Consider the following 53,897-nt stretch of genomic DNA (forward strand, 5'->3'; position numbering starts at 1 on the left):
AAACTGTTACCCATGTTTGTGGACTAAAGTGTTACCTATGTTTATAACTCATACCGACGCCCGAGATTGAGGTTTCGCTTTGCTCAACTACCTTCGTCTCCGCCAAGTCACTTAACGCAGGGTCTGCCCCCTTGGGTACCGTAAAATACGTTCCATCCTTGGCCCGAATTTTACTATTCAAAACGTCCTGTTTTGAATTGCTATGTCTTGGCTACGACTTAGCTCAATCTAAGGGGGGATTGGTGCAAGCTTGTAAGTAACGATATATTTAATAGGATCCAACTTGAGTTGTAATGATGAAGCCTTAGGTTTAAACAGATTTGATGATGATATTAACTAGGACTGTGTTCAGATGTTTGTTGTGATTTTTAAAGCAAAAGTGCGTCAATTTGATGACCAGTACTCACAAACTGCCCAACGGATGCGTGAATTGGCTTTAACAGAATTTGGCTGTCTTGAATTTAATGCAGTAACCGAAGGTGATCAGGAAATAGCACTTTCCTACTGGCCATCAGAAGAACATATCAAAGCCTGGAAGCAACACCCCGAACATTTAGCCGCGCAACAACTCGGCAAACAACGCTGGTATGAGTTTTACTCAGTGGAAATTGTAGAAGTAAAAAGGTCTTATAAGTCAGCGTGAAAGTTGCCTCTAGGCGTAAATTGGTTTAGAAAATTTGATGTCTTGCACCTAGAAGTCCCCTTAGAGTTAGCTGAGTGAAGAAAAGTTATAGGGCAAATTGGGCAGGACGCCCAATTTAGCCACTTCGAAACAGGACGTTTCGTATTGGCGGCACGTTTATAACTTTTGTGAGCGAGGGTAGTCCGAAGGACCTAACGATTGGGGCGTCTTTTCTTTTCGCCCTTTTCTTTGGACGAGCAAAGAAAAGGGTAATAAAAATAAGCCAGAGCCTTATGTGCGAAGGAATGGAATAATACTAAGTGAAATCCTTGATCCACATCACCCCCGCACACCCTAAATCTGAAATAATACACTTCCCCTATTGCAATACTTAATGATAATAATTATCATTTGCGAACTTCTCACGAATTTCTAATTGGTGTTATGACTATGATGAAAACATGGCTTACTGGCTTGTCTGCAACCGCTCTTTTAGTTTTGAGCGCCTGTTCTGACGAGTCAGCTCAATCGAATGAATTAACAGCGCAATCTCAGGATGCTCAAGTCAAAGCGCAAGCTCAGGACAATAACAAAGAGATTGTGGTCTATACTTCGCGCAAAGAGCATCTGGTAAAGCCTTTCTTTGAGCAATTCACAGCGGAAACTGGTATTGAAATCAATTACATCACCGATAGCGAAGCTGCTTTGATCAGCCGCCTGAAAGCTGAAGGTGAGCGTACCCCTGCCGATGTGTTTATCACTGTGGATGCCGGAAATCTATGGTTAGCCACTCAGGAAGGTGTTTTGCAACCAATCGAATCGGATGCTCTGGAAGCCTCTATCCCTGAAAGCTTGCAGGATCCAGAAAACCATTGGTTTGGGTTAACTGTTCGCGCACGCACCATCGTCTATAGTACAGAGCGTGTTAAGCCTGAAGAGTTGAGCACTTATGAAGCCTTGGGTGAAGAGCAGTGGAATGGTCGTCTATGCCTGCGTACCTCGAAAAAAGTCTATAACCAGTCATTGGTCGCTATGATGATTGCCCGTTATGGCGAAGAAAAGACACAGCAAATTGTCGAAAGCTGGGTGGGTAATCTTGCTACTGACCCATTCTCGAACGATACCAAGGTGATGAATGCCATAACTGCAGGTGAATGTGATGTGGGTATAGTAAACACTTACTACTTTGGTCGCTTGCAGAAAGAAACACCGGATATCCCATTGGCACTATTCTGGCCTGATCAATCGGAAGAAGGGTACGGTGTGCATGTCAATGTTTCTGGTGCAGGTATTACCAAGCATTCTGATAACAAGGAAAATGCGTTAAAATTGATCGAGTGGTTGGCGAGCGAAGAAGCACAGCAAATGTTTGCCGGTCTGAATATGGAATATCCGGCCAATAAAAATGTTGAGCCAACCGAAGAAGTCGCAGCCTGGGGTGAGTTTAAAGCAGATAGCACAAACTTATCCAAAGCTGGTGAATTGCAGCCTGCTGCGGTGAAATTGATGGATCGCGCAGGTTATCGATAAAACAATTTAAGCAAATCATATTGACTGATACTACTGAGCAACAGCAAGCACAGAACGCCAGCAAGAAAAGCTGGCGTTTTGGCGTTTTAAAGAAAGTGGATGGCTTCTTGCTATGGGCCATTCTGTTGATCTGTCTTTTACCCCTGTTACCGTTGCTGTTTTCCTGGTTCGATCTTGAGCCGGAACTGTGGCAACACCTGTGGAATACTCAAATCCCGCAACTTCTGAGCAATACCTTCTGGCTGGTGTTGCTAGTGGGCACTGGTAGCTTTTTGATCGGAGTATCACTGGCCTGGCTGATTGTGATGCACGATTTTCCGGGACGCTCGATTTTACAATGGGGCCTGATGCTGCCACTGGCCATTCCGCCTTACATTCTTGCTTTTACCTTACTGGGTTTTACCGATTACGAAGGTCCTTTGCAGTATTTGCTGGAATCGGTCGGTCTTGGCATTGCCTGGTTGCCGGATACACGCAATGTATTTGGCGTGGCGCTAATCTTTACTCTATCGTTATATCCTTATGTTTATCTGCTGATGCGCAGCGCCTTGCAACGTAAGGGCCGCACCAGTTATGAAAGTGCCAGAACTCTTGGCTACAGCCGTACAAAAGCCTTCTGGCGTCTAGTCATACCATTGACTCGTCCAGCCTGGATCGCAGGCTTGGGCCTGGTACTGATGGAAACTCTGGCTGATTTTGGCGCGGTTGCGATTTTTAACTTTGATACCTTCACTACGGCAATTTATAAGTCCTGGTATGGTTTTTTCAGCGCCAGCACAGCGGCGCAACTGGCCTGTATTTTGCTATTGTTTGTTGCTTTGTCGGTGTTGGTCGAAAAGTGGGGGCGGGGTCAGAGTCGCTATGAACAGACCGGTATTGCGCTGAAAGAATACCGTCAGCCGCTTACTGGCTGGTGGGGTGCTCTGGTGCAGATCTTTGCCTGGGGCGTCTTTGCATTAGGTTTTATGTTGCCAGTTATTCAATTATTGGTGTGGGCGATTAAAACCTATGAGCGCCACACAGACGGCACATTGGTATTATTGAGCCACACCATGATTCTGGCCACGGTTGCTGCACTGATAACCTTGGTGGTAGCGGGCATTATGGTATGGGCAAAGCGTAACAAGGGATCAACCAGTCGTAATTTAGCCATAGAATTTTCGCAGTTGGGCTATGCCTTGCCAGGTACGGTTTTGGCAGTCGGTATCATGATGGCGCTTAACTGGATTGATGGCGGCATTGCCAGCTTATTTGGCCTTAAAGGGCAATGGCTGGCTAGCGGGCTGTTTGCTTTGATTCTTGCCTATATCATACGGTTCTTGCGTATCGGCTATGGCCCAGTGGCCAGCTCCATGTCGCAGATTAAGCCGAGTGTTGTAGAGGCGGCGGCCAGTCTCGGTGCTGATCAGAAAGAGCGCCTGTGGCGGGTATATATCCCACTGCTGCGCCCAGGTGTTTTTACAGCACTATTACTAATGTTTGTGGAAGTGATGAAGGAACTGCCTGCGACTCTGATGTTGCGTCCTTTTGGCTGGGATACACTTGCCGTTAGAATTTACGAATTAACGTCCGAAGGTGAATGGGAAGTTGCCGCCTTGCCGGCTGTGTTACTGGTTGCTGTTGGAATTTTACCAGTGATATATCTGATCAGAAAAAGCGAAGCTTAATGGTATCAAGCTGTAAAAACCGTATCTAAAAACAAAAGACAGGCGTAAAATTATCTAAGTCCTTTCTTTTTTGCACGGCAGTCACACACCATGTATAAACTCTCTTCTGGCCCTGTGGCCTATAATTCTGCGGTCGAAACATTACTTAAAGCAACTCAATTACCGACCGATGATTTACAGGATAATGAATATATTAATGGGATTAAGTTATTTACATTGGAGCTTGACGAACAGACGGTCGGTGTTGTTGGTTTGGAGCTGCATGGTGATAGCGCTTTGGTGCGCTCTTTAGCAGTTGCCGAAAGTGAGCGTGGGCAGGGGCTGGGTGTTCTTCTTTTGAAACATGCAGAAGAAGCAGCACAGATAATGGGCGTTAAGGAACTTTATTTACTAACTACTACTGCATCTGACTTTTTCCGTAGAATGGGCTACGAAGTTGCAGACAGAGCAGCCGCCCCACCATCCATCGCACAGTCAAAGCAATTTACCGGTATTTGTCCAGCTTCAGCGGCCTTTATGGTTAAACGATTAGCTGATTCTATCAACGCATAATCAAAGGTTATTTAGCCCTATAATTCTAGCGGCACAGGGTTCTTTTAAGCCCTTTTCCCCTGTATAATCGCTGGCCATTAAATGAACGACTGGACACATCTTAATGGCCAACAAAACCCCTCTTTACCAAGCTCATGTCGACGCCAATGCGCGTATCGTTGATTTCGGTGGCTGGGATATGCCGCTTAACTATGGCTCGCAGATTGATGAACACCACGCGGTGCGTCAGGATGCCGGCATGTTTGACGTTTCTCACATGACGGTTGTCGAAGTTACGGGAAGCGAAGCCAAAGCCTATTTGCGCTATTTGCTGGCCAATGACGTAGACAAGCTGAAAGAGTCGGGCAAAGCGCTCTATAGCGGCATGTTGAACGAAGAAGGCGGTGTTATCGACGATCTTATCGTTTATTACCTGACTGATACTCACTATCGTGTGGTAGTAAACGCCTCTACTCGTGATAAAGATCTGGCCTGGATGGAAAACGTTGCCCAGCAATTCGATGTTGCTATTGCAGAGCGTGTAGATGTGGCCATGATTGCGGTTCAGGGTCCTAACGCCATTGAAAAAGCGCAAAGCGTCATGAGCGATGAGCAAAAAAATGCAGTGGCAGGGCTTAAGCCATTTGTCGCTGCCCAGGCAGGTGATTTGTTTGTAGCCCGTACGGGTTATACCGGTGAAGACGGCTATGAAATCATGGTTCCTGACTCAAAAGGCATCGAATTCTGGAATCAGCTGGCAGCAGCAGGCGTTAAGCCATGTGGTCTGGCAGCGCGTGATACCTTGCGTTTAGAGGCCGGTATGAATCTTTATGGTCATGATATGGACGAGACGGTATCGCCACTGGAAGCCAACATGGGCTGGACCATCGCCTGGGAACCAGAAGATCGCGATTTCGTGGGCCGTAAAGCACTCGCTGAGCAGAAGGCACAAGGCGCACCACGCAAAATGATTGGTCTGGTGCTGGAAGATAAAGGCATCATGCGTGAAGGCCAGGAAGTGGTGGTCAATGATGAAGTAGTTGGCGTCGTCACCTCTGGCACCATGTCACCAACCACCGGCAAGAGTATTGCCATGGCGCGCGTTAATCGTGAGCTGAACGAAGAACAGGTTTTGGTGCAGGTGCGTAAAAAGCAATTATCAGCCAAAGTGGTTAAGCCCAGTTTCGTACGCCAGGGCAAGTCACTCATATAGTTTATTCAACAAGCCTAAGCAGTGGTTTCTGCTTGGGCAGACGAAAAGTTTCATATACAATACGCTTACTTTTTGAGCGACAATTGACAGTCAATTAACATCAGCCGACAGTCGGCTAATCATTGAGGAATGTTTAAATGAGCCAGATTCCAGCAGAATTAAAATATGTATCTAGCCATGAGTGGATTCGTGACGAAGGTGATGGGGTTGTTACAGTAGGTATCACAGATCACGCACAAGAATTATTGGGTGACGTTGTCTTTGTTGACGCACCAGAAGTCGACAGCGAAGTTGAAGCCGAAGACGAAATCGCAGTGGTTGAGTCGGTTAAAGCTGCTTCAGACATCTATGCGCCACTAGCCGGCACTATTCTTGAAATCAATGAAGAGTTGGAAGATTCACCAGAATTGATTAACAGCGATCCTTATGGCGATGGCTGGATGTTCAAGATGAAGTTGGCTGATGCGGGTGATATGGACAGTCTATTATCAGCCGAAGAATACGCTGACGAGATCGCTGAAGACTAAAAAACGTATTAAAATTTCCTTAGGCGGTGTTAAAGGCTTTCTTCAGAGAAGTCACTTAACTTAAGTAAGCTCCTTCTCTTCATCAAGCCTTTGCCTAGCCTAAGAAAATTTTTCTAAAGTTTTTTCGTGATGAGTTGTTAGGCAGTTTGGGTTAGAAGCTCGTTTACCTAAGTAAACAACGCCTCGTAATTAATACATTTGCCTAGCATCAGAAACTTAAATAATTTTTGGGTTAGTTCTTAGTCTAGCCTAAGAGAATTTTTCTAAAGTTTTTTGCGCAGCATCGAAAGTTAGAAACTTGAAAGCGAATGTCATTGCGAGGGCTTTAGCCCGCGGCAATCTGGTAAATTCAGAGAGCAAACTTTAGGTTTATCACTGAATAAAGTATTAGCAAGATTTAAGGCCTCGAATTATTATCGGGGCTTTTTCTGTTTTAATTAGTGGCTGATTTTGGCCGTTTAACCAAAGTAGGTATTTGAAAGCTATGGCTGACACATTGAGTTTGAAAGGGGCACCTTTGCAGCAGTTGCAACAGTCTGATGACTTTATTCGTCGTCACTTAGGCCCTCGTGAGGACGAAATCCAGGAGATGTTACAAGAGCTGAACTTAAGCTCGCTGGATGATTTGGTGGATAAGGCTGTCCCGCACAAAATTCAAATTGATTCGCCTTTGGCGGTTGAAGAGTCGCGCTCAGAAGCGGAGACTTTGAAATACCTTAAGTCGTTAGCCGATAAAAACGTTATTGCCAAATCCTACATTGGTATGGGCTATTACGACACCATTACGCCAACCGTGATTTTGCGTAACGTATTGGAAAATCCAGGTTGGTATACCGCCTATACGCCGTACCAGCCTGAGATCGCACAAGGCCGTCTGGAAGCGATATTGAACTTCCAGCAAATGACCATGGATTTAACCGGTATGGAATTGGCCAGTGCTTCATTGCTGGACGAAGCTACTGCGGCTGCGGAAGCGATGGCTTTGGCCAAGCGTTCGTCAAAGAACAAAAAATCTAACAGCTTCTTTGTGGATGAAAAAGTATTCCCACAAACGCTGGACGTAGTCCAAACCCGCGCCGAGCATTATGGTTGGGATGTGATTGTTGGCCCTGTGACCGAAGCAACTAACCACGATGTGTTTGGTGCCTTGTTGCAATACACCGACGCCAACGGACAGGTAACCGACTTAGAGCCTATCATCAGCAAATTGCACGATAACAAGGCGATTGCCTGTGTTGGCGCGGACATCATGAGTCTTGTATTGTTGAAAGCGCCGGGTGAAATGGGCGCAGACGTGGTCTTCGGTTCTGCGCAACGTTTTGGTGTGCCAATGGGCTTTGGTGGTCCACACGCTGCATTCTTTGCAACGCGCGATGCGTTCAAGCGTTCACTGCCTGGCCGTATTATCGGCGTATCAGTGGATACTCGCGGCAATCAGGCCATGCGTATGGCGATGCAGACCCGTGAACAGCATATTCGCCGCGAAAAAGCGACTTCAAACATCTGTACTGCGCAGGTACTGCTAGCAAACATTGCTGGTTTCTACGCGGTTTACCACGGCAAGAAAGGCTTAACCACCATTGCTAACCGCATTCACCGTTATGCCACAATCGTGGCCAAAGCACTGCAAAATGCTGGCTTAGAACTGGTTAACGATAGCTGGTTCGATACGGTAACTTTTAAAGCCAAAAATGTGGATGCGGTGCAGGCACGCGCTAAAGCTGCTTTGATTAACTTGCGCTATAACGGTGATCAGGTCAGTTTCTCAATTGACGAAGCGAAAAACCAGACCGACATTGAAGAGCTGATTGAAGTATTAACTGGCAATAAAGCGGATGTATTTGCTTTGGATTCTGAAGCAAAGAGCAGTATTCCTGCCAGTCTTGAGCGCACTTCAGATTTCTTGACGCACCCGACTTTCAAGAAGTATTACTCTGAAACCGACATGCTGCGTTATTTAAAGCGTCTGGAAAATAAAGATTTTTCATTGGCGCACGGCATGATCCCATTGGGTTCCTGCACCATGAAGTTGAACGCGACCAGTGAAATGATTCCGATTACCTGGCCTCAGTTCGCCAATATCCATCCGTTTGCCCCAGAAGAGCAGACCGTTGGCTACATCGACATGATTAAAGAGCTGGAAGCTGACCTGGTTGAAATTACCGGTTATGATTTTGTTTCCATGCAGCCTAACTCAGGTGCGCAGGGTGAATATGCTGGTTTATTGGCGATCAAAAAATACTTTGAAAGTATTGGCGAAGATCACCGCAATATCTGCTTGATCCCAAGTTCTGCACACGGCACCAACCCTGCTTCTGCGCAGATGGCTGGCATGAAAGTTGTTATCGTTAAGTGTGACGATAAAGGCAACGTAGATGTAGAAGATCTGGAAGCCAAAGCGGTTGAGCTGAAAGATAATCTGGCAGCCTTGATGGTGACTTACCCATCAACACATGGTGTATTTGAGGAAGAAATTAAGCACATCTGTCAGATCATTCATGACAATGGCGGTCAGGTGTATATGGACGGTGCCAACATGAATGCGCAGGTTGGTATTTCTAAGCCAGGCGAAATTGGCTCTGACGTATCGCACTTGAATCTGCATAAAACCTTCGCCATCCCACATGGTGGTGGTGGCCCAGGTATGGGACCGATTGGTGTTAAAAAGCATTTGGCACCCTTTGTGTCTGGTCATGCAGTACGTAAAGTTCATAGCGTCGAAGCGCGCGATGGTGCCGTTTCAGCTGCTCCTTATGGTAGCGGTATGATCCTACCAATTTCATGGGCTTACATTAAAATGCTAGGTCGTGAAGGTTTGCGTAAATCTACTGAAGTGGCCTTGTTGAACGCTAACTACCTGAAAAATAAGTTGGCACCTCATTACCCAGTGTTATACATGGGTCGTAACGACAAGGTTGCCCACGAGTGCATCATCGACCTGCGTCAGATTAAAGCTGAGACAGGTATCAGCGAAGTAGACTTTGCAAAACGTTTGATGGATTATGGATTCCACGCGCCAACCATGAGCTTCCCGGTAGCCGGTACCTTCATGATTGAGCCAACTGAAAGTGAATCGAAATACGAACTGGATCGCTTCATTGACGCCATGATCAGTATTCGTCAGGAAGTTGAGAAAGTACGCTCAGGCGAGTGGGATGCGGAAAACAACCCGTTGAAAAATGCACCTCATACACAAGCAGATGTGCGTCACTGGGATAAGCCTTATTCAATTGCTGAAGCGGTATATCCATCAGAGTCGACCATCGACGCTAAATTCTGGCCAACCGTCAATCGAATCGATGATGTCTATGGCGACAGAAACCTGATCTGCAGCTGCCCAAGTATCGAAAGCTATCAGGATCAGGATTAACTAGAAGTATAAAAAGCCAGCGTTTGCTGGCTTTTTGCTATTAAAAAGAAAAAGAAGGAAGTTAAATAAATGGCAGAATCAAAAGGCGAATTTATTGCAGTCAGTACCGGGATGAATTTAGGGGGGCAGATTTCGGTAATTGCAAAAGACTACATTCAGAAAGCGGATGTTGTTTTCGCACTGATGCCTCATACGTTGGCTGAACGCTGGCTAGAAAGACTCAACCCAAATGTAAAAAGTTTGCAGCCATTTTACGGTATAGGAAAATATCGCATGCAGTCATATGAAGAGATGATTGAAGCGATGATGGTAGAGGTCAGGAGAGGTAAAAAGGTGTGTGGTGCTTTTTACGGCCATGCTGGTGTGTTTGCCTGTGTACCTCGTTTAACCATTGATAAAGCCAGAGAAGAAGGTTTCCGAGCGCTAATGGAGCCGGGTATTTCAGCTGAGGCGTGTCTTTATGCAGATCTTGGTATCGACCCCGGTGTACACGGTATTCAGGGATACGAGGCTTCACAATTTTTATTTTATAATCAATCGCTTAACAACGCTGCTTACGCCATTATGTGGCAGATTGGGATAGTTGGTGAACATACTGCAACTCAGTTTGAAACCAAGCCAGAATGGGTTGAAGTGTTTGTTGAAAGATTAGCGGAATGGTATCCAGTTACTCACGAAGTGATTTTATATGAAGCAGCTGTTTTGCCGATTGAAGTACCGAGGACCGAACGCCTCCAACTAAAAGATTTAACCCTAGCGGAAATGTCTACAAAAACCACGCTAGTAATACCGCCAGTAAGAAATCTTGAGCTTAATATTGATGTTCTGGAAAGAATGGGTTTGAAGCCAGAAGATATAACCCACGGGTAGCGAGTTGGAAGTTAGTAAAAAATACTGTATAAACAGTAGCTTATTATTTTAATAAAAGAGGGAGTGCGCTATGTCAAAGCAAAAATTAGAAGAGTTCATTATTCAGTTGAGTGAAGACTCGGACCTAAAGCAGTCGTATATCGAAAATCCGATGGCGGTTATGCAAAAGATTGGCTTGGAAGAGCAAGAAATCAAGGCGATTATGTCCGGGGATAAGAGGCAAATATCAGCAATGCTTGGACAGGATGCTGAGCTGATCGTTACAGGAATAATACACTTGGTTAAAAAGTAAAATCTTTTACTTGATAGACTAAATAACGTACAGCCGGGCAGGCTGTGTGGTAAGCTCGTCATGCAGCTTGTTATTCAGGAAATAATAGATAAGGATGTTTGGACTCTCACTGTATGAAACCATTCATAATAAAACTTTGCATTACATTGGCGCTACTATTGTTTGCGTCATTGGCTATTTCTGTTCAAAGTTTAGAAGATAAACTTAATGAAGCACATCGACTATTAACCTCAAACCCGGAAGTGAGCGGAAAACACCTTAAGGAACTAGAGTCTGAGCAATCAAATTTTAATGAGGTACAAAAAGAAAGGTTCTTATTATATAAAAGTCATAACTTACTCCTAGAAGGTAAGCACAGCGAATCAATTCTATATTTAAATAGATTATTAGAAGGAAGTAATAACAAAGCTACAAAAGCACAAGCCTATTCTATGTTGGCGGTGGTGTACACCAACACCTCTGAGTTTATGAATGCTTTTGTAAGTATAGAAAAGGCAAGGTTGATGTTAGATGGTTTAACAGATGAAAAAGCAATTAAAACTGTATTAGCAAATGCCGCCACAATCTATACAGAAGTAGGGTTCGTGGATAAGGCTTACGAGTTCTCAAATAGCTATCTCAAAGAAGTAAGCAAAGCTGGAATAGCAAAGGAGCTATGTTACGCATATTTTAATTCGGCATATATAGAAATACAGCTTCAAAATTATGAAAAGGCTCAGGAATATTTTTCAATAGCTCTAAATAATTGTGAAAAATCAAAGCAAGAACTTTTTTTTACAGTGGCGTCACAGGAAATCGCTTCTATATTATTAATGAAGGAAAATGATATTAATCATTTAAATAAACTCAAAGAATTACAGGACAAAATCAAAGATATAAATTGGGATATTGCCGAGGTGGGTGGTTTAATTAAAATTGCAGAGGCAAATTTAAGGTTAAAGAAAAATAAAGAAGCGATAAAATATGCGGAAAAGGCATTCAGTGCTGAAACGACTGACAACTACCTGCCCCATAAAAAAGAAGCCACTAGAATATTAGCAACCGGATATTCTAATCTGGGGGATAACGATAAAGCAATTGAGTATTATCAATTGTATATCGACACGGAAAGACAAATTCAGTTGCAATTAAAACAGCGTAAAATGGCTTATTTTATTGCAATGCAGAGTATGGAATAAGGCTGGAACATGAGTAAATCTTATTTTGAAAAAGCAATGAAAACTACCGTCACTATAATCTATGGCATGTTAATGCTGATAGGGTTTAACAATGTTGCGCAGTCTGAAGAAAATCTAGAGCCTCATGGTTATTCCAATATTCTAGAAGCAATTGAAATTGATAAGACATCAAATATTGAGTCGGCAAAGAAATATATAGAGCTGCTTGAGAAAGACTACGAAAAATTAAATCCAGATGAAAAAGAGTTGTTCACACTCTTCAAAGGACATGCATTAGCACTTGAAGGTAAATTTGATGACTCAACAAAGAAACTTGAAGAACTGATCCGGAATTCAAAAAATGAAACGCTTGTCACTAGAGCTCACGCATTAATTTCAAATATCTATTTATTTGCTGGAAACTATGAACAGGCATACCAGCATGCTTCTGATGCAATTGAGGGGCTGGATTCTATGGATTCTCACCCTTGGCATAAGTATGCCGCACTACAGAATTTAACAAGTTTATTTAGACAGTCAGGAATGACAAACACGGCTATTGGCTATGCAAGACAAATGCTAAAGGTTGTCAGCCAGAACAAACATCCGTTACAACTGTGTGGTAGTTATTTTGAGTTGGCAGATTTGGAGTTGAGCATAAAAAGTGTAGATATGGCACGTATTCATAGTGAAGAAGCTATGCTGCATTGCAACGAAGCCAATGATCCTATTTATTACACTTTGGCTTTAGATTTACAAACAAAGTTAATGGCTCAGGCTAATAAAAGTGATAAAGCACTTGAACTACTCAAAGAGCATTACCCTGTAGTGAAGTCAGTGGACTATAAAACAATGACCAATGTGTTTGAGATTAGACTTGCTTCAACATATCTTGAATTAAAAGATTTTACTAATGCTCAGACAATTGCTGAATTGGCTTATCAAAGAGCAGAAGAGTTAAACGATAAAGTTCGTCTAATGGAGCTCTCGAAGATTCTGGCCAGTGTTTACTCCGAAACGGGTGAGTTGAAGAAAGCCGTAGAATATTATCGTCAATACATCGACCTCGAAAAAGAAATTGATATTATGACCAACAAACGCAAAATGGCGTACTATATGGTCAGTCGTAGGAAGTAATACGTTATTGTTGAGCGAAAGTATCTTCCAGTATTTGACGCGTAAATGACGGTCTTAAATAAAACCCTCTTGGTAATGTTTTAATCATTTCTCCTTCTGGGCCTATCGCTTCGGTTAAAGCTTTGGCGTTTGCCGCTTTGGGCCTGACCTGCATCACTTCTCCAAAGCGGGCATCAATTTGTTCTATCTGGCCCATTGCAACCGTATCTATCGTATCCTCAAAATCCTTTCGTAATAGGCTTTCCTGCTGTGCATTTGGCTGCCAGATAAAGGGCATGGCAACCTGGCGTTGTTCAACGGGAATGGTTCGTTCGGCGAGGATTGGAATCCACAAAACTTGCATGAGCTTATGACGCACTACGGAATTGTGCCAGTTGAGGCCATGCAGATCCTTGAGCGGAACCACGCTGACATAGGTCGATTCAAGCGGGCGGCCAGCGCTATCAATTGGCAATGTTTTGAGTTCAACACCAAGCTCTACAAAGTCAGGTTGAGCGAGTGAACCAGAAGTAGCGCCGAGCAGGTATTCGAAGAATTGACCAATGCGACCTTTCTCGCGCAACAGGTGTTGCGGTAGCTCTGAGTGGTATCGCTCTGCCAGTTCGCCGAGAGTAAAACCTGCCAGCGATTGGGCTTTGGCGAGCAGTTCCTGTTTAGTGCTATAGGTCGGATGCGTCATAGGGCGTAGATTTTTTTATTGTCGAAAATCGAAGTCTGTGGAACAATGATAACAAAGTTTTATGATTTGGATAGATCGATGATCGACGCAGAAGGCTTTAGAGCCAACGTCGGCATCATCATTTGTAACGACCAGGGCCAGTTGCTCTGGACACGCCGCTTCGGACAAACATCATGGCAGTTCCCTCAAGGAGGAGTACATCCCGGCGAAAGCGCGGAACAGACCATGTACCGAGAATTATATGAAGAAGTCGGCCTTGAAAAAGATGATGTCCGTATTCTAGGGAGTACGCAGCATTGGTATAAATACCGATTGCCCCAGCGTTTAGTTAGACAAAATTCGCAGCCGTTGTGCATTGGACAGAAGCAAAAATGGTTCCTGCTTCAGCTATTAGCTGATGAAAGTAAAATCGATTTTGCGGCTACCGACCATCCGGAGTTTGATGGCTTTATCTGGGTTAATTACTGGTATCCAGTGCGTAATGTGGTGAATTTCAAGCGTGATGTTTATCGTGCAGCCTTGTCTGAGTTGATGGCAAGTATGTTTCGCTTTCAGTTTAAAGGCAAACCTTCTAAGCATTATCGCTCGGAAAAAAATGATGCCAATCAGCGCGGAGTAACTCCACCCAGCGAGGAATCAAGACCTCGTTCTAACCATCAGCATCGTAATGATGGTGGCAACAAACAAGGTAAGCGCAAGCGGCGTCCTCGCCATCCTTACCGGGGTAACAAAGACCAACAGAGCAGCTAATCAGCTGCTCTTTTTTATGGGAAGTTAAAAAGCCGAATCTTTCTGATAAGCCAATAGCATATTATTGGCGGGCATTTCGTGGCGCTGAATCAGCGAGAAGCCATTATGGCGTGCCACTCGGTTCATATCATCATAATCACGTATGCCACTTTCGGGATCGCGTTGCTTTAAAGAAGCGTCAAACTCTTTATTAGACTCTGAAGTATAGTCTCCATTGACGTTGAAGGGGCCATAGATCAGCAAGTGCCCGCCAGGCTTGAGCACACGATTGGCACCTTGAAACATATCGCGCACGCGCTCCCAGGACATGATATGACAGGTATTGGCGGTGTAAATGGCATCGACCTGATTCACCGGCCAGACGCCTTGTCCAACATTGAGGGTGCGCGGCTTTCTCAGGTTTGGGAGTTCACTGGACTCAATCCAGGCGATGATTGAAGGATGATTTTCACGCAGATCGCTGGTGTGCCAGGTAAGATGTGGCATGGCGCCAGCAAACCAGACCGCATGCTGACCGGTGCCTGAGCCGATTTCCAGAACTTCTTTGCTGTGTTGCAGATAAGGTTTGATGACATCCAGAATAGGCCCTTTATTGCGTTCGCAGGCTTCGCTGAATTGGCGCATAGTAATCCTTTTAATAAAACTGATATCGCTTCATATTAACTGATCATAATGAAACAGAACAAGCCAACGGTTAGCAGTATGTAGGTTGGAGATGAGCGCGACCATTCTAAAAAACTGGCTTTTGCCTATCCAGGCATCATTGGTCATAATGCCATGCAACGATATGACTTTATAAACTGGCTTGCATGGCGATTGAACCCTATATTTTACTTTCATTAGTAGCGCTTGGTCTGTTGAACGGTATTCTGGCCGGTTTGTTTGGTATTGGTGGCGGTCTGGTAATTGTTCCGGCCATGGTCTGGCTGTTACCACAAATCGGCGTGCCAGAAGAGCATATCATGCATATGGCGCTCGCCACCTCGATGGCGACTATCTGTTTTATCGCGGTATCTTCAGCGCTATCACATTACCGTCGCGGCTCGGTCTCAGTGCGCTTATTCAAATTATTGGTACCGGGCATTATGATCGGCGCACTACTGGGTTCTTATCTGGCAAAACTGATGAATACCGAGTGGCTGGCCTGGATTTTTGGCTTCTTCTCGATATTGATGGGCTTACGCATGATGACCGATAAGTTGCCAGTTGCCAAAGGCGAAAGATTGCACTGGCAGCAGGCAGCTCCGAGTGCGGTAGTCATGGGGGCATTATCATCGCTGGTTGGAATCGGTGGCGGCAGTCTGGTGGTGCCTTATTTATTGTTCCATAAGGAAAAATTGGTGCTGTCCATTGGCACGGCAGCGGCCTGTGGCCTGCCTCTGGCGGTCATGGCAGCGGTTGGCTATATGGTATTGGGCTGGAATGTGGCAGAGTTGCCTGATTATCATTTGGGATATGTCTATCTGCCTGCTATGATTGCGATTGCTGTCGGCTCAATCGTCACCGCGCCTTTTGGTGCCTATCTGGCGCACCGCTTACCAACCAAGGTCATAAAGCGATTCTTTGCAGTTTTGCTTATGGTAGTCGGCATAAAAATTATCACAGAATACTTATAAGACATTAGAGAGATAGATGAACTTCCCGAAAATTGATCCGATTATCTTTGAGGTGGGCCCGATTGCTCTGCGCTGGTATGGTCTGATGTACTTGCTGGGCTTTATTGCAGCCTGGATGCTGGGTAACTATCGAGCCAAACAGCCGAACTCCGGCTGGACTAAAGATCAGGTAGCGGACTTTCTGTTTTATGCCTTTATCGGTGTCATCATCGGTGGCCGTGTCGGCTATGTGTTGTTTTATGGCTTCGAATGGTGGAAGCAGGACTTTTGGTATCTATTTAAGATCTGGGAAGGTGGTATGTCTTTTCATGGCGGTATGCTCGGGGTTGCGGGCGGTGCCTGGTATTTTGCTCGAAAAAGCAAAAAGTCCTTCTTTGAAGTAACCGATTTTATTATTCCTCTGGTACCGCTGGGCTTAATGTTTGGCCGTATTGGTAACTTTATCAATGGCGAATTATGGGGACGCGAAGCAAGCGCTGACTTCTTCCTGGCCATGCGCTTCCCGGGCGACCAGCTGGGTTTATTGCGTCACCCATCGCAACTGTATGAAGCGGTGTTTGAGGGCTTGGTATTATTTATCGTACTCTGGTTCTATTCAGCCAAACCACGTCCACGCATGGCGGTTTCAGGTTTATTCCTGCTGGGTTACGGCTCGGCACGTTTTGGTGTAGAGTTTTTCCGCGAGCCGGATGCGCATCTGGGTGAAATCATTTCCTGGCTGACCATGGGGCAGGTGCTGAGCGCACCGATGATAATTATAGGTTTAGGCTTGATGATCATGGCCTACAGCAAAAAGACAAAATAGTTTTAATTTGAGTGTAATTGACAGGGTAGAACGGTAGTCACTATGAAACAGTATCTCGATATGATGCGCCATGTACTGGAAAATGGCGAAGATAAAGGCGATAGAACCGGAACCGGAACGCGCAGCGTATTTGGCTATCAGATGCGCTTCAATCTGCAGGATGGTTTCCCACTAGTTACCACGAAAAAATTACACCTTCGCTCGATCATTTATGAATTATTGTGGTTCCTAAATGGCGACACCAACATCAAGTACCTGAAAGACAATGGCGTTTCTATCTGGGACGAGTGGGCCGATGAAAATGGCGATCTTGGTCCTGTGTATGGTGAGCAGTGGCGTTCCTGGAAAAAGCCAGACGGCACCACCATCGATCAAATTTCTAACGTCTTGCAGCAAATCAAAGCCAATCCTGACAGTCGCCGCCTGATGGTGGTGGCCTACAACCCAGGCGTTGCCGATCAAATGGCTTTACCGCCATGCCACTCTTTGTTCCAGTTCTATGTGGCCAACGGTAGGTTATCCTGCCAGCTGTACCAACGTAGCGCAGATATTTTTTTGGGCGTGCCATTCAATGTTGCGTCCTATGCCTTGCTGACACACATGATGGCTCAACAGACGGGTCTTGATGTTGGCGAATTTATCTGGACCGGCGGCGATACTCACTTGTATAGCAACCACTTTGAGCAGGCCAAAGAACAACTGTCACGCGAAACATTACCGTTGCCGAAATTGAATATCAAACGTAAGCCAGATTCATTGTTTGATTATCAGTTTGAAGACTTTGAAATCGTCGGTTATGAAAGCCATCCGCACATTAAAGCGCCAGTAGCCGTTTAGGATTGTGATATGAGCAAGCCGATCATTAGTCTTATTGTTGCCATGGCCAAAGGTCGTGTTATTGGCAAAGATAATGAAATGCCGTGGCACCTTCCTGCTGACTTGAAGCACTTTAAAGCAGTAACACTTGGCAAGCCGGTCATTATGGGCCGCAAAACCCATGAATCGATTGGTATGGTCTTGCCGGGCCGCGACAATATTATTATCAGTCGTAATCCTGACTATCGATCAGCATTCCATAACGAGCGCTGCCAGGTCGTCACCAGTTTAGAAGCCGCGTTCGAAGCAGCAGGCGATGCGAAAGAAGTCATGATCATCGGTGGCTCAAACATCTATCACCAGATGATCAATGATGCCGACAAACTGTATCTCACCTTCATCGACCTGGATGCAGATGGCGATGCCCACTTCCCCGACTGGGCCCATTTAGAATGGCAAGAAGTTTCTCGCGAGGAGCATCAGCCGGATGACAAAAATCCTTATTATTATCAGTTTGTGGAGTTGCAAAGAGTTAGAGCATAAGTTTCAAATTAGGTAGGGGCAGGCCAGTGTGCCTGCCCTTTTTCGTAATTGCATCTAATTACCGCAACAACAAAATCACAATTCCCACCAACATCAACACCAATAAAATCCCTTGAATTAAACGTTTCATTCATAACTCCCGTCTTTGAATATAATCACTTAACGGTGAGCGGAGGGATTTATTCCATTATTTATTGTGGTTGGTCGAATGCTCAACGATGACAAATGTTGGGATTCGCAGGCTCATCCCAACCTACGGTTGCTGCAGTTAAGATCAATTTAGAAGCCTGGAGGGTGGCTTTCAATCTTCTACACCAAGTAGACATTTAAATAGGTAAGAGCAGATTCTGACTTTCGTCAGAATGACATGACTTTGGGATTTGTAATAAAAAAGGCCTGCCGAAGCAGGCCGAACAGTCTCTTTGGGTAGAGAGGTTATGAAACCTTCTTTAGGCTGGCTGTAATGATTTTAAATCAACTATGACGCGCCCGAAGGGCCATACCGCCAGTTTAACCATCTTGAAGTGCTGGATACCAAATGGGATGCCGATAATGGTCAGGCACAGGAATAAGCCCCAGAACAGGTGATTAAGTACTACCCAGACGCCACCAAAAATTAGCCAGATAATGTTAAGGAGAACATTGGGTACTCCGGCAAAAGGCTGGTCATTTCGCATACGGGTGTCTTGCCCGAATGGAAATAGCGAGAAGATGGCCAGCTTAAACAGCTGCACGCCCCATGGAATTCCAATCAAGGTTAAGCAGAGCGCAATACCGCCTGCGATATAGCCAAGAAAGACGAAAATACCGCCAAACAATAGCCATAAGATGTTAAATAGTAGGGACATAGTGTTGCTCCTCGCGATGTCTATAGCCTTATTTAATCTTAAGCTGTCCTTTGTTAAAAGTGATTAAACGCAACAAAGTTGCCTGAAATGTTAACAGTTGTTGCATTTGCAACAGACGCTACTTAAGGAGTAATCGAAATAGATTAATTGGCGAAGTGCTGTTGTCGAAATAATCCTGACGCTGGAATTCGAAGCCAAGCTTTTTAAGAAGGTGTTCAGAAACGTGATTATCAGGCGAGGTGATGGCGTAAAGGTGAGCAAGCCCGAGCTGTTTACTGTGTTGCAGAATGGCCTGTGAAGATTCTTTAGCAAAGCCCTGACCGCATGATTGTGTCATAAAAGCAAAACCGATATCCGGCGCTTCAAGATAGTCACGCTGAATCAGACCATTGACACCAACTGCCTGACCATTATCTTTTCGCTCAACCAGATAAAGCCAGAAGCCATATTGTTGGTAGTTGTCCTGTACTTTTTGAATAAACACTTCAGCGTCCTGCGGTGAGTGGACACCGCGATCGCCGATATATTTTATAAAGCTGGGCTGGTTGTAGAGTTGATAAATAAAGTTAGCATCGGATTTTTGTAGGTGACGAATACGTAGGCGTTCGGTTTCGGCGATGAGCATGGTGATTAGTTATTAATTGGTATCTAGTAACTTTGCCACAAAGCCAAGGATAAAAGAAATACTATAAATCTAAATAATACGTCATACCGCGGTACCAATGGCACTCCATCCTGTCGCTTACCGCGGTATGACAGTGTTGGTCGAATAGTGTATGCATCAATGGGCGGGCACACCGGCTCCGCCCCTACTCAGAAACGGAGGGGTAGGGACAAGTCATGACTTGTCCGTACAAGAGAGCCTGGTTAAAGGAAAGTATCAGGCATAAAAAAACCGGCTACTTGAGCCGGTTTTTTGAACTGCTTAAAGACTGATTAGAACAAGTCTTTGCACGTTTCTGCTTCTTCTTGCAATTCTTTTTGTGACTCGATCATCTTGTCTTTGATGAAGTCTGATACTTCTAGACCTTGAACAATTTCGTAGTCACCGTTTTTGCAAACTACCGGGTAAGAGTAGATTAAGCCTTCTTCGATGCCGTAGCTGCCATCTGAAGGAACGGCCATGCTAACCCAGTCGCCCTCTGCTGAACCTAGTACCCAATCATGCATGTGGTCAAGGATTGCGTTAGCAGCTGAAGCTGCTGATGAAGCACCACGTGCTGCGATTACGGCTGCGCCACGCTTAGCAACGATTGGCATGAACTCTTCTTTAGCCCAGGTTGCATCAACTTTATCCGCTGCTTTGTCGCCATTAACAGTCGCAAAAGAAATGTCTGGAACCTGAGTGACTGAGTGGTTACCCCAGATGATCATTTTCTTGATGGCAGCAATTTCTGCGTCTGCTTTTTCAGCAAGCTGATAAATTGCGCGGTTATGGTCAAGACGAGTCAATGCAGTGATGTTGCGCTGGTTAATGCTTGGTGCATTTTTGGCAAGGATGTAAGCATTGGTGTTAGCAGGGTTACCTACCACTAAAATTTTGATGTTCTTGTCAGCAACTTGATCGATTACTTTACCTAAGGCGCTGAAGATTTTTCCGTTATCAGTCAACAGGTCCTTACGCTCCATGCCTGGGCCACGCGGCTTAGCACCAACCATCAGGCCGATGTTAGCGTCTTTAAAAGCAACCGCAGGGTCGTCAGTAACAACGATGTCTTTCACTAATGGGAAAGCGCAGTCATTCAATTCCATAGCAACCGCTTCACACACTTTAAGCGCAGGAGTGATTTCTAGAAGGTTAAGAATTACTGGTTGATCTTTGCCTAGCATTTCACCGCTGGCGATACGGAACAATAGAGAGTAACAAATTTGGCCGGCTGCACCGGTAACTGTAACGCGAACAGGCTGTTTCATTCCTGAATCCTCAGTTGATTGAGATGATGAAATTAAGGGCGCAACTTTACCATAAACAAAGGCTAAATCCTATGATCGACGGGCTATAAAGCGGGGTTTTAAGGGAAAATCTGGCTGGATTTTACATCTGATAAGAGCAGATCCTGAATCCAGTTCAGGATGACAGGATTGTTAGCTATTTATCCACCCAGCGAACTTACTCTATGCTTTAAACGTCAGCAAATTCCTGACGGGAGCCGAGCCAGCGCTGACAGATTTTATGAGATAACTCATTATTTTCGGCAATTAAATCATGTGCTTGTTGCTGAATGGCTGGAATCAGCTCGGCATCGCGTACCAGGTTGGCAAAGCGCAGGCTGACTTCACCGGTCTGGCGAGTACCCAGCATTTCGCCTGGACCGCGCAAGCGCAGGTCTTCTTCGGCGATGACAAAGCCGTCATTGGTTTCGCGCATGACCTGAATACGTGCCTTGGCGTTATCGGATAGCGGGTGCTGATAGAGCAGTACGCAGTGGCTTTCAACCGAGCCACGGCCAACTCGGCCACGTAGCTGATGCAGTTGTGACAAACCAAGCCGTTCAGGGTTTTCGATGACCATCAGACTGGCATTAGGCACATCCACGCCGACTTCGATAACGGTGGTGGCGACCAGAATATCCAGCTCACCTTGCTTGAACTTATCCATGACCATCTGTTTTTGCTCAGGCTTTAAGCGGCCATGCAATAAACCGACACGGCAATTGGGCAGCTGCTGGGTCAGCAGGTTGGCGGCAGATTCGGCTGCCTGGCATTGAATCTCTTCTGATTCATCGATCAGGGTACAGACCCAGTAAACCTGCCGATTTTCTTCGCGACAGGCCGTTTCGATACGCTTGATGACCTGATCGCGCTTTTGATCGGCAAGCGCAACAGTCTGCACGGGTGTTCGGCCTGGTGGCAGTTCATCAATAATCGACACATCCATATCGGCATAGACGGTCATGGCCAAGGTGCGCGGAATCGGTGTCGCCGTCATCATCAGCTGATGTAGCTGCATGCCTTCCGGGGCTTTCTGTTTGAGCATCAGGCGTTGATTAACACCGAAACGATGTTGTTCATCAATAATCGCCAGGCCGAGCTTGTGATACTCAACACCTTTCTGGAACAGTGCATGGGTGCCGACAATCAGTTTGGATTCTCCGCTGGCGATTGCTTCAAGTGCAGCTTTACGTTGGCTGGCGGTGAGCTTACTGGCTAGAAACACGCAGGGAATATTCATGGCCTCAAACCACTGACTAAAGGATTGATAATGCTGATCGGCCAGTAGTTCGGTTGGCGCCATGACTGCCACCTGATAGCCCGCTTCAATCGCTTGCAGAGCGGCTTGTGCCGCGACCAGGGTTTTACCAGCCCCTACATCGCCCTGCAATAAGCGGAGCATGGGGTGCGGTTGTTCCAGATCAGCAATGATTTCCTGTACGACTCTCTGTTGCGCGCCCGTTGGTGTAAAGGGAAGCTGTTGTAATAGTTGCCCCTGCAACTTGCCTGAATGTTTCAGAACCGGGGCTGTGTAATCTTTTTGCTGATTTCGTTGTAATAACAGGCTCAGTTGCTGTGCCAATAATTCTTCACTGATCAGGCGGCGCACCGCAGGAGTCTGGTTGGATTCAAGTTGCGCTAAATCGGCATCTTTGGGTGGTGAATGAATCCAGGCCAATGAGGCATTGATATCGGGTAATTTGAGCGACTGCATGATTGATGCAGGCAACAGGTTTTCAATCGGGTGCTTTTTAAGAAGGGTAACCGCCTGGCGCATCATGTGGCGAAAGCTGGCCTGATGCAGACCTTCGGTAGTTGGATAAATCGGCGTTAAGGATTCCAGCAAAGGTGCAGCGGTGTTTGGGTTAATCGCGGTCAACTCAGGATGCACCATGGAAAATTGAAAGCCGAATCGACGGACTTCCCCAAAGGCATAAAATTCGGCACCGCGTTGCAGACGTTGTTGCTGGCCTTTGTTGAAATAGAAGAATCGAAAATCAATGCTGGCGCTTTCATCGCTTGCGCGACAGACCAGGGAGCGACGTTTGCCAAATTTCACCTGGGCTAACTCGACCGTGACCTTTATAAGTGCACGCTCGCCATCTTTTAAGGAAGCAATGGTGCGCACCCGAGTTCGATCTTCGTAGCGCAAAGGCAGGTGGAATAATAAATCGAGAACCGACTGGATATGTAACTTTTCAAGCTTCTCAGCCACTTTCGGCCCTACCCCTTTGAGGCTGGTGCAGGGCAGTTTTTCCAGATTAATGTCAGCTGCGAGTTTGGAAATGGCCATCAGTCGAGTGGTTTTGCACCCTCAATGGTAATTTGCGAGAGCGCATTATTGATAATTTCCAAAGCTTTTTTACGCGGGAAGCTACGACGAAATGCCAGCGCCACTTTGCGGCTCGGCTTGGGATTATCAAATTCTCGCGTGACCAGGCCCAGTTTTTCATTATGGAAATTGGCAGCCGAACGTGGAATGACGCTGATCCCCAAACCGCTGGCGACCATCTGGCGAATGGTTTCTATGGAGCTGCCGGTGATCCAGTCTTTCTGTGGGTTCAGGCTGGAATCTTTGCATTGCGGGCAGGCCTCAATAACCTGATCGCGGAAACAGTGGCCAGCGCCCAGCATAATCATGACTTCATCGGCGATATCGACGATATGCAATTTATCGCGTTTCACCCAGGGGTGTTTTTCAGGAAGTAGCGCGATGAACTCTTCCTCATATAAAGGAACAACATCGACTTCGGGCTCTTCAAAAGGCAGGGCCACGAAAATCACATCCAGTTCACCGTTACGAAGCTTGGTGCGTAGATTGTGGGTGTAATCCTCATCAATATGCAATGGCATTTTGGGTGCCAGTTTTTTAAGCATGGGGATGAGCGAAGGAAGAAGATAAGGGCCAATGGTAAAGATGGCGCCAATTTTGAGCGGGCCATCGAGCTGATCGGAATTTTGCTTAGCCATCTGTTTCAACTGGCTAACCTGCTCAAGAATATGCTGAGCCTGCTCGATAATCGGTTTGCCTTCCGGGGTTACCTTAACGTCAGATTTACTGCGCTCGAACAGGGTCACGCCGAGCTGTTCTTCCAGCTTGCGCACGCCAACGCTTAGAGTGGGTTGGCTGACAAAGCAGGCCTCTGCCGCACGGCCAAAATGGCGTTCGCGAGCCACTGCAACAATATATCTAAACTCTGTTAATGTCATATTTGATAGCCTCTGCCTATCTATGATCAGGAAGTGACGCTAAGAAGTCAATGACTATCAGGCCTATCGCGTCATTTAAATGTGAAGATCTAAAGGCTTGCGAGCGATAAACAAGGATAGCGGCCGCTTGTCGCGAAGTACATGGATTTGGTCCAGCAGTATGTCCCAGTCGGCAAACTTTTCGGCCAGCTCACCAGGTTGCAGAAGGAAAGCTGGCTTTTTAGGGCTGCCGTACTTGGCTGCGTCTTTCATGAAGGTATGAATGGCCACCATACTGCCGGCAGGTAAATGCTGGTGATAAAGATCCAGTAACGGACGATGCAAGTAACGGCATTGTAAAACCAGTGACGGCTTCTGTAGATGAATCAGCTGAATCAACTGGTCATACTCTTCTTCACAATTGAGTTTGATTGGGGTGACATCAACCTGCCAACGCTCAATAAAGTTACTGATACGCTCAATTGCCATCGGATTGCGATCTATCGCCATGACCTGAAAGCCATGTAACCCCAAAAAGATACTATCCCGGCCAGAACCACAGCCGATATCAAAGGCCAGCGGGTCGCTGGTGGGTAGGTGTTGTTCGATAAGTTCGATGTATTCTTCAAGCAAAGGACTGGCTCGCCACAGGCGGCGACTGTTGTAATCGGCAACTAACTCTTCGCGCTGAAAATCCTCTGCCAGAAAAATTGCTTCAATGGGGTAATGTTGACGCTCGAACAGATCGTTAACTGCTTCTTGTTGAGCATGAGTGGTAAAAAGAATCAGTGGTGAACCTTTGGGTGGAAGTTCATACCAGCAGTCTTCAATTTCTGATAAGGGAAGATTGGTGGCGCCTTGTAAATGGCCCTGCCGATATTGCTCGACAGGGCGCAGATCGATGATTGGTAAATCAGTGTTTTCTAAAAGCTTGGATTTTGCCATAGGTTAAACTTCGCCACATCCACTCGAATGGGCCATACTGAAAGCGCTTGAGCCACCAGGATGACCAGAAAAGTTGTAATAAAAACACTATCGCAACAATGCCCATTAACTGCAAGCGGGAAAGCTCGGTAAATAAACCTAGGCCGAAGCTATAGAAGATGGTGGTACAAATAATGCTTTGCATTAGGTAATTGGTGAAGGCCATTCGTCCAACAGCTTCCAGCGCATTTCGTAATTTGATTGCTGCCGAGGATTTGATCCATAAAGCAAATAAGGCAATATAGCCAATCGCAATAAAGACGGCTGCGATATTGGTCAGTGTCATATAAGAAAACATCAACGACTCAAAGCTGAAACCGTGAGTAAACAGCTGCTTCATATCCCAGGCGGATAAACCAAAGCCAATTAACAGGCAGATGATAGCCAGCTTGATATAAAAAGAACGCGAGCGAGCGGCTGTCAGAACCCCGTATTGATAAAGTGCCATACCCAATAGCATGGAGCCGCCTATTCTAAAAATACCAAAGGTTAACCCCATCGAGAAAACATTCTCCACAAAGAAATCAATTCGGTCACTCACTTGAGCTGCGTAAGAAGTAATATAAGGCAAAGTCTCTTCATCAATGGTTGCCTGATCGGGATAGAACATCGAGAACATAAATTCGAGATCTTCTGCTGGAATTTTATCAAGATGAAAAGAGACCATTGCCATATAGAGGGAATACAGAGCAATTAAAACGATACCGGTAATGAGTTTGGTTTTAGCGCTGGTATCGGTAAAAAGGAAAACCCAAAGACCCATGCAGGCGTAGATAAATAAAATATCGCCAAGCCAGATCAGAAGCGCATGAATCAGGCCAAAAACAATGAGCCAGAACATTCGGAAATAATGATACCTGGCGGCAGAAACGCCTTTCTCCCTGGCTCTATCCGCCATCAGTAAAATACCGGCGCCAAACAGCATGGAGAAGATGGTATAGAACTTCTGATCGGCAAAGATATGCGTAAAAGACCAAACCCAAACATCTGAAGAGGAAGGTTCACCTAATGCATGGGGATTCATGTAGTAAGCAAAAATATTAGAAAAGCCGTAGATATTCATAATCAGAATACCAAGAACGGCAATACCGCGAATTAAATCAAGCGAGTGAAATCGCTTTTCACTGGAAGTGGGTAGCAAAGCAGTTGTCATGACTAATCCCTTAGCGAGAATAATTAGATAGTTGTTTTATCTTATTCTTACCATGAAAACACTGAATTACCAACAAATGCTTGTAGCAAAATGTAACTAATGGGGTCTATTTTGCGCTTATTGATTTCCGTAATTTATTCCATTCAGGATCATCAATGTCGCCAAACTCATCCATCTTGGGATAACGGATTTGGTGCTTGTCGCAAAACTTGGTAATGGTCGGATGCAGGGCTTTGAAGCAGATTTCATCGACTTCTGCCTGTGGGATTTTGCATTCGCCATACATCTTGGCATTGGAGCGTTGACGTTGTGCTTCGTAAAGAATCAGCGCGGTTGCAACGGAAACATTAAGTGACTGAACCATGCCGACCATTGGAATGATAACGTGTTCATCGGCAAGATCGGCAGCTTCATCTGAAACTCCGACCAACTCGGAGCCAACCAGAATACAGGTCGGTTTGGTGTAGTCGATGGAGCGAAAATCTACCGCTTTATCAGACAGATGGGCAGCCAGAACCTGCATGCCCTGCGCCTTCATTTCTGCAATGCCAGACATTAGAGTCTCATGCTTGTGGGTGGTGACCCAACGTTTGCTGCCGCTAGAAGTGTGATGACCAGAATAGCGCACGCCTTCAGGGAAAACCGCATGGACGTGACCAATGCCAACCGCATCAGCGGTGCGAACGATAGCAGCAAGGTTATGGGGTTTATGGACCTCATCCATGAAAACCGTCAGGTCGGGCTGACGGTTGGATAATAGAGTTAGAATTTTCTGTAAACGCTCAGGACTACGCGGTTGCACACTTTAGTCCTCATCTAAACTTACAATAGCATCCATTTCAATTTGCGCACCTTTCGGTAATTCTTTAACACCGATGGCTGCGCGAGCTGGATAAGGCTGCTCAAAATATTGCGCCATGATTTCGTTGACGGTAGCAAAGTGACCAAGATCGATCATGAAGATATTTAACTTAGAAATATGATTTAAAGTGGCGCCAGCTGCTTCACAAACTGCGCTCAAATTTTTGAAAACCTGATGGACTTGATCTTCAAATGACTCAACTAGCTCCATGGTTTCTGGAATCAATGGGATCTGGCCCGAAAGATAAACTGTATTACCTGCTTTGACAGCTTGTGAATAAGTGCCAATCGCGGCAGGTGCTTTATCAGTTTGAATAATGGTTTTGCTCACAGCAGTTTCCTTAAAGAGGTTGTATAAAGTTCTAATTAAGGGTGACGATGAACTTTGTTGACGAAAGGAATGACCCTTAATTTTTTGATGATATTTGCCAGATGGACACGATTGCGAACGCCCATCTGGAAGGTAAGAATATTGGTAGAACCATCCAGTTCATTAATATCGACGTTAACGATATTGGCTTCCTGGTTAGAAATAATATTAGTAATTTGTGCCAGTACACCGCGTTGATTGAATACTTCGATTCGAAGCTCGGCTATAAAGTCACCCTGCACATCATCTGACCACTGCACAGGAACGTAACGATCATTGTGCTTGTGGGCACGCTGCACATTAGGACAGGTTTCGCGATGAATGGTAAAGCCTTTGCCTGCGCTGACATAGGCCAGAATTGGGTCGCCAGGAATTGGGCGGCAGCAACGGGCGTATTTGACCACCAGACCTTCAGTACCTTTAATGGCTAAAGGAGCCTGATCCTTCTGAGGCATATCGACGACTGTATCGTCGCTTTCTTCTTTATCGCTGGTCAGGCGATGGGCCACCAATACGCTGGCAATTTTGCCAAGTCCAATGCCGGCCAGCATGTCATCCACAGTGTCGTGGTGAGTAATTTTAGCCACGGACTCTAACTGTTCAGGCGGGAAATCTTCAAGCGGTGATTTGAGCACCTGCTCAAGCAGGCGGCGACCAAGATGAACCGCTTCATCCTGGCGAATATTTTTCACGAAATTACGGATATTGGAACGCGCTTTACCGGTCACCACATAACTGAGCCAGGCCGGATTGGGTTTGGCTCCTGGAGCCGTGATAATCTCGACGGTTTTACCATTGGTTAAAGGCGTGCTTAAAGGTGAAAACTGCTTATCAATTTTGCAGGCGATGCAGCTGTTGCCGACGTCGGTGTGAATCGCATAGGCGAAATCAACAGGCGTTGCGCCTTTTGGCAGTTCAATAATTTTACCTTTCGGTGTAAAAACATAAACCTCGTCTGGGTAGAGATCAATCTTGACGTTTTCTACGAACTCAATGGAGTCGCCTGCGTTCTGCTGTAACTCAATCAGACTCTGCAGCCATTCACGCGCTTTAGTTTCTGCCGGATGGGCGCTACCCGTTTTATACAGCCAGTGCGCTGCAACGCCGTGTTCCGCCATCTGGTTCATCAGCTCAGTGCGAATCTGCACTTCAATATGCATACCGGTTTTGTTGCGAAGCACAGTGTGCAATGATTGATAGCCGTTGGCTTTGGGAATGGCGATGTAGTCTTTGAAGCGACCGGGGATGGGTTTGAAAAGGTTGTGAATTTGACCAAGAATGCGGTAACAGGAATCTTCGCTATCGGTGATGACTCGGAAGGCGTAAATGTCCATCACCTCATTAAATGTCCCCACCTTGTCACGCATCTTTTTGTAAATACTATAAACGCTTTTTTCGCGACCAATGACCTTGCAGGTAATGCGGGCATCTTTCAGGCGCGTTCGTAACTGTTCGGTAATGCGCTCAACAACTTCCTTTCGATGGCCGCGTACTTTTTTTACCGAGTGCTGCAGAATCCGATAACGCAAGGGATACATATTGGCAAAGCCTAATAGTTCCAGCTGTTCCTTTAGGCGATAGATACCAAGGCGATTGGCAATCGGTGCATAAATCTCAAGGGTTTCGCGAGCAATACGGCGACGCTTATCGGGACGCAAGGCACCAAGCGTCTGCATGTTATGCAAACGATCCGCCAGCTTGATCAGAATGACGCGAATATCCTGCGTCATGGCCATCATCATTTTACGGAAGTTTTCCGCCTGAGCCTGTTCTTTGGATTGGAAATCAATCTGAGTCAGCTTACTGACACCTTCCACCAGATCGGCAACCGTTTCACCAAACTCAGCCGTTAAATCCTGTTTGGTCACATCGCAGTCTTCGATCACATCATGCATCAAAGCTGCCATGATGGTCTGATGATCAAGGTGCAAGTCAGCAAGGATATGTGCAGCGGCGACAGGGTGAGTAATATAGGGATCGCCGCTGGAGCGCATCTGCCCTTCATGCGCACGTTCTGCCAGCTGGTAGGCGCGCTCAATATCAGCTATCTGGTTCTGTTCCAGATAACCGCTGAGCACATCCCGCAAGCTTTCGAAATGCGACATATCGGACATCAATAATAAACCTTAAGTTACGGGCTTATTAAAATAGAACCGGTCTTTGCTCACGCTCACGTTTGGCAGCGCGTTCTTCCGCTTCAACCGTTTCGCGTGTAGTCAAACCTTCTTCAATCTCACGCAAAGCAACAACGGTTGGTTTATCATTGTCCCAATCCACTTTAGGATCGTGACCACCGGTAGCGATTTGACGTGCGCGTTTTGCAGCTAACATGATCAAATCAAAACGATTACCAACTTTCTCAACAGCATCTTGTACCGTTACACGTGCCATAATTTACCTCTTACATACATAATGTGGCGAAAGCGCCAATTGTTAAATTCAGTGCTTTAAAGGGTTTCTAGCAGAAAACCAGTGAATAAAGCGTTAAAAAAGACTGTATAGAATAAGTGTACCGTAAAAAACCGCTTACTCCATAGTATCTGACAGCAGGTTGTTGATTAAATGGTGCTGACGAACCTTCTGGCTTTCGATTCGCAGGCGACGAGCGGTGAAAATGGCCGCCAGCTCATTGCAGGCAGTGTCAAAATCATCATTGATCACCAGGTAATCGTATTCATCGTAATGTTTCATTTCGGCAGTCGCTGCAGCCATGCGTTTGGCAATCACATCATCGCTATCCTGACCTCGATTGGTCAGTCGGCTCAATAATTCCTGGCGTGATGGAGGCAGAATGAAAATGCTGCATGATTCAGGCATCAGCTGGCGAACCTGACGCGCACCCTGCCAGTCGATCTCCAGAATCACGTCATGACCTTCGATCAGTTGCGCATCCAGCCAGTCACGGTTGGTGCCATAAAAATTATCGAACACCTGCGCATGTTCCAAAAAACGGCTCTCGTTCAACATCTGCTGGAAAGTGGTTTGATCGACAAAATGATAGTCGACGCCATCCTGCTCGCCCGGTCTTTGCGGACGAGTGGTATGGGAAATCGAAACCTTCAATTCAGGCAGTTTGCGTAAAACAGCCTTTAACAGGCTTGTTTTGCCCGCCCCAGAAGGTGCCGAAACCACATAAAGGGTACCTTTAGCGATGGTGTTGATAGGCGTCATAGTCGTCATCAAATCCTGCTATATCCAAATCCAGAGAATAAAACTCAACCAAGCCAAACCTTTATAGCACAAGGCCTGCAGGGATAATAGAGCTTGGAGGGTCAAACGGAAAACACAAAGGCGCGATCATAACACAAGACAAAGCCCGCGCGGTATAGAAAGTAAGCAATAAATATGGTCTGTAGGGGCAGCGCATGTGTGCCCGCCCCTACAGCGGTTAGATTTGTGTTATTCGATATTTTGTACCTGCTCGCGCATCTGTTCGATTAGTACTTTGATTTCCACTGCGCTGGCGGTGATATCTGCATTGATCGATTTTGAGCCGAGTGTATTGGCTTCACGGTTAAATTCCTGCATCAGGAAATCGAGACGTCGACCGATTGGGCCACCTTTTTTTAGCATGCGCTGAGCTTCTATTACGTGAGTTTTAAGGCGGTCGAGTTCTTCGGCCACATCGAGCTTTTGCGCCAAAAAGACCAGCTCCTGTTCGAGACGCTCTGGGTCAAGCTCAACTTCGGCTTCTTTAAAACGATTGAGCAATTTATCGCGCTGCCATTGCATGACCTGCGGCATTTGCTCGGATACTTTGTCCACTTCGACGCCAATGGCGGTTAAGCGTTGCTCGATCATCTCGCCCAAGGCTGAACCTTCGCGTTCGCGCACGGTGATCAGCTGGGTAACTGCTTCGGCAAAGGCATTTCTAACATCCTGTTCCATGGTGTCGGTATCGGCTTCTTCCTGCTGTAGGATGCCTGGCCAGCGCAACAGTTGTGTCAGATCAGGCGATTGATTGTCCTGAGCCAGCACTTGCAGTTCTTCATGGGCAGTGAGCAATTGTTGGGCCATTTCCTGATCGAGTTTGATCTTGCCAGCGCTTTTCGAATCCATTTCAACGCGCAGAGTGCAGTCCAGTTTGCCGCGGCTGAGCTGCTTGCGCAGAACTTCGCGAAGAGAGAACTCGAGGTGACGGAAGGTTTCCGGCATTCTGAAATTAGGTTCAAGGAATCGCTGGTTTACGGATTTGATTTCCCAGGTTACGTTGCCCCACTCGGTCGCCACTTGCTGGCGAGCGAAGGCTGTCATGCTTCTAACCATGTATCTTAATGACCTTTTGCAGTGTGTTCGGCTCAATTGCGAGCGAATGCCCTGTGTTTCGGGCGAAAAGGGCAATTGTACCGATCTTTGGAGGGAATGGCGATAGGGGGTAATTGCATCTAAGGAGTAGGGACAAGAGTCTGCCCCCACAAAGTAGATAATTTATTGAAAAGGTTAGTGAATGACATCGTCAAAATAGACTTAATTATTAGTTAATAGCACGTCATTGCGAACGACTGAAAGGAGTGCCCGTGGTGCGACTGAAAGGAGTGTGGCAATCTGGTAATAAAGACTGCCTTTAGTCCTGTTCACGAGATTGCACCCGAGGGCATTTCCGTTGGTCACCACGTCATTCGGTCAAGAAAACGACCTCATGACTCGCAATGACTGAGTCAGAGCTTGACTTGAGCTTTGACCAAAGTTCGTGGGGACCTATCTGGGGCTGCCCCATTGGGTACTCATGAGTTGTCCGTGCAGATTCAAGGGCGGACACATAGGTACCGCCCCTACCCGAATCTAAAAAGGGTTATATGGCCTTAACACTAAAACGCTTTTCGTCTTCAAGGCGCAGGGCGGTAAGTTTGTTGCCCCACACGCAGCCGGTATCCAGGGCGTGCAGATTTGGAATGGGGCATTTGCCATTGAGGGCGGCCCAGTGGCCAAAGACAAGACGTGTCTGGTGACCAATTTCGGTCATTTCGTACCAGGGGAATAGTCCTTTGGCCTGTTTGCCGGGTGATGATTTACTTTTAAAGTCCAAGGTTCCGTCATGATGCACAAAACGCATCCGGGTCAGGGCATTGGTGATGTAGCGCAGGCGTTCAATACCTTCCAGCTTGTTGCTCCATAAGGCGGGTTTGTTGCCATACATGTGCCTGAAAAAGTCCTTGGCAGTTTCCTTCTTGCTCAATACTTCTTCGAGCTCAAAAGCACAGGCCAGGGTGGTTTTAAGCCCCCATTGTGGCGGTACGCCAGCGTGGGTCATCAGCACATTTAGGCTTTTATCGTAAATGGCCATGGGCTGTTTGCGCAGCCATTTCATCAGTTTCTTGATGTTGTCAGCGGCAAAGATGGTATGCAGGTCGCTTTTCTTGGGTAGCTTGGCTTTGGTGTAATAACTGGCCAGCATGCTTAAATCATGGTTGCCGAGCACCAGTTGGCAAACATCCTGATGCTCATAGGCAAATTGCAGTACTTCCAGTGATTTGGGACCGCGATTAACCAGATCGCCCGCTAACCACAGGGTGTCGTGTGCTGGATTAAATTGAATTTTTTTCAGGAGCAGGCGAAATTCATCATAACAGCCTTGAATATCGCCGATTGCATAAGTCGCCATAAATTCTAATGAAGTGCTCCTGGGGCAGCCAAGCTAAATACTGGAATTGGTGCGTCAAATTGGGTGCCGCTATCGGTTTCCATCTGATAACTACCCTGCATGGTGCCGATAGGTGTATTAAGCACGGCACCGCTGGAGTATTCATAGCTTTTACCGGGCGCAATATAGGGTTGCTCGCCAACCACCCCCTGCCCTTTGACTTCAGTCACTTCGCCATTGGCATCGGTAATAACCCAGTGGCGGGCGCTTAAGGTTGCACCATGAGAACCAGTATTAGTGATTTTGATGGTGTAGGCAAACACGTAGCGTTCGTTCTCAGGCTCGGATTGCTCTTCGATGTATTGAGTCTGTACGTTAATCTGAAACTGATACTCTTGGGTCATTGTTTATTCTGTGTCTTTGGTTTGTGGGAGTTTGAGCAAGCAAAGAAAGCTTTGCACTATTAGCTGCATTGTCTATGGTTCATGGGGATGGCGCAACCCTCGTTCAATTGTGTTGCGGGCAATGGAGCGTGGATTTGCCGATGTGAAACCTATAAGCCTGTGCTAATATTCGAGCAGTTTATTGTGACATTAGAGAATAAATTATGAGTCATCTAAAAGATAAAACCGTTATGGTTACTGGTGCCAGCTCGGGATTTGGTCTGGCTTGCGCTAAGGCTTTTGCACAAAAGGGCTGCAAGGTGATTGCCGCAGCTCGCCGCCAAGAGCGATTGGAAGCCCTGAAACAAGACTTGATGCAGGAGCTGGGTGAAGACCGAGTATTTGTTCTGCCTTTGGATGTGACCTCCGAAGAGCAGGTTAACTCCATGTTTGATGCCATCCCGGACGAGTATTCTAAAATTGATATTCTGGTCAATAACGCAGGTCTGGCCCTGGGCCTTGAGCCGGCGCATCAGGCTGATCTGACTGATTGGCATCGTATGGTGGATACCAACATCAAAGGCCTGTACCTAATGACTCGAAAAGTCTTGCCCAGTATGGTCGAGCGTAAGTCGGGACATATCATTAATATTGGTTCGATTGCGGGCAATTACGCCTATCCCGGAGGCAATGCTTACGGTGCGACCAAGGCTTTCGTGAAGCAGTTCAGCCGCAATCTGCGCGCTGACTTACTAGGCACTCAGGTGCGGGTCACCAATATTGAGCCAGGCTTGGCCGAGACCGAGTTTTCCCTGGTGCGCTTTCACGGCGACAAAGACAAGGCCGATAATATTTATAAAGGTGCTAACCCATTAACAGCAGAGGATATCGCCGAGTCGGTACTGTGGGCGGCGGAACAACCACAGCATGTTAATATCAATAGCATAGAGCTGATGCCAACCTCGCAGGCCTGGGCCGCGCTGGCGATTGATAAAGTACTCGGTTAAAAGACCCCTTAAGGAATTATTATGACCCAACCCATTATTTTGCCGTTAGTTGCAATGGTCTTTTTGACTATCATTGTTGCGATTGTCATGTATCGACGCCGTGTCAGTTACATGAAGGCAGAGCGTATTCATCCGCAGAAAGTTCATTCCAGAAAAGGTGGACTTGAGCACTTTGTTGATACCCGCGCGTCTGATAATTACATGAACCTGTTTGAGCTGCCGGTGCTTTTCTATGCCGCTGTGTTTACCATCATGCTGACCAATAACAGCTCAGATTTGATGGTCGCCCTGGCCTGGGCATTTGTGGCTTTTCGTGTGGCTCATAGTTTTATTCACTGCACATATAATAAAGTGATGCACCGATTTACCTCCTTTATATTAAGCTTTATCACACTAACCGCATTGTGGCTGGTGTTGGCTTCTAACTTGATTTTAGGAACTCAACTTTAACTATGAATATTGAAAAAGATACCGTTGTTGAACTGGATTACAAATTAATGGATCAGGACGGTCAGGTCTGGGAAAGCTCCGCAGAAGGTGGTCCTTGGGTGTATTTACACGGTTACGGCGAAGTCATGCCCGGGCTGGAAAAGGAGTTAACCGGCAAAGCGATTGGGCAAAAGGTTAAAGTCGAGTTGCCGCCGAATGAAGCCTATGGTGAATATGAAGATGACCTGCGCACCGAAGTACCCAGAGAAGCATTTGCCGGAGTAGAGAATTTATGCGAGGGCATGCGCTTGGCAGCCGAAAGCAGCGATGGAGTGCACGCGGTGGTAGTTCGAGAAATTCACGACGACAAAGTGGTGATTGATGCCAATCATCCATTGGCGGGTCAAACCGTAAAAGTTGAAGTAAAGATCTTATCAGTACGCAAAGCCGAAGATGATGAAGTGGCACATGGACATGTGCATCAGCATGGAAAGTGTGGGGAGTAGGCTTAGGCACCCCTGGAATTACAGAAACTTATTGATGGGCGGTACACTTCCGCCCTATGCCGTACCATCTCACTAACCCCTTTCTATATATAACCAATTAATCTAGATGGAATTCCATAGACCCGGCTCATAAGAAGTATGAACCGGAGAAAATAATGTTGACTTTCGATGAGCAATATATAAATATTCGAATATGCAGATATGAATATATAAGATTATGACCCCAGAAATATTATTCAAGTGTTTGTCAGACGAGACTCGATTAAAAAGCGTTATTTTAATAGCACACTATGGTGAGTTATGTGTTTGCGACCTTATCGAAATGTTGCAACTGCCTCAGCCTAAAATCAGCCGTCATCTAGCGATGTTAAGAATGAATGACTTGTTGGTAACCGAAAGAAGAGAAAATTGGGTGTACTACAGTTTGAACCCAAATTTAGAGCCATGGGCCCTAGAGTTGATAAAGCTTACTCTGGAAAAAGCCAAGGTTTTTTCCGGCAAAATACCCGTTAAATCCTGTTAAGGAGAAGTTTGATGAAACGATTACATGTTCACGTTACTGTCGAAAATTTAGAAAAGACAATTCATTTTTATTCAAAAATGTTTGGGCAGGAACCCACTGTATTGAAGAAAGATTATGCGAAATGGATGCTTGAAGACCCATTAGTAAATTTCGCAGTTTCTAATCGCTCTAAGCAAAAAGGAGTTGATCACTTAGGCATTCAAGTTGAATCAGAAGAGGAGTTAAAGGCAGTTCAGAAAGCTCTGTTAGAAGCAGAAAGTCCTATTAAAGAAGAGGTCTGTACTTCATGTTGTTATGCAAAATCTGACAAATATTGGGTGGAGGATCCTGATGGCGTGGTATGGGAGGCATTCCATAGTCTCGAAACAATCCCAACTTATGCTGAGCCTTTGTTAAATGTCATCGAAAGTCAGCAAGCCTGCTGTGCTTAATGAGCTATAGCTCCTAATCATGAAAAAAGGGCGGTTACAATCGCCCCTTTTTCATTATCAGCACTTTAAACCGCTACGGCCTTTCTTTGCAGGTCAAAAATTTCGCGAATACCCTGTTTTCCTAGTTCCAGCATTTGCATTAACTCATCGCCAGAGAAGGTTTCGCCTTCGGCTGTGCCCTGAATTTCAATAAAACCGCCGTTTTCATCCATCACCAGGTTCATGTCGGTTTCAGCGGATGAGTCTTCGATGTAGTCGAGGTCGAGAATTGGGGTGCCTTTGTAGATGCCAACTGATACTGAGCCAACCATGTGTCTTAATGGGTTGGTTTTGATCATGTTGGTTTTACGCATGTGGAACAGGGCGTCATGCAACGCGATGCTGGCACCGGAAATAGAGGCCGTGCGGGTGCCGCCGTCTGCCTGCAACACATCGCAGTCGACGTAAATGGTATTCTCACCGAGCTGGCCCAGGTCCACTGCTGCGCGTAATGAGCGGCCAATTAAGCGTTGAATCTCAAGTGTGCGACCACCCTGTTTGCCGCGAGAAGCCTCTCGGTCCATACGAGAGTGGGTGGAGCGTGGCAGCATACCGTATTCGGCAGTAACCCAGCCCTGGCCTTTGCCTTTCAGGAAGCGCGGAACGCCTTCGACCACACTGGCGTTGCAGAGCACTTTGGTCTCGCCGAACTCAATCAGTACAGAACCTTCTGCATGTTTGGTAAATTGGCGTGTAATGGTGATTGGGCGAAGTTGATTACTGCTACGGCCACTCGGTCTCATGGTGATCCCTTTGTCTGGATGGAGTTAAGTGGCGCAATTATACGAAAAAGCCGGCCATATTCCTATGGGTAAGCGCCGTCTCGGAGATCTAACAAATTGCGACAAGCTGCAATTAAGTCTTTGTTTTGTGATGTCTGTTGTCAGTATTTTTGACATTGTTCACAAAAGGAGGTGATGGAAACACCTGTATCATTTTCTTTGCGATTTGTATCACAATGTATCTAGTGTGACTGGAGTAATCTAGCGCCACTATAAGTTCGGAGGTACATAATTATGAAATTGAAACATGGCTTAGTGCTAGCCAGTGTTTTACTCGCATTGGCTGGTTGTAAATCAGATGACGATCCAGAGAGCGGTAAATTAGCGTTAGCGATTACCGACGCACCGGTTGATGGCGCTGAAGCGGTTGTGGTTGAGTTTACCGGTATTGAGGTACAAGGCCCTGGCGAGCGCTTAAACTTTGATTTCGACACACCGAAAACCATTGATTTGTTACAATTGACTGGTGATGAGTCACTCGAGCTGTTGCCCGAAACGACGGTTACTGCCGGGCAATATCAATGGATTCGTTTGAAGGTGAATGCTGAGCAGGGTGTCACTGATTCTTATATTGATATTGATGGTGCTCGCTACTCATTATATGTCCCAAGCGGTGCGCAGACTGGACTGAAATTAAACCGTCCGTTTACCATTGCTGCTGGTGGCATTACCGATTTCACCATTGATTTTGACTTAAGAAAATCTGTGCATGAGCCTCAGAATGGTAGCGGCGATTACTTCTTGCGTCCAACATTGCGAATTGTTGATAACCTGGAAGTCGGTCATATCAACGGTTTAGTTGAGGAAACCTTGCTTAATGCGGAAGGTTGTTCGGAAACTAGCGGTGTTTATCTGTTCGCAGGCTATGACGCGGAAACTGATGACATTGATGCTAATGAGCCAGAGCCAATTACTACCACAACGGTAGAAATGAACACTGATGGCTTCTATGGGTATGAAATTGGTTTCGTGCAGGCGGGTGATTACACTTTAGCCTTTACCTGTGAAGCGGCAAATGATGATCCTGAAACGGATGATGCTATTACGTTCAGCGCAACGCAGAATGTTACGGTCAGTGCTGGCGAAACAGCCACAGTAGATTTTTAATAATTCCCCTAACTAAAGAAGGTCAGCTTATGCTGGCCTTTTTTTTAAATGCGATGGAATAAAACCGTAACTTGAAACGTCTCCATTAAGAGACATTGCAAAAATGAATGAGTAATTACTTAACCTGGAGGTAGTCTCTTATGAATGCGAAATTAAAAGCCAGTTTAGTTGCGGCCATTGCTGCTATGACCGTTATGGCATGTAATGATAATGATCCAGACAGTGGCACGTTATCAGTCGCGGTAACTGATGCGCCGGTTGACGGTGCTGAGGCAGTAGTTGTCGAGTTTACCGGTATTGAGATTCAGGGCAGTGGTCAGCCTCAGAGTTTTGATTTTGATACACCTAAATCCATCGACTTATTGCAGTTAACGGGTTCTGACTCGCTTGAGTTATTGCCTGATACCGAACTTGCAGCAGGCCAGTACCAATGGCTTCGTTTGAAAGTGAATGCCAATCGTGGTGTGACCGATTCCTATATTGATATTGATGGGGCGCGTTATTCATTGTTTATCCCAAGTGGCAGTGAAACTGGCTTGAAATTAATCCGCCCATTTGTCATTGCAGCAGGTGGTTCAGCTGATTTTACCATTGATTTTGACTTGAGAAAATCAGTTGTTGATCCTCAAGATGCTGCTCAGGATTATTACTTAGTCCCTGCATTGCGTATTGTTGATAACCTGGAAGTGGGTCATATCAATGGTCTGGTTGATGAAACTCTGGTAAATGCCGCAGGCTGCTCTGAAAGTAGTGGTGTCTACTTGTTTGCTGGCGCAGACGCAGAGCTAAGTGATATTAATGGCTCTGAATCTGATCCGATTACCAGCACGCTGGTAGAAATGAACAGTGATGGTTTATATGAGTATGAAATCGGTTTTGTTCAAACCGGTGACTACACTCTGGCTTTTACCTGTGAAGCCGGTTTTGATGACCCTGCTACAGCGGATCAAATTAACTTTAGTGCAACAACTAATGTCACGGTGGAAGTTGATCAAACAGTAACTGTTGATTTCTAACTTGGCGTCGTAGAAGGAAAAGGTCGGTGTTGCCGACCTTTTTTTTATGGCTAAGTAGTTGTCAGATTAAACGTTGCTGGTGGCTTGGGAGCTGCGCATCAGGCCACGCCCCGAACGATAAATGAGCCACAGGAAAAAAACAGGGAACAAAATAGTTTGCACGATAAAAACCGTGATCAGTTCAATCACATTTTTACTGGCCCTCTCTGCGGCTTGCTGATAGGTCTGCACCTGTTTTTCAATATCCAGCTGACTGATGGCGTTATCAAACCATTCCTTGGCACCTTGGTAAGCTGATTTCTCTTGCTGAGGCACAACTCCTTCTTCGGGGGTATTACGCTCAATGGTCTGGCTTACACCCTCCAGTTCCTGTGTCGCTTCCTGGTAATTTGGTGCCAGAAACAGGTTGTAAAGCCCCTCATTTGCCAGCGCCATGGCCGGTGTGGCAAAACGTACCAGAACTAGAAAGATCACTGTTTTATGCCACAAGGGATGCAGTCCTTTTGCGCTGTTGCGTCTTACAATTAACACAATTCCATAGATGAGCCAAAAGCCGATGACCAGATAATTGAAAGCATCCCAGGCAGAAATGGACAATAGCAGCTTTTGCACACCAATGGCTGATGCTGCAATCAACATCACCATCGAAAAGCGTTCCACCAGATCATTGATAGGGTCGAGAATTTCCCCGGGTGATAAGTTGACGCCGAGCCCCGCTGGCTGCATTGCAACTTCGGCTTCCTGCGCTACTGAAATTAGGCCGTTGAGAGTTCTAGATACGGCAAAAGAAATTAAAGCGCGTTTAAGAGCCTGATCAGTATATTCTTCGCCAAAATGATCCAGCGCCTTGCTGCCTGCCAATAATGAAGCCAGCAGCAAACCTAAAATATAAATCCAAAGGTTGATTTTTTTCATGGAGTTACCTCGCTATAACAGGAATATCCTAGCAAGAGGTTATAGAGAAATCTCGAAAAGCTTTAGGGATTGAGCAGTAGTTAGGGTTTGTCACTTGTTCCAGAGACGGAGAAAAAAGAGCAACTGGGGCCGCGCTGCTACCCATCCTGCCAGAGGTTTGGAGGGGTAGGATTTCCAGCAATGGATAGCAGCTTAATGCGGCGCTTCCCAGACTTGCTCCTCCTTGAGGAGTCGTTTACTGCGGCATAAGTTTTCGTCTGATGCCGAACAGTGTTAAACCTAATAATAGCCATAAAGGTGTGGAGCCTCCGCCACCACCGCCTGAATCAGGCTCGGGCTGAGGAGTCGGTGGTGGTGCAGGTGGTTCTGCATCGCCAATCTGACTATTATCTTTTAATACGAACAACCCATTGGAAATATCGCTGACCAGGATATTGCCACTGGGTAAATAAGGATAGGCGCCCCAGGCACCATCAAATTGTGGGTCATTGGCTTCCGGAATCGGGTAGGTATCAAAAAAGCCAATTTCTTTCGGTGTTGCCGGGTTTGACACGTCGAGTACGGTTAACCCACGTTTATAGTTGGACATGTAGTACTTGTCGCCCAGGGTGAAACCATTATGATCGATAGCTGGCGTAGAGCCGACATAGGAGCCGACGACGCGAGGCGAGGTAAGATCCTGAATATCCATCACGTAAAGCGTTGTGTTGACGCCACGATTACGCTCATCCAGTTCGTCCTGAATAAAGACATAGTTTTTATCATCAGAATACCAGCCGGAGTGAGTATAGCTGGCTCCGGCATAACTGGTGCTGCTAATTTTGAATGGATTGGCCTTGTCGGTGGTATCCCAGATATCAACGGTATTCTCATTAAAGTCAACGAAAATCTCGCAGGGGTTATGGCCATCGGCACATTGAGCCGTGCGAGCATCATCAATAATCAGGTTCGTGGCATCATGGACATAGCCGGCTGAACTTGGCGTGGTAACCAGCGCTGGATTAACTGGATCGGTCAGGTCAAATACGCGGTAGGAGCCATTGTCGAGGTTCGAGCCTGCGATATATAAATAGGCCTCATGCCCTTCGAGTGCCGTGCCATCAGCATAGTTGATGTTGCCCAGGTAAACGTTATGCGCAGTCTGGAACACATTGATGGTATTGACCAGCTCAATGGACTCAGGAGCATTGCTCAGGTCGATAATTTGCAGGCCGCCCTGTCCTTCGGTGGTCACATAAGCATAAGCTTTATATTGCTGCGCGGCATCATCAAAATACTGATACACCTTAACGTCGCGCCAGGTGCTGTTTACGCCAGTTATCGAATCAACCTCGACCGGATTAACCGGATCGGTTACATCGATCAATACGGTGCCGTTATAAAGCCCCATCACCGCATATTCGCGGTTATTGTTTAAATCCACATAACCCCAGATATCATTAGCACTGGATGGGCTGGAGCTTAATTGGCTTAAGGGCAGGTGTGATTCGAGATCAACATTATGACAGGGATACTCGCCGGCCTGGCCATTGGAGCAGGTCAGTTGCTTTTCGACGCTTGTAGTAATCTTTTGATAGCGCTCAAGAAGTTTAAGATATTCGGGTTTCAGTCGTTGTTCGGGAAGCCCTTTGGCATCCTGCAAAAGACGGAAGCCTTTGTTGTCCAGTTTTGCGCGGTACTCAGCAGGAATACCAGTAATGGTCGTCAGGTTTTGGTCAGGGTTCTGTTTGGCGAACTGGTCTTTGGTAGAAAAGCCACCTTTCACCGCCACCATATCATTTAATAAATAGAAGATGTCCATTTCACCTGCATGGTAAGTGCCTGACGCCACATAGATTTTATCGCCCTTGCTCGATTGGTTGACTGCATAGGCAATGCTGGCGCAAGGTGCAGAAGGTTTGGAACAGTCACCCTGATCGGTGCCGGTGTCTGCAACATAACGCACCGGGTGCGAGCCACTGTGGGCCGAAACTGATGAATGCAGTAAAGAGATGAGTACTAACCCAAGACTTCCTGTGACTGTAATTATTGATTTCATGTGAGCTACCCCGTTTCTATAGTGCCAATCTATCGGAGAAACTTTCTCCGAACTTACGACAATATCACATTAAAACAATTAGACGCTGAACAGTTACAATCTGTTACAGAAATCTGCATTAAATCAGAGGCTTAGTACATAGAATGATGACTGGTTCAGAAGTTCGGAGTTACCCATGGTGCGCGTCATATTTTTTGTTGTGTTTTTACAGTTAGCAGGACCGGTTGTAGCAGCAAATCAATCAACGGATAAAGCAGAGATGTTACCTCAAGGCAGTGAACTGATAAATCTTAATGGCCGCAGTCTGCACATTCGAAAATTAGGAAAACCTGAAATTTCAGAGCCTTACCTATTATTATTGTCGGGTCCTACCGATAACTGGCATAGCGACACTGGCTGGTGGGCGTTAGCACAAAACGTATTGGCCGAAGATCATCTTACGATTGCCATTGACCGTGCTGGACATGCCTGGTCAGAATCTATTGCTGAACCTTCTTACCATCAGTTTGGACAGGACTTGGCGAGTTTTATACGCCGACAACAAAGCCCTGTCATATTGGTGGCCTTTGCCAGCTCAAACCTATCACTGCATACGCTGATAAATGATCAGGAGGCTGCTCCCTTTATTCAAGGTGCCGTGTTAATCGATCCTGATGTTTTAACGGACCATTCGATAAAGCATTACACCACTGAAACTGAAAAATATCGCCAAGGCTGGAAGGGAATCGAAGAGTTTATATTATCGGGAAAATATGATGAGAATATGCAGCGAAAAATTGATGACGAGAGAGCGCATTTAAAGTCGATCATACCCGCAGCGTTTGCAAGCTATATGGACTGGAATTATTACTCTGCAATTGAGGCGATCAGAAACACCAGAGAGTATCAGGTGGAAAAGTTTCGTGAAGTGACTCATTACCGTGAGGACTTGCTGGAAGCGAAAAGGAATCCATTGCCGACAAACTTGCCTCTGGTGATTATCGATAGTGATTTTGAGACCGGATATTTACCCAAGATCGAGGATGAACTAATTAAAGCATCTATTGTTCAATGGCGAGATGAAGGGCGGGACTGGTTTTTTGAGTTAGCACAGCGTAGCAAGTGTGGAGCTTACTGGCCATTAGAGAGTCAGGAGCATCTGATTATGATGGAACAGCCCGAGTTGATTGCTCGGGCTGTTGAGAAATTACTGCAATGTGAATAACGGATTAAAGCGGACGCTGTACGCCGTCTTTTATAGCCTGTTCTTTTACTGCTTCGGCAATTTTTTGCGCCACATTACGGTTTAGCGGGTCAGGTAATACATGATCTGCTGCCAGGTGATTGACCGCATCGGCAAGCGCATAAGCAGCGGCAATTTTCATGGCCTCGGTAATGCGGGTTGCTCTTGCCTCAAGTGCTCCTCGGAAAATGCCCGGGAAAGCTAGAACATTGTTAACCTGATTCGGGAAATCGCTTCGGCCAGTGCCCACAACCGCTGCACCTGCAGCGATGGCTTCATCCGGCATGATTTCTGGAATAGGGTTGGCCATTGCCAGAATGATCGGAGCCTTATTCATCATCTTGATGTTTTCGCCTGTCAGCAGATTGCCTTTAGAAACACCGATAAAGACATCAGAATTTGTTAATGCATCCAGCAGCTTGCCGTTACGATTATGGCGGTTGGTGTAAGCCAATAGCTTTTGCTTTTCCTCATTCAGATCCGAACGGTCAGGAGAAATAATGCCTTGCGAGTCACAGACCAGAACGTCTTCAACAGGGATACAGGCAGCTTCGTCATGACCGACGCAGCGAAGGAGTTTTGCAATCGCGGTACCGGCAGCGCCCGCACCATTGATAACCACTTTCAGTTCCTTGATATCTTTGCCTGTGACTTTGCAGGCATTAATTAAAGCGGCTAATAGGACAATGGCTGTACCATGCTGGTCATCGTGAAAAACAGGAATGCCAATATCCTGTAGCGCTTCTTCAATTTCAAAGCATTTTGGTGCAGCAATATCTTCCAGATTGATGCCGCCAAATGTTGGTGCAATGGCTTTGACTGCGGTAATAATTTCTGCAGCACTTTTTGTGTCTAGCACTAATGGCACGCCATCAATATCCGCAAATTCTTTAAACAGAATGGCTTTACCTTCCATCACTGGTAAGGCAGCCTCTGGCCCTATATTGCCAAGACCCAATACCGCAGAGCCATCAGACACGATAGCAACCGAATTACCTTTCATGGTGTAAAGGTAGCTGGAGTTTTTATCTTTGGCGATATGGTTAGAAACGGCGGCTACGCCAGGAGTGTAGGCAATGGACAGGTCTTCACGATTTTGCAAAGGGACTTTGCTTTTAATGGCCCATTTGCCACGTAAGTAACGATGAATATCTAGAGATTTTTTGAAATAGTCGCTCATAAGTTTGCTTGGTTCGCGATAAATGGCTGCAATGATACGCTTATTGTAAGGGATTTGTGGTCGGATTAGCAGGGAATCGTCGAGATTGTAGCTAATTAATTGGGCCAGCTGAAGGTGGCTTCACCTTGCGCTGGCCACTATAAACACAGTTTTATTTTTTGTTAGGAAAAGCTTTGCTTAACCAGTAGTCAGCAGAAAAATAGCGCCCGGCGCCGGTAAAGAATAAGGATAGCAGCACAATGAAGTAAGTTGCTGCAAATTCGATACCGTTTTGCAGAATGACGATATTGCCTTTGCCAGTCAGCCAGCTGTAATCACCATGATCTTGCAGAATGGTTCTCGCTCTTGCAAGGCGCTCAGAAATTTCAGGATCGGTTGATTGGGCAATCGCAAACCAGCCGTTATCCCAGTGAACTGCAAAAATGGCGACCAGCATGGTAATCATCAGTGGAATCGTGATCCAGCGAACGGCAAGACCTATCAGCAATAACACTGCGCCGACGCTTTCGGCACTGGCTGCCAGAAAAGTCATAACTTCTGGAAATGGCAGCCCAAGCCCCCATTCGCTATTACCAAACCAGTTGGCGGTGCTTTCAAAGTTGGCAAATTTGCGCGTGCCCGCTTCCCAGAATGGAAAGAACAATAACAGGCGAAATAATAGAGGGGGCAGTCCGTCAAGGTGTTTGACTGAGTTACAGACTGCTCCGGTAAAGCTGTAATACTTATCTGTTAAAGTTGGCATGAATAGCTCCTATTTATAGATTCTTGGTCGGAATCTTGTTTTCTTGATAAGGGTGAACTTTATCTATTGGAGTCGAAAGGCCGGTTTCTGTTACAACCCGCATGTGATGGCGCTTGAGTTGGCGTGGTTCCTTGACTCCGCAGGAGTGCGCAATCATGCCCACGGCTTTGACCATATTCTTGTGATAATGATAGACACGAACGGATTTGTCTGTGATGTCGAGCCCCTTTTGCAGATCCGGATCATGGGTGGTGACACCCGTTGGGCAAGTATTTTTATTGCACTGCATGGCCTGAATGCAACCCAGCGCAAACATAAAGCCGCGGGCGGAAAGCGCAAAGTCAGCACCCATGGCTAAAGCCCAGGCAACCATCGAGGGATTAATCATTTTGCCGGAGCCAATCACCTTGATGCGATCGCGAAGTCCCTGCTGCTGAAGAATATCAATAGCCATTGGCAGGCTTTCTTTTAAGGTCAGGCCGACGTAGTCAAATAAAGGCTGAGGTGCTGCACCAGAGCCGCCGTCGGCGCTATCAATAGTAATGAAGTCGGGCGCAAACTCGATGCCGCGCTTATGGATTTCTGCGCAGAGTTCATACAGGAAGTGTTCGCCACCGAGTACCGTTTTAAAGCCTACCGGCTTTCCGGTGACTTCGCGAATATGATTAATCATATCCAGTAGATCGCTGACATTGTGGATTTCGGGGTGACCATTAGGGCTGATCGAAGCTTTTCCTTCGGGAATGCCGCGAATCCTCGCAATTTCTGCGTTGACCTTTGCAGCAGGAAGGATACCCCCTTTGCCTGGCTTAGCCCCTTGCGCCAGCTTAAGTTCAATCATCTTAACCTGTGGGTGCTCGGCAACCTGTTCGAGCTTTTCGTCACTCAGTTTGCCTTCTGCATCTCGAACACCATACTTGGCGGTTCCAATCTGAAAAACTACATCTCCGCCGCCAGTCAGGTGATAGGGTGACAAACCGCCTTCGCCAGTATTGATCCAGCAACCGGCACGAGCCGCACCGCGTGATAATGCTTCGACCGCCACTTTTGACAATGCGCCATAACTCATGCCTGAAATATTGAAAAAACTGCGGGCAAGGTAAGGTGTACGACAATAGGGACCAATCATTACAGGCGGTGCTTCAACTGCATCTTCCTCCTGAGTCGGGAACTGATCATTCATGAATAGAACTGTGCCCACCTGATTCAGGTTGCGGGTTGAGCCAAAAGCCTGAGTGCGGCTGATGTTCTTGGCCGCGCGATAGACCCAGCTACGCTCGGCACGATTAAAGGGCAGCTCTTCGCGATCCATCGAGAAAAAGTACTGACGGAAAAATTCGCCGAGATGTTCAAACCAATACCGAAAGCGCCCAATCACCGGAAAATTATGGCGAATGGCGTGTTTTTTCTGAGTAGAGTCAATGACATAAAAGACAATAGTAGTCAGCAACAATAGAATGATGGCGACCACAAAAAAGCCCGCTATCCACTCCATTGTGGTCTTAACAAACGACATAAAGCCTTCTGATTTCATTATCTGGTTCCTTAACCCTGTTTCTGAATTGAGAGTTGAGACAAGCGCTGACATCGTCAAACATTCAATATACTATTGATATCGAAAACTGCAATTGTGAGCTTAGGTGTAATATTACTACTCAATGCTACTCTAATGCCGTTATTCTTATGTGAAAGCTGCTAGAGAACTAACTTATTGATACAAGGCGACTGATGAATAAGACTGGAGTGTCCACAGAAGAAGCTCTACCCGATGAGCGCGAATTGACTCAAAGGCTTATCAGCAATGACCAACAGCTGTTTATGACTGTGGTAAAAGCCTGGCATCCCTCTCTTTATAGCGTTGCAGCAGCAATTGTTGGCCATTCCATTGCCGACGAAGTGGTGCAGGAAGCCTGGGTCTCGGTAATCAAGGCACTTCCTAAATTCGAGGGGCGATCTGCCCTTAAAACCTGGGTCACACGAATTGTCGCTAATGAAGCCAAGAATCGCTATCGCAAAGAGTCGCGTTCAGTGTCTCTGGAGTCAGTGGACGAGAACTGGGCAACAGATTCAAGACTGGTCAGCGATCCGCGCTTTGATAGTAGTGGTCATTGGAATCAGCGCAATCCAGCCTGGGATATGGGTTCTCCGGATGAACTCTTGTCTGCTCAAGAATTGCAGGACTGCGTGGATAAACATCTTGCCCGATTGCCGGAGCAACAAAGATACATCATGGAACTGCGTGATGCAGGCGGTATGGATATGGAAGAAATTTGTAACATTCTGGAAGTTAGTTCATCCAATGCCAGAGTGCTGCTGCATCGTGCCAGAGATAGAATTCAGCAGGTGGTAGCCAAATTTCAGAGGACAGGCGAATGTTAAGTTGCAAGCATCTGGTCGAGCAGGCCAGTGATTATATTGATGATGAAATGAGCATGAGAAAACGAGTTCAGGTCAAACTGCATCTCTTCATGTGCGTCAGCTGTCGCCGATATTTAAAGCAATTGAAACTGACCATCGCCATGTTACACTGTAAAAATCAGCACCAGGCACCAGAAGCTATGTGCCATCACCTGCTAAAAGAGTATCAAAAAAACCTGCCGAAGCAGGGTTCATAAATCATCGAATATATCGGCTTACTCTTCAGCTTCAGGCTTAATAGTACCTTCCATCGACTGCAATACATCGCCATTAAAGTGCAGAATTAAACGCTCTTCACGCTTATCACCACTCGATGGCACCATATAATACAGGTAATACCAGGTGTCTGAATCAAGGTTGGTATTAAGAGCCGGGTTGCCCAGCACATAAGAAACCTGATCCTTAGTCATGCCAGGTTTAATCTTGTTCACTTCAGATTGCTCAAGGATATTACCCTGCTGAATGGTTGGTTTATAGACGCAAGCGCTCAACAAGCTGAAACAAATCAAAAGCGCAGAAAGAAAAATAGTTTTCATGAAAATCCTGATAGTTAGTGTTTTTTGCTGAAATCGCCATTCACAAGTATACTGAATGGCTTTTCATAAATTCTTGGCATAGTATAATCATTTTGCCGCGCAAATCTATTGGAGGATGAGTTTTTGGAAAATCAGCAACTGAAAAAAGCCGGATTAAAGGTCACCCTGCCGAGGGTTAAGATATTACAAATCCTGGAAAGTTCCGATGATCGTCACCTTAGCGCGGAAGACGTCTATAAGCTATTGCTCGAGGCCGGCGACGATGTAGGTCTGGCTACAGTCTATCGGGTTTTAACCCAGTTCGAGTCAGCAGGACTTGTCACCCGCCACAACTTCGAAGGTGGCCACTCCGTATTTGAAATCGACGATGGCGAGCATCACGACCACATGGTTAACGTCGATGACGGCACAGTCATAGAATTCTTCAGCGAAGAGATTGAAGAGTTACAGCACAGGATTGCTGAGAAGCATGGTGTTGAGATTGTGGATCATAGTTTGGTACTCTACGTAAAAAACAAGAAATAACCTTAAACTTGTCTTTTCTTCCGATAACTTTGTTAAAATTCTCTTCGAGGCTAGTCATTTACAGATTGTAAACTCCTAGCCTCTCATCAATTTTTGTCTCGTTCTCGAAAGAAAATCCTGCGTTTAACTCGTATGAATTAAATGGTCGCCTCCGTTTTTTCGCCAGCTTGCGCCTTGCTCTTGAGCGAAAATTCACATTTTAAGTAGTTATATGCATTACTTATATTTTTCGTAGGGGCGGTTTATGAATCGCCCGTTCTTAGATTAAGCTCAACTGTTTAACAGATTGTAAACTCCTAGTCTCTCATCAATTTTTGCCGCGTTCTCGAAAGAAAATCCTGCGTTTAAGACTTTGAGCTAGAGGTCGCCTCCGCTTTTTCACCACTTGCGCCTTGCTCTTGGGTTAAATCAACATTTTAAAATCATAACGTCATTGCGATGAGCGCAGCGAAGAAGCAATCTCGTTGATGGCTAACTGCTACTGAGTCCGAATGTAAAATCTACTTTAATTGATTGAATTTTGTACAGTTGTGAGTATGCTTATGGCTAATTTGGTGTCGAATTGATACCTGTAGCTTGTGCTTGTCTGGGGATGGACTTAACTACTAACAAGGAGTTTTACCATGTACAAGCAGTCTCTCATAATGCTCGCGGCTCTCGCGTTCTTCACTATTCTATTTAACCCATTGGCAGTCTCTGCTGCGGAAGAAAAGCCTCCCGCTTTGGTCAATATGTGGGTGATGGAAGTGGACTCTGATAACTGGGAAAAGTTTGAAAAGGAGTTCAAAGAGCATATCAAGGATAGGGTCAAGGCCGGCGATAAATTCAACTGGCAGGTCTACACACCTCATACTGGTTCAGATCTTAATAGCTACATTATTCGTGCCTGTTGCTTTAAGTGGGCAGAGTTGGATGATTATGCCAAATGGGCGAATGACTCCAAGATTATGGATAGCTGGGATAAAGGTCCTGACCGGTATGTTGAAAAGTATCACCATCAATACAGTTGGATTGATATGGAAAACAGTCACTGGAAAGAGGATGTGATGCACAAATATGTTGGTGTGACCAAGTATTACCTCAAACCCGATGCAAAGGATGTTGATAAGTCAGTAAAGGAAATTAGCGACCTGGCTAAGGCCATTAAATGGGACATGAGCTGGAGCTGGGAAGTGGATGTCACTGGAAAGGGTGACAGTCTGTATGCCGCTTTTGGATTTGAAAATTTCGCAGCAATGGATCCGCCGGGTCCAAGCTTTAGTGAGCTAGCGGAAAAGCACCTTGGGTCAAAAGAAAAGGTTGATGAAATTTTTGACCGCTTCGGTGAAAAATATAAAGGCACTCACTACGAGATTTATCGTCATAGACCTGATTTGTCGATGCCATCTAAGTAAATAAGTAAGAAGAGCTTTTCGCTCAACAGCTGTGTTGCTCTTGGGCGAAAAAACGAAACTGTATTTACTCTTCTCATCCCGCGGCTCTGACTGCGGGATCCAGTGGAAATCAATGTTCTGAGATTTATTTGAAAATTGTTATTTGCGATTTGTTTCTCATTTTGCGTTCGGGCACTTCCTTACAATCCTCCATGTTCATAGTAAACATGGAGAAAAGGAATGCAAAACCTACCTATCAGGATTAAAAGAGCCAAAGAGCTCTGCAACCGTGCAATCAATTATTCAGATTTTGGTCACTGGCAGGGCTCTGGAAAAGAACCTAATTGTAAGCTGGAAGAAAGAAGAAGCAGAACTACAGTACTTGAAATTCACTGGCCTACTGATGAATCGGTAAGACAGTGGAATAGCTTTATAGAACGGAACAAGCGAGCAACTGGTTATCTTATTACTGGGGTAACTTCGCTTGGGCTAGCTGTTGGTGGTGTAGTTCTATTGGGTGCTAAAGGTGCTGGTGGAATGGGATCGGCACTTGGAGTTTGGGGAGCTGATTATATTCATGACATTAGTCTCAGCGAAATATTGTCTAAGGTGGAACTACCTTGGGCGACTCGTGGTGGTTACCTGTCAATAACTGTTAATAAACAATTCCGATACGCAGTCCAAGATTGGAAAAATGAATATATAGTTGAAAATTATACGGAAAGGTTTGATCACAATGGTCAGCCAGATGGCTATACTGACTACCAGCGACAAAAGTATAGAATGCGTAGCGAGCAAGAAGTCGAACTGTTCAGAACTTTTGTAATTGGGAAAAGCGAAAAGGTTGTGATGGATTATGGAGTATCGGACTCTATAAAAAAATATCCTTACTATGTGGGAAAATAGATGAGCTTAAGTGAAACTGCAAAAGACCTAATCTTTTATGTCGGTCTTATATTATCTTTAATTGTGTTTTTAACTTTCATGCTGTTTGATACACCTCCTTTCTGGTTGAAGGTGAGTCTTGGAATTTGTATGGGGGCAACCTGTTATTTTGCCCCTCTTGCAAGAAAGAAAGGTTGAAAAGCGAGCGGACTGCCGCTCTTTTTTATGCTGTTTTGAGAAGTTCTTTAGCGTGCTGTCTTATAGTTTCAGTGATTTCGACGCCGCCTATCATGCGGGCGATTTCTTCAATCCGTTGAGTTTCGGTGATCTCAAGCAGTTGGGTTTGAGTAGCCTTTTTATCCTGTGACTTGCTGACCTGCAGGTGGTGGTGGCCTTGGGCGGCAACCTGTGCCTGGTGGGTAACGCAAAGGATTTGTGCTTTTTTACCAAGCTCTGCCAATAGCTTGCCGACGATTTCGGCGGTTCCGCCACCAATGCCAACATCCACTTCGTCGAATATCAACGTTGGCAATTGTGTGGTTTGAGCATTGATAACCTGTAGCGCAAGACTGATGCGCGACAATTCACCGCCGGATGCTACTTTGCGTAAAGGCATCGGCTTTTGGCCTGGATTGGTGCTGACCATAAACTCGGCGCTTTCTAATCCAGTGCTGCGGTAAGCATCTGCATCCTGTTCATTAAAGGCGACTTCAAACACGCCATTGCCGAGGCCCAGTTGTTGCATTAATTTAACCACTTCCTGGTTCAGCTTTTTGGCGGCAGAGTGACGTTTGTTGCTGATGGCCTTGGCCAGTTCCAGATATTGCTCCTCGAGTTTGGCGAGTTCCTTTTCGAGATCATCAAAAGTCTGTTCATCACCTTCCAGGTTTTCGAGTTCTTGCTGCAACTCCTGTAAGGTCTGCGGCAATTCTTCCATGCTGACCTGATGCTTGCGCGCCAAGTCATGTAAGGCTGATATTTGTTGATCCAGTTCCTGATACGCTTGAGGATCGATATCCAGTCCTTCCAGATAATCGCGCAGTTCATGGCTGGCTTCGTCAATCTCTACAAGGGCGGACTGCAATAGGTCATGAGTGTTTTGTAGACCTTCATCTACTGCCAGCATGTCACTGATCTGATGCACGATTCGACCAAGGTTGGATGAAATATTGTCATCATCCTCGCTGAGTGCCGCAAGGCTTTGCTGGCCTTTCTCAAGCAGACGACTGGCGTTAGCTGCTCGCTTATGTTCCAGCTCAATGTCGTTAGCTTTATCAATCGGAGCCTGCTCCAGTTCCTGCAACTGAAAGCTGATCAGATCTTTTCGATCATTCTTGTCTTTTAAAGCACTTTGAAAGGCTTTCAATTTGCCAGAAATGCTACCAATTTTGCTGGCAACTTTGGCCAGTTCCGCACTTTGCTCGGTCAGTCCCGCGTAACGATCCAGCAATTGCAGATGTACTTGCGGTTTAAACAGCGATTGATGCTCATGCTGTCCGTGGATATCGACCAGAAAATCGCCGAGCTCCGAAACCTGTGCCAGATTAACCGGCTGGCCATTGACGAAGGCCTTGGAACGACCATCATGATTAATAACGCGCCGCAAAATACAATGGTCGTCATCATCCAGCATCTGTTCGTCTAACCAGTCTTTGACGTGTGGCAATTGCCTGATATCAAAGTAGGCGCTGATTTCCGCACGTTTGGCGCCGTTACGCACCACGCTACTGTCGGCGCGCTCGCCCAGGGCATAAGACAGGGCATCAACCATAATCGATTTACCGGCACCGGTTTCACCAGTGATCACGGTCATGCCGGATTTCAGGTCGAGATCCAGTTGGTCAATAATGGCGAAGTCTTTGATATGAATACTGGTTAGCATAGCGTGTTATCAGTTGTTGTCGCTGGCCTGAAAGCGTAGCTTAGAGCTTTGAGCCCCAGCCGAGTTTGGTTCTTAATAAGCGGAAGTAATCATAATCTTTTGGGTGCAACAACCACAAGTCTTCTTTACGTTTGCGCACGCAGATTTTCTCTCCGGGCTGAACCGGGAAGCGCACCTGACCGTCACAGCTTAAACGTGCTTCGTGAGGGTTGGTTCTACTGAATACAATTTCAACCTTGCTGTCTGCGTCAATCGCAATCGGGCGACTGGACAAAGTATGCGGGAACATGGGCACCAATGTGATGGCATTGATAGAAGGTGAAAGAATCGGTCCGCCTGCGGATAAAGAGTAGGCGGTAGAGCCGGTCGGGGTTGAAATGATCAGACCATCGCCACGGGCGCTATACACAAATGAGTCGTCAATATAGACCTCAAACTCAATCATGCGCGAAATTTCACCGGGATAGAGCACAATGTCATTCAGCGCATCACTGTAGCGATCATCACCATCAATGTTAGCTTCCAGTAGAAAGCGCCTTTCTTCGGTGTAGTCACCGGCCAGAATTTCGCTGACTTTTTCGGTTACCTGTTGCGGCTGAATATCGGTCAGGAAACCCAGATAACCGCGATTCACGCCCAATAGAGGAATATTGTAGGCTGCCATCAGGCGGGCGGCATAGAGCATGCTGCCATCACCACCAACTACGATAATCAGATCGCACTGTTCGCCGAGGGTTTGCCAGTCGCACTGGAATTCCTGCGGTATTGATAAGTCTTTAGCAACTGCCGTTTCGACCAACACCGAATGCCCTTCCTGCTGCAGAAAGGAAAATAAGGTGACAATGGTTTCGCCAACTTCATGATGTTTTGGCTTGCCCATGATGCCAATGGTTGCAAAATTCAGGTGTGACGGCA

At 46.1% G+C, this 53,897-nt stretch carries 56 protein-coding genes; 30 read left to right on the top strand and 26 right to left on the bottom strand.

Annotated elements, in window-relative coordinates; translation table 11 throughout:
- Positions 1-352 precede the first annotated feature (352 nt).
- From HUJ19_RS12745 to HUJ19_RS12795, 11 genes are all read left to right on the top strand, one after another.
- A complete protein-coding gene (locus HUJ19_RS12745; protein ID WP_290624664.1) occupies positions 353-643 on the top strand; it encodes an antibiotic biosynthesis monooxygenase in 291 nt (96 codons plus the stop codon).
- A 429-nt stretch (positions 644-1,072) separates the two neighbouring features.
- On the top strand, positions 1,073-2,152 hold the full coding sequence (locus HUJ19_RS12750) for a Fe(3+) ABC transporter substrate-binding protein (protein WP_290624666.1): 1,080 nt from the start codon (positions 1,073-1,075) through the stop codon (positions 2,150-2,152).
- A gap of 20 nt (positions 2,153-2,172) precedes the next feature.
- Complete coding sequence (locus HUJ19_RS12755; protein WP_290624668.1) at positions 2,173-3,819, top strand: iron ABC transporter permease; 1,647 nt, start codon at positions 2,173-2,175, stop codon at positions 3,817-3,819.
- Between the two features lie 90 nt (positions 3,820-3,909).
- Complete coding sequence (arsN2, locus tag HUJ19_RS12760) at positions 3,910-4,371, top strand: arsenic resistance N-acetyltransferase ArsN2 (RefSeq protein WP_290624669.1); 462 nt, start codon at positions 3,910-3,912, stop codon at positions 4,369-4,371.
- A 103-nt stretch (positions 4,372-4,474) separates the two neighbouring features.
- Complete coding sequence (gene gcvT / locus HUJ19_RS12765; RefSeq protein WP_290624671.1) at positions 4,475-5,563, top strand: glycine cleavage system aminomethyltransferase GcvT; 1,089 nt, start codon at positions 4,475-4,477, stop codon at positions 5,561-5,563.
- Positions 5,564-5,700: 137 nt separating this feature from the next.
- Positions 5,701-6,090 (top strand): glycine cleavage system protein GcvH, encoded by a 390-nt coding sequence (gene gcvH, locus HUJ19_RS12770; protein ID WP_290624674.1) that lies wholly within the window; start codon positions 5,701-5,703, stop codon positions 6,088-6,090.
- Positions 6,091-6,574: 484 nt separating this feature from the next.
- Positions 6,575-9,460, top strand: coding sequence for an aminomethyl-transferring glycine dehydrogenase (gcvP, locus tag HUJ19_RS12775; RefSeq protein WP_290624675.1), 2,886 nt, complete (start codon positions 6,575-6,577; stop codon positions 9,458-9,460).
- Between the two features lie 69 nt (positions 9,461-9,529).
- Complete coding sequence (locus HUJ19_RS12780; protein ID WP_290624677.1) at positions 9,530-10,330, top strand: SAM-dependent methyltransferase; 801 nt, start codon at positions 9,530-9,532, stop codon at positions 10,328-10,330.
- Between the two features lie 70 nt (positions 10,331-10,400).
- Positions 10,401-10,622, top strand: a complete 222-nt coding sequence (locus HUJ19_RS12785; protein WP_290624679.1) for a hypothetical protein — start codon at positions 10,401-10,403, stop codon at positions 10,620-10,622.
- A gap of 113 nt (positions 10,623-10,735) precedes the next feature.
- Complete coding sequence (locus HUJ19_RS12790; protein WP_290624680.1) at positions 10,736-11,800, top strand: hypothetical protein; 1,065 nt, start codon at positions 10,736-10,738, stop codon at positions 11,798-11,800.
- A gap of 9 nt (positions 11,801-11,809) precedes the next feature.
- Positions 11,810-12,916 carry a lipopolysaccharide assembly protein LapB gene (locus HUJ19_RS12795; RefSeq protein ID WP_290624682.1) on the top strand — a complete coding sequence of 369 codons (1,107 nt, stop codon included), beginning with the start codon at positions 11,810-11,812 and terminating at the stop codon, positions 12,914-12,916.
- A 4-nt stretch (positions 12,917-12,920) separates the two neighbouring features.
- Here HUJ19_RS12795 and mutH read toward each other — a convergent pair whose 3' ends face one another.
- Complete coding sequence (gene mutH, locus HUJ19_RS12800; RefSeq protein ID WP_290624684.1) at positions 12,921-13,595, bottom strand: DNA mismatch repair endonuclease MutH; 675 nt, start codon at positions 13,593-13,595, stop codon at positions 12,921-12,923.
- Positions 13,596-13,673: 78 nt separating this feature from the next.
- Between mutH and rppH the strand changes: the two genes are divergently transcribed.
- Positions 13,674-14,345, top strand: coding sequence for an RNA pyrophosphohydrolase (gene rppH, locus HUJ19_RS12805; protein ID WP_290624685.1), 672 nt, complete (start codon positions 13,674-13,676; stop codon positions 14,343-14,345).
- 24 nt (positions 14,346-14,369) lie between these two features.
- Here the strand turns inward: rppH and HUJ19_RS12810 are convergent, their stop codons facing one another.
- Positions 14,370-14,969, bottom strand: coding sequence for a DUF938 domain-containing protein (locus tag HUJ19_RS12810; protein ID WP_290624686.1), 600 nt, complete (start codon positions 14,967-14,969; stop codon positions 14,370-14,372).
- A gap of 185 nt (positions 14,970-15,154) precedes the next feature.
- Here HUJ19_RS12810 and HUJ19_RS12815 point away from each other — a divergent pair, with 185 nt between their 5' ends.
- Genes HUJ19_RS12815 through folA form a run of 4 tightly spaced genes read left to right on the top strand, consistent with a single transcriptional unit; the run spans position 15,155 to position 18,125 of the window.
- Positions 15,155-15,961: a sulfite exporter TauE/SafE family protein gene (locus HUJ19_RS12815; protein WP_290624688.1), complete on the top strand. Its 807-nt coding sequence runs from the start codon at positions 15,155-15,157 to the stop codon at positions 15,959-15,961.
- A gap of 16 nt (positions 15,962-15,977) precedes the next feature.
- Complete coding sequence (gene lgt, locus HUJ19_RS12820) at positions 15,978-16,766, top strand: prolipoprotein diacylglyceryl transferase (RefSeq protein WP_290624689.1); 789 nt, start codon at positions 15,978-15,980, stop codon at positions 16,764-16,766.
- Positions 16,767-16,808: 42 nt separating this feature from the next.
- Positions 16,809-17,603, top strand: coding sequence for a thymidylate synthase (gene thyA / locus HUJ19_RS12825; protein ID WP_290624691.1), 795 nt, complete (start codon positions 16,809-16,811; stop codon positions 17,601-17,603).
- A 9-nt stretch (positions 17,604-17,612) separates the two neighbouring features.
- A complete protein-coding gene (gene folA, locus HUJ19_RS12830; RefSeq protein WP_367274029.1) occupies positions 17,613-18,125 on the top strand; it encodes a type 3 dihydrofolate reductase in 513 nt (170 codons plus the stop codon).
- A 449-nt stretch (positions 18,126-18,574) separates the two neighbouring features.
- On the opposite strand, the gene HUJ19_RS12835 is transcribed toward folA, so the two are convergent.
- The 15 genes from HUJ19_RS12835 to apaG form a co-directional block, all read right to left on the bottom strand.
- Positions 18,575-18,973 carry a YccF domain-containing protein gene (locus HUJ19_RS12835; RefSeq protein WP_290624693.1) on the bottom strand — a complete coding sequence of 133 codons (399 nt, stop codon included), beginning with the start codon at positions 18,971-18,973 and terminating at the stop codon, positions 18,575-18,577.
- Positions 18,974-19,091: 118 nt separating this feature from the next.
- Positions 19,092-19,598, bottom strand: a complete 507-nt coding sequence (locus tag HUJ19_RS12840) for a GNAT family N-acetyltransferase (protein WP_290624695.1) — start codon at positions 19,596-19,598, stop codon at positions 19,092-19,094.
- A 311-nt stretch (positions 19,599-19,909) separates the two neighbouring features.
- The gene (locus HUJ19_RS12845; protein WP_290624696.1) at positions 19,910-20,887 is read right to left on the bottom strand and encodes a malate dehydrogenase; all 978 of its coding nucleotides are present in this window, start codon (positions 20,885-20,887) and stop codon (positions 19,910-19,912) included.
- A gap of 208 nt (positions 20,888-21,095) precedes the next feature.
- Entirely contained in the window at positions 21,096-23,198 is a 2,103-nt protein-coding gene (recG, locus tag HUJ19_RS12850) for an ATP-dependent DNA helicase RecG (RefSeq protein WP_290624697.1), read from the bottom strand.
- Entirely contained in the window at positions 23,198-24,115 is a 918-nt protein-coding gene (locus tag HUJ19_RS12855) for a LysR substrate-binding domain-containing protein (protein WP_290624699.1), read from the bottom strand. The genes recG and HUJ19_RS12855 overlap by 1 nt, the downstream gene beginning before the upstream one ends.
- A gap of 75 nt (positions 24,116-24,190) precedes the next feature.
- Positions 24,191-25,039 carry a rhodanese-like domain-containing protein gene (locus HUJ19_RS12860; RefSeq protein WP_290624701.1) on the bottom strand — a complete coding sequence of 283 codons (849 nt, stop codon included), beginning with the start codon at positions 25,037-25,039 and terminating at the stop codon, positions 24,191-24,193.
- Positions 25,008-26,231, bottom strand: a complete 1,224-nt coding sequence (locus HUJ19_RS12865; protein WP_290624703.1) for a DUF418 domain-containing protein — start codon at positions 26,229-26,231, stop codon at positions 25,008-25,010. The genes HUJ19_RS12860 and HUJ19_RS12865 overlap by 32 nt, the downstream gene beginning before the upstream one ends.
- Positions 26,232-26,337: 106 nt before the next feature.
- On the bottom strand, positions 26,338-27,033 hold the full coding sequence (gene trmH / locus HUJ19_RS12870; RefSeq protein WP_290624705.1) for a tRNA (guanosine(18)-2'-O)-methyltransferase TrmH: 696 nt from the start codon (positions 27,031-27,033) through the stop codon (positions 26,338-26,340).
- A 3-nt stretch (positions 27,034-27,036) separates the two neighbouring features.
- Positions 27,037-27,423 (bottom strand): RidA family protein, encoded by a 387-nt coding sequence (locus HUJ19_RS12875; protein ID WP_290624706.1) that lies wholly within the window; start codon positions 27,421-27,423, stop codon positions 27,037-27,039.
- Positions 27,424-27,458: 35 nt separating this feature from the next.
- Positions 27,459-29,567, bottom strand: coding sequence for a bifunctional GTP diphosphokinase/guanosine-3',5'-bis pyrophosphate 3'-pyrophosphohydrolase (gene spoT / locus HUJ19_RS12880; RefSeq protein WP_367274031.1), 2,109 nt, complete (start codon positions 29,565-29,567; stop codon positions 27,459-27,461).
- Between the two features lie 37 nt (positions 29,568-29,604).
- Positions 29,605-29,853 (bottom strand): DNA-directed RNA polymerase subunit omega, encoded by a 249-nt coding sequence (gene rpoZ, locus HUJ19_RS12885; protein ID WP_290624708.1) that lies wholly within the window; start codon positions 29,851-29,853, stop codon positions 29,605-29,607.
- Positions 29,854-29,988: 135 nt separating this feature from the next.
- On the bottom strand, positions 29,989-30,642 hold the full coding sequence (gene gmk / locus HUJ19_RS12890; protein ID WP_290624709.1) for a guanylate kinase: 654 nt from the start codon (positions 30,640-30,642) through the stop codon (positions 29,989-29,991).
- A gap of 219 nt (positions 30,643-30,861) precedes the next feature.
- Entirely contained in the window at positions 30,862-31,728 is an 867-nt protein-coding gene (locus tag HUJ19_RS12895; RefSeq protein ID WP_367274030.1) for a YicC/YloC family endoribonuclease, read from the bottom strand.
- Positions 31,729-32,254: 526 nt separating this feature from the next.
- Positions 32,255-33,064, bottom strand: a complete 810-nt coding sequence (locus HUJ19_RS12900; protein ID WP_290624711.1) for a symmetrical bis(5'-nucleosyl)-tetraphosphatase — start codon at positions 33,062-33,064, stop codon at positions 32,255-32,257.
- Positions 33,065-33,069: 5 nt separating this feature from the next.
- Positions 33,070-33,447, bottom strand: a complete 378-nt coding sequence (apaG, locus tag HUJ19_RS12905) for a Co2+/Mg2+ efflux protein ApaG (RefSeq protein WP_290624712.1) — start codon at positions 33,445-33,447, stop codon at positions 33,070-33,072.
- Between the two features lie 203 nt (positions 33,448-33,650).
- Here apaG and HUJ19_RS12910 point away from each other — a divergent pair, with 203 nt between their 5' ends.
- From HUJ19_RS12910 to HUJ19_RS12930, 5 genes are all read left to right on the top strand, one after another.
- A complete protein-coding gene (locus tag HUJ19_RS12910; RefSeq protein WP_290624713.1) occupies positions 33,651-34,433 on the top strand; it encodes an SDR family oxidoreductase in 783 nt (260 codons plus the stop codon).
- A gap of 21 nt (positions 34,434-34,454) precedes the next feature.
- Complete coding sequence (locus HUJ19_RS12915; protein WP_290624714.1) at positions 34,455-34,883, top strand: MAPEG family protein; 429 nt, start codon at positions 34,455-34,457, stop codon at positions 34,881-34,883.
- A gap of 2 nt (positions 34,884-34,885) precedes the next feature.
- Positions 34,886-35,368 carry a peptidylprolyl isomerase gene (locus HUJ19_RS12920; protein WP_290624715.1) on the top strand — a complete coding sequence of 161 codons (483 nt, stop codon included), beginning with the start codon at positions 34,886-34,888 and terminating at the stop codon, positions 35,366-35,368.
- Between the two features lie 217 nt (positions 35,369-35,585).
- On the top strand, positions 35,586-35,891 hold the full coding sequence (locus tag HUJ19_RS12925) for a metalloregulator ArsR/SmtB family transcription factor (protein WP_290624716.1): 306 nt from the start codon (positions 35,586-35,588) through the stop codon (positions 35,889-35,891).
- A gap of 11 nt (positions 35,892-35,902) precedes the next feature.
- A complete protein-coding gene (locus tag HUJ19_RS12930; RefSeq protein WP_290624717.1) occupies positions 35,903-36,322 on the top strand; it encodes an ArsI/CadI family heavy metal resistance metalloenzyme in 420 nt (139 codons plus the stop codon).
- 65 nt (positions 36,323-36,387) lie between these two features.
- Here the strand turns inward: HUJ19_RS12930 and rph are convergent, their stop codons facing one another.
- Positions 36,388-37,104, bottom strand: coding sequence for a ribonuclease PH (rph, locus tag HUJ19_RS12935; protein ID WP_290624718.1), 717 nt, complete (start codon positions 37,102-37,104; stop codon positions 36,388-36,390).
- Between the two features lie 273 nt (positions 37,105-37,377).
- Here rph and HUJ19_RS12940 point away from each other — a divergent pair, with 273 nt between their 5' ends.
- Positions 37,378-38,250 carry a DUF4382 domain-containing protein gene (locus HUJ19_RS12940; RefSeq protein ID WP_290624719.1) on the top strand — a complete coding sequence of 291 codons (873 nt, stop codon included), beginning with the start codon at positions 37,378-37,380 and terminating at the stop codon, positions 38,248-38,250.
- A 140-nt stretch (positions 38,251-38,390) separates the two neighbouring features.
- Positions 38,391-39,266 (top strand): DUF4382 domain-containing protein, encoded by an 876-nt coding sequence (locus HUJ19_RS12945; RefSeq protein WP_290624720.1) that lies wholly within the window; start codon positions 38,391-38,393, stop codon positions 39,264-39,266.
- Between the two features lie 66 nt (positions 39,267-39,332).
- Here the strand turns inward: HUJ19_RS12945 and HUJ19_RS12950 are convergent, their stop codons facing one another.
- Together HUJ19_RS12950 and HUJ19_RS12955 are read right to left on the bottom strand one after the other, a co-directional pair.
- Complete coding sequence (locus HUJ19_RS12950; RefSeq protein ID WP_290624721.1) at positions 39,333-40,181, bottom strand: hypothetical protein; 849 nt, start codon at positions 40,179-40,181, stop codon at positions 39,333-39,335.
- A 235-nt stretch (positions 40,182-40,416) separates the two neighbouring features.
- Positions 40,417-42,219, bottom strand: a complete 1,803-nt coding sequence (locus HUJ19_RS12955; protein ID WP_290624722.1) for a choice-of-anchor B family protein — start codon at positions 42,217-42,219, stop codon at positions 40,417-40,419.
- A gap of 175 nt (positions 42,220-42,394) precedes the next feature.
- On the opposite strand from HUJ19_RS12955, the gene HUJ19_RS12960 reads away from it, so the two are divergent.
- The gene (locus HUJ19_RS12960) at positions 42,395-43,423 is read left to right on the top strand and encodes an alpha/beta hydrolase (RefSeq protein ID WP_290624723.1); all 1,029 of its coding nucleotides are present in this window, start codon (positions 42,395-42,397) and stop codon (positions 43,421-43,423) included.
- Between the two features lie 4 nt (positions 43,424-43,427).
- Here HUJ19_RS12960 and HUJ19_RS12965 read toward each other — a convergent pair whose 3' ends face one another.
- The 3 genes from HUJ19_RS12965 to HUJ19_RS12975 form a co-directional block, all read right to left on the bottom strand.
- A complete protein-coding gene (locus tag HUJ19_RS12965) occupies positions 43,428-44,621 on the bottom strand; it encodes an NADP-dependent malic enzyme (protein ID WP_290624724.1) in 1,194 nt (397 codons plus the stop codon).
- 151 nt (positions 44,622-44,772) lie between these two features.
- The gene (locus tag HUJ19_RS12970; protein ID WP_290624725.1) at positions 44,773-45,363 is read right to left on the bottom strand and encodes a DoxX family protein; all 591 of its coding nucleotides are present in this window, start codon (positions 45,361-45,363) and stop codon (positions 44,773-44,775) included.
- A gap of 13 nt (positions 45,364-45,376) precedes the next feature.
- The gene (locus tag HUJ19_RS12975) at positions 45,377-46,897 is read right to left on the bottom strand and encodes an FMN-binding glutamate synthase family protein (protein WP_290624726.1); all 1,521 of its coding nucleotides are present in this window, start codon (positions 46,895-46,897) and stop codon (positions 45,377-45,379) included.
- A 194-nt stretch (positions 46,898-47,091) separates the two neighbouring features.
- Here HUJ19_RS12975 and HUJ19_RS12980 point away from each other — a divergent pair, with 194 nt between their 5' ends.
- Positions 47,092-47,742 carry a sigma-70 family RNA polymerase sigma factor gene (locus tag HUJ19_RS12980; RefSeq protein ID WP_290624727.1) on the top strand — a complete coding sequence of 217 codons (651 nt, stop codon included), beginning with the start codon at positions 47,092-47,094 and terminating at the stop codon, positions 47,740-47,742.
- A complete protein-coding gene (locus HUJ19_RS12985) occupies positions 47,736-47,978 on the top strand; it encodes an anti-sigma factor (RefSeq protein ID WP_290624728.1) in 243 nt (80 codons plus the stop codon). Before HUJ19_RS12980 ends, HUJ19_RS12985 begins: the two co-directional genes overlap by 7 nt.
- An 18-nt stretch (positions 47,979-47,996) precedes the next feature.
- On the opposite strand, the gene HUJ19_RS12990 is transcribed toward HUJ19_RS12985, so the two are convergent.
- Positions 47,997-48,317: an outer membrane protein assembly factor BamE gene (locus HUJ19_RS12990; protein ID WP_290624729.1), complete on the bottom strand. Its 321-nt coding sequence runs from the start codon at positions 48,315-48,317 to the stop codon at positions 47,997-47,999.
- 123 nt (positions 48,318-48,440) lie between these two features.
- Here HUJ19_RS12990 and fur point away from each other — a divergent pair, with 123 nt between their 5' ends.
- The 4 genes from fur (at position 48,441) to HUJ19_RS13010 (ending at position 51,298) form a co-directional block, all read left to right on the top strand.
- Positions 48,441-48,842, top strand: coding sequence for a ferric iron uptake transcriptional regulator (fur, locus tag HUJ19_RS12995; protein ID WP_290624730.1), 402 nt, complete (start codon positions 48,441-48,443; stop codon positions 48,840-48,842).
- Between the two features lie 644 nt (positions 48,843-49,486).
- On the top strand, positions 49,487-50,236 hold the full coding sequence (locus HUJ19_RS13000; RefSeq protein WP_290624731.1) for a hypothetical protein: 750 nt from the start codon (positions 49,487-49,489) through the stop codon (positions 50,234-50,236).
- Positions 50,237-50,455: 219 nt separating this feature from the next.
- Positions 50,456-51,121 carry a hypothetical protein gene (locus tag HUJ19_RS13005; protein WP_290624732.1) on the top strand — a complete coding sequence of 222 codons (666 nt, stop codon included), beginning with the start codon at positions 50,456-50,458 and terminating at the stop codon, positions 51,119-51,121.
- Positions 51,122-51,298, top strand: coding sequence for a hypothetical protein (locus HUJ19_RS13010; protein WP_290624733.1), 177 nt, complete (start codon positions 51,122-51,124; stop codon positions 51,296-51,298). It abuts the gene before it with no gap.
- A gap of 25 nt (positions 51,299-51,323) precedes the next feature.
- On the opposite strand, the gene recN is transcribed toward HUJ19_RS13010, so the two are convergent.
- Both recN and nadK read right to left on the bottom strand, forming a co-directional pair.
- Positions 51,324-52,982, bottom strand: a complete 1,659-nt coding sequence (recN, locus tag HUJ19_RS13015) for a DNA repair protein RecN (protein ID WP_290624734.1) — start codon at positions 52,980-52,982, stop codon at positions 51,324-51,326.
- Positions 52,983-53,022: 40 nt separating this feature from the next.
- Positions 53,023-53,886, bottom strand: coding sequence for an NAD(+) kinase (gene nadK / locus HUJ19_RS13020; RefSeq protein WP_290624736.1), 864 nt, complete (start codon positions 53,884-53,886; stop codon positions 53,023-53,025).
- Positions 53,887-53,897 lie beyond the last annotated feature (11 nt).

Origin of the sequence: Kangiella sp., from assembly GCF_014762745.1 — a bacterium.
Classification (GTDB): domain Bacteria; phylum Pseudomonadota; class Gammaproteobacteria; order Enterobacterales; family Kangiellaceae; genus Kangiella.

What these genes read in the sequence shown, in the direction of transcription:
- HUJ19_RS12815 (WP_290624688.1), top strand. Translation starts at nt 15,155, where the DNA reads ATGGCGATTGAACCCTATATTTTACTTTCATTAGTAGCGCTTGGTCTG.
- HUJ19_RS12975 (WP_290624726.1), bottom strand. Translation starts at nt 46,897, where the DNA reads ATGAAATCAGAAGGCTTTATGTCGTTTGTTAAGACCACAATGGAGTGG.
- HUJ19_RS12960 (WP_290624723.1), top strand. Translation starts at nt 42,395, where the DNA reads ATGGTGCGCGTCATATTTTTTGTTGTGTTTTTACAGTTAGCAGGACCG.
- HUJ19_RS12965 (WP_290624724.1), bottom strand. Translation starts at nt 44,621, where the DNA reads ATGAGCGACTATTTCAAAAAATCTCTAGATATTCATCGTTACTTACGT.
- apaG (WP_290624712.1), bottom strand. Translation starts at nt 33,447, where the DNA reads ATGACCCAAGAGTATCAGTTTCAGATTAACGTACAGACTCAATACATC.
- HUJ19_RS12795 (WP_290624682.1), top strand. Translation starts at nt 11,810, where the DNA reads ATGAGTAAATCTTATTTTGAAAAAGCAATGAAAACTACCGTCACTATA.
- HUJ19_RS12895 (WP_367274030.1), bottom strand. Translation starts at nt 31,728, where the DNA reads ATGGTTAGAAGCATGACAGCCTTCGCTCGCCAGCAAGTGGCGACCGAG.
- HUJ19_RS12810 (WP_290624686.1), bottom strand. Translation starts at nt 14,969, where the DNA reads ATGCGCCAATTCAGCGAAGCCTGCGAACGCAATAAAGGGCCTATTCTG.
- lgt (WP_290624689.1), top strand. Translation starts at nt 15,978, where the DNA reads ATGAACTTCCCGAAAATTGATCCGATTATCTTTGAGGTGGGCCCGATT.
- HUJ19_RS12865 (WP_290624703.1), bottom strand. Translation starts at nt 26,231, where the DNA reads ATGACAACTGCTTTGCTACCCACTTCCAGTGAAAAGCGATTTCACTCG.
- rph (WP_290624718.1), bottom strand. Translation starts at nt 37,104, where the DNA reads ATGAGACCGAGTGGCCGTAGCAGTAATCAACTTCGCCCAATCACCATT.
- HUJ19_RS12750 (WP_290624666.1), top strand. Translation starts at nt 1,073, where the DNA reads ATGATGAAAACATGGCTTACTGGCTTGTCTGCAACCGCTCTTTTAGTT.
- rpoZ (WP_290624708.1), bottom strand. Translation starts at nt 29,853, where the DNA reads ATGGCACGTGTAACGGTACAAGATGCTGTTGAGAAAGTTGGTAATCGT.
- HUJ19_RS12780 (WP_290624677.1), top strand. Translation starts at nt 9,530, where the DNA reads ATGGCAGAATCAAAAGGCGAATTTATTGCAGTCAGTACCGGGATGAAT.
- HUJ19_RS13000 (WP_290624731.1), top strand. Translation starts at nt 49,487, where the DNA reads ATGCTCGCGGCTCTCGCGTTCTTCACTATTCTATTTAACCCATTGGCA.
- mutH (WP_290624684.1), bottom strand. Translation starts at nt 13,595, where the DNA reads ATGACGCATCCGACCTATAGCACTAAACAGGAACTGCTCGCCAAAGCC.
- rppH (WP_290624685.1), top strand. Translation starts at nt 13,674, where the DNA reads ATGATCGACGCAGAAGGCTTTAGAGCCAACGTCGGCATCATCATTTGT.
- HUJ19_RS12855 (WP_290624699.1), bottom strand. Translation starts at nt 24,115, where the DNA reads ATGACATTAACAGAGTTTAGATATATTGTTGCAGTGGCTCGCGAACGC.
- HUJ19_RS12945 (WP_290624720.1), top strand. Translation starts at nt 38,391, where the DNA reads ATGAATGCGAAATTAAAAGCCAGTTTAGTTGCGGCCATTGCTGCTATG.
- HUJ19_RS12910 (WP_290624713.1), top strand. Translation starts at nt 33,651, where the DNA reads ATGAGTCATCTAAAAGATAAAACCGTTATGGTTACTGGTGCCAGCTCG.
- folA (WP_367274029.1), top strand. Translation starts at nt 17,613, where the DNA reads ATGAGCAAGCCGATCATTAGTCTTATTGTTGCCATGGCCAAAGGTCGT.
- thyA (WP_290624691.1), top strand. Translation starts at nt 16,809, where the DNA reads ATGAAACAGTATCTCGATATGATGCGCCATGTACTGGAAAATGGCGAA.
- HUJ19_RS12790 (WP_290624680.1), top strand. Translation starts at nt 10,736, where the DNA reads ATGAAACCATTCATAATAAAACTTTGCATTACATTGGCGCTACTATTG.
- gcvT (WP_290624671.1), top strand. Translation starts at nt 4,475, where the DNA reads ATGGCCAACAAAACCCCTCTTTACCAAGCTCATGTCGACGCCAATGCG.
- HUJ19_RS12940 (WP_290624719.1), top strand. Translation starts at nt 37,378, where the DNA reads ATGAAATTGAAACATGGCTTAGTGCTAGCCAGTGTTTTACTCGCATTG.
- HUJ19_RS12925 (WP_290624716.1), top strand. Translation starts at nt 35,586, where the DNA reads ATGACCCCAGAAATATTATTCAAGTGTTTGTCAGACGAGACTCGATTA.
- HUJ19_RS12930 (WP_290624717.1), top strand. Translation starts at nt 35,903, where the DNA reads ATGAAACGATTACATGTTCACGTTACTGTCGAAAATTTAGAAAAGACA.
- HUJ19_RS12900 (WP_290624711.1), bottom strand. Translation starts at nt 33,064, where the DNA reads ATGGCGACTTATGCAATCGGCGATATTCAAGGCTGTTATGATGAATTT.
- HUJ19_RS12970 (WP_290624725.1), bottom strand. Translation starts at nt 45,363, where the DNA reads ATGCCAACTTTAACAGATAAGTATTACAGCTTTACCGGAGCAGTCTGT.
- HUJ19_RS12920 (WP_290624715.1), top strand. Translation starts at nt 34,886, where the DNA reads ATGAATATTGAAAAAGATACCGTTGTTGAACTGGATTACAAATTAATG.
- arsN2 (WP_290624669.1), top strand. Translation starts at nt 3,910, where the DNA reads ATGTATAAACTCTCTTCTGGCCCTGTGGCCTATAATTCTGCGGTCGAA.
- HUJ19_RS12845 (WP_290624696.1), bottom strand. Translation starts at nt 20,887, where the DNA reads ATGAAACAGCCTGTTCGCGTTACAGTTACCGGTGCAGCCGGCCAAATT.
- HUJ19_RS12985 (WP_290624728.1), top strand. Translation starts at nt 47,736, where the DNA reads ATGTTAAGTTGCAAGCATCTGGTCGAGCAGGCCAGTGATTATATTGAT.
- HUJ19_RS12955 (WP_290624722.1), bottom strand. Translation starts at nt 42,219, where the DNA reads ATGAAATCAATAATTACAGTCACAGGAAGTCTTGGGTTAGTACTCATC.
- HUJ19_RS12745 (WP_290624664.1), top strand. Translation starts at nt 353, where the DNA reads ATGTTTGTTGTGATTTTTAAAGCAAAAGTGCGTCAATTTGATGACCAG.
- HUJ19_RS12980 (WP_290624727.1), top strand. Translation starts at nt 47,092, where the DNA reads ATGAATAAGACTGGAGTGTCCACAGAAGAAGCTCTACCCGATGAGCGC.
- HUJ19_RS13010 (WP_290624733.1), top strand. Translation starts at nt 51,122, where the DNA reads ATGAGCTTAAGTGAAACTGCAAAAGACCTAATCTTTTATGTCGGTCTT.
- gmk (WP_290624709.1), bottom strand. Translation starts at nt 30,642, where the DNA reads ATGACGACTATGACGCCTATCAACACCATCGCTAAAGGTACCCTTTAT.
- HUJ19_RS12840 (WP_290624695.1), bottom strand. Translation starts at nt 19,598, where the DNA reads ATGCTCATCGCCGAAACCGAACGCCTACGTATTCGTCACCTACAAAAA.
- HUJ19_RS12785 (WP_290624679.1), top strand. Translation starts at nt 10,401, where the DNA reads ATGTCAAAGCAAAAATTAGAAGAGTTCATTATTCAGTTGAGTGAAGAC.
- HUJ19_RS12835 (WP_290624693.1), bottom strand. Translation starts at nt 18,973, where the DNA reads ATGTCCCTACTATTTAACATCTTATGGCTATTGTTTGGCGGTATTTTC.
- HUJ19_RS12860 (WP_290624701.1), bottom strand. Translation starts at nt 25,039, where the DNA reads ATGGCAAAATCCAAGCTTTTAGAAAACACTGATTTACCAATCATCGAT.
- spoT (WP_367274031.1), bottom strand. Translation starts at nt 29,567, where the DNA reads ATGTCGCATTTCGAAAGCTTGCGGGATGTGCTCAGCGGTTATCTGGAA.
- HUJ19_RS13005 (WP_290624732.1), top strand. Translation starts at nt 50,456, where the DNA reads ATGCAAAACCTACCTATCAGGATTAAAAGAGCCAAAGAGCTCTGCAAC.
- recG (WP_290624697.1), bottom strand. Translation starts at nt 23,198, where the DNA reads ATGGCCATTTCCAAACTCGCAGCTGACATTAATCTGGAAAAACTGCCC.
- gcvP (WP_290624675.1), top strand. Translation starts at nt 6,575, where the DNA reads ATGGCTGACACATTGAGTTTGAAAGGGGCACCTTTGCAGCAGTTGCAA.
- gcvH (WP_290624674.1), top strand. Translation starts at nt 5,701, where the DNA reads ATGAGCCAGATTCCAGCAGAATTAAAATATGTATCTAGCCATGAGTGG.
- recN (WP_290624734.1), bottom strand. Translation starts at nt 52,982, where the DNA reads ATGCTAACCAGTATTCATATCAAAGACTTCGCCATTATTGACCAACTG.
- HUJ19_RS12990 (WP_290624729.1), bottom strand. Translation starts at nt 48,317, where the DNA reads ATGAAAACTATTTTTCTTTCTGCGCTTTTGATTTGTTTCAGCTTGTTG.
- HUJ19_RS12915 (WP_290624714.1), top strand. Translation starts at nt 34,455, where the DNA reads ATGACCCAACCCATTATTTTGCCGTTAGTTGCAATGGTCTTTTTGACT.
- HUJ19_RS12950 (WP_290624721.1), bottom strand. Translation starts at nt 40,181, where the DNA reads ATGAAAAAAATCAACCTTTGGATTTATATTTTAGGTTTGCTGCTGGCT.